The sequence below is a fragment of the uncultured Tenacibaculum sp. genome (assembly GCF_947494125.1).
In the GTDB taxonomy this organism is placed as follows: domain Bacteria; phylum Bacteroidota; class Bacteroidia; order Flavobacteriales; family Flavobacteriaceae; genus Polaribacter.
Genome location: NZ_CANLTU010000007.1, coordinates 115093 through 172763 on the forward strand (window position 1 = coordinate 115093; position 57671 = coordinate 172763).

Consider the following 57671-nt stretch of genomic DNA (forward strand, 5'->3'; position numbering starts at 1 on the left):
GGTTTAGTGTGGGAAGGTTTATATAACAGAGGTGTTGTAACTGGTCAAGCTGATCCGGTTGCTTTTGCTAACGGTAGATTATTAACTGACAATGGTATTGGTGCAGGTTATAACATGTGGAATGCTGCAACTGCTGCCGATTTAATTGACCCTGCTACAAGAACTGTAAGAAGTGGTGTTAGTAGATTATTTAATCCTGAAAAATATAGTGATTTAGCTTTTGGAGATGGTATAAGAACTGAAGCTAACTTAAGAATGGGTGGTGGTTCTGAAAAATCTAAATATTATGTTTCTATGGGATATTTAGATGATAAAGGATATTCTATTAATTCTGATTATAAAAGATATTCTACAAGATTAAACTTAACTTCTGATCTTAAAGATTGGTTAAAAGTTGGAGCTAATTTAGGTTACTCTTATTCTGAAAGTACTAATAATGGACAAATTGCTGGTTCTGAAAATGTTTTCGAATTTGCAGATAAAATGGCTCCTATATATCCAGTTTTTGCTAGATATCCTAATACTGGAGATTTAATTCCTGATCCAATTTATGGTGGATACCAATATGATTATGGTTCTCCAACAGGAACTACAGCTCCAAATCCATTTACAAGAAACCGTCCAAATGCAAACTTATTAAATCCAATTGGTTCTGCTTTATTAGATTTTGATGGGAGAAACACTCATGCAATAAATGGTAATTTCTCAATGGATTTCAAATTAACAGATGAATTATCTTTTGAAACTAGATTTGGAGGACAGTATTCATTTGAAAAGAGAAACAATACATCTAACCATGTTTATGGTACAGGTGCAAACCCTCATGGAACTATTACTGTTAGAGATAGAACAAGATGGACTATGAATTTCTTACAATTATTACGTTATAAGAAATCATTTGGAGATCATAATTTAGAAGTTTTAGCTGCACATGAAACATTTGAAAGAAGTTTTGGGCAATCTAGACAATTCAAAGAAAATGTTATTGTTCCAGGTTTATATAACTTAAGTAATTACTCTTTAAGTTCTGGACCAGCTGATGGTTATTTCAACAACTCAGGTTTAGAATCATATTTTGGACAGGCTAACTATAACTTTAAGAACAAATATTACTTTACAGCTTCTTTAAGAACAGATGGTTCTTCTCGTTTTATTAAAGAGAAATGGGGAACATTTGGTTCTGTAGGTGCTTCTTGGATTGTTTCTGAAGAAGATTTTATGGCTGATAGCTTTATCTCATTCTTAAAAGCTAAAGTATCTTGGGGTGTTACTGGTGATCAAACTGGTGCTGCAACTAGTTCTGGTTTAACTACATTCAATAATGGTTTTGTTGGAGGTTTAGCTCTTGATGAAAGATTAGTTGGAGATTCTAACTTAACTTGGGAAACGTCAAAAATGTTACAAGGAGGTTTAGAAATGTCTTTTGGTAACTATTTAGATGCTAATTTTGATTACTATAGAAAAAATACAGATGGTTTATTCTTTAACCAAAGAGTAGGTCCTTCTGCTGGTTTCTCTTCAGTATTAGTGAATACTGCAGAAGTATTAAATGCAGGTCTTGAATTTGATTTAACTGGTCACCTTATTAATACAGAAGACTTTAAATTAGATTTATCATTAAACGGTGAATTATTAGAAAACGAAATGGTAACTATGCCATTTGACAGTACTACTGGATTACCAAAAGTAATTGACGAAAATTCAAGTGCTGATGGTGCTTATGCATATTCTGTTGGACGTTCAATTTTTGATTTTTATATGAGAGAATGGGCTGGTGTAGATCCTGCTGATGGAGCTCCAATGTGGTACCAATATTATGATGATAAAAACAACAATGATGTTTTAGATGCTGGTGAAGGGGATTTCTCTACATTAGAAAATGGAGATGCTAGTTCAACAAGTTCTTTATATGAATACGAACAAAGTGCTACTGGTGCTAATATAAAAAGACAGACTACTAAAACGTATGCAAATGGTACGCAAAAATATCTTGATAAATCATTTATTCCTGATGTAAGAGGTGCTTTTAGATTATCAGGTAAAATCAAGAACTTTGATTTTTCTACACAATTTACTTATAGTTTAGGTGGTTATGCTTATGATAATCAGTATGCTGAATTAATGAGTGACCGTTTTGGAGCTGCTGGAAACAATTTCCATTCAGATATTACTAATAGATGGCAAAAAGCTGGTGACATTACAGATGTACCTGCTTTAACCGATAATGCTGTGACTAACTCAACTTCACAATCTTCTCGTTTTATTACGAGTACAGATTTTATTGCCCTTAACAATGCAAGAATAGGTTATACTGTACCTAGTACATTTATGGCTAACTCTGGTGTTGATGCGATTAACCTATGGATTTCAGGAGATAACCTTTTCACTAAAACTGCTAGAGCTGGTTTTAATCCTGCAGTTACAGAAATAGGAAGTTCGGCACGTAGAATTTATGCGCCTGCTACAACAATAACAATGGGTGTTAGAGTTAAATTTTAATCACAAAATATTATTATTATGAAACAAATTTTTAAATTAATTCTTGCCACTGCCGTGTTCAGTTTGAGCTATGGTTGTGCTGATGAATTATTAAACAATAGTGGGACATCTGGTACTAGCCAGCCTACACAATTTCTTACTTCAGATCAATTAAGCTTTGGGGGAGAAACAAATTTAGATATCCCTGCTGCTTTTGTAAATGGTATGTACTCTCAAATGGTACAAACAGGTACAGGTGGTACAAACTTAAGCCATGATGATTTTGGTCATAAAGGTTATGATATCTATGGAGATATGCTTTCAGGAGATATGTCTTTAAGCGTTAGTACTTATGGATGGTATCGTTCTGAAATCTCTGAATTTCAAGCTCCTTTAGATTTTACTAGAGGTAGAAACAGAATGGTATGGAGATATTATTACAGACTTATTAGATCTGCTAATAATATAATTCAAAATTTAGGTGGTAACGATGCTGTACCAACTGTACAAGAAAATAAATTTAATATGGGTCAGGCGAAAGCTATGCGTGCTCATTCATACTTTTATTTAACTCAATATTACCAAAAAGAGTACAATGCTAGTGAAGCTATTTTACCAATGCCTTTAGCGCCAATTGGAAGTAACTTAGCTAAATCTACGGCAGGTGATATATACACTCAAATGGAGAAAGATTTAACTGAAGCTATTAGTTTATTAAACGGTTTCACTAGAACTGCTAAAAGTGCTGTTAATCAAGATGTAGCAAAAGGAATCTTAGCTTATGTTTTAGGTGCTAAAGGAGGTAGAGATGCTGAAGTAGCAACTCTTACTCAAGAAGTTATTAATGCTGGTGGTTATACTATGTTAGCACCTAGCCAATTAGTTGCTGCTTCTGGTGGTGTTAATGGTTTTGATGATGTAAATTCTGCTAGTTGGATGTGGGGTGTTGATCTTACAGAAACTATCGGTCTTGGATTAGTATCTTGGTGGGGACAAGTTGATGCTTGGTCTTATAGTTATGCTTGGGCTGGAGATTATAAAGCTATAGATAAGTCTTTATATGACGCTATTCCTGCAAATGACTTCAGAAAAGGTCAGTTCTTTGGAAATTCTGCAAGTGGAAGGTATTTACAACCTTTATACAAATTTAAAGCTTCTGATAACATTGGTGGAGCATCTCAAACTGTTACTGCAGATTACGTATATATGCGTATAGAAGAGATGTATTTAATGAATGCTGAAGCTAATGCTCGTGCTGGTGCTGAAGGTGCTGCTAGAATAAGCTTAAAAGCTTTAATGGCTAACAGAGTTCCAGATAACTCTTACATTGATGCATTATCAGGTCAAGCTTTATTAGATGAAATTTATTTACAAACTCGTATCGAAATGTGGGGTGAAGGAAAAAGTTTCTTAGCAATGAAGCGTAATAAAGCAACTACTTCAAGAGGTACAAATCATTTATCTTTTGTTGGTACTGCTATACCTTATAATGATGAAAGAATGCAATTTGAAATTCCTTTAGATGAAATTCAAAATAATCCTTTCATTAGCGATCAAAATCAATAGTATTTATTGCATATCATACCACTACCTATATAGGTAGTGGTATTTTTATTTAATTATTCCCCAATAATCTAATAATAATATTAATATTAAACTCAACTATATGAAGAATGTACTTTTCTTTATTAATGGAACTATCTTATTTGAATTTCTTTTAACAGAAATTGTAAATACAGGTTACATTAGTAATAAAAAATAATATTCTTTGTATCAAAATGCTACAACCTTAAAAAGGTTGTAGCATTTTTTATTATTTATTTTCCCCAACAAATTAATAATAACATTAAAACTCAACAATATGAAGAATTTAAAATTACTTTTTTTAGCTACAATTACATTATTAACATTAAACAGCTGTACAGATGAAGTTGAACCTATGGGAACAAACTATGTTACATTCAGTGAATCAACTTATTCAACTGCTGTAGATGTAGGTGCTACAAAAACATTAGATGTAGCAATATACACAGCTAATATTTCAAACGCAGATAGATCTTTTGATGTCTCTGTTGACCAAGCTAATTCTACTGCTGCTGCTGGTTCATATACTGTACCAACTTCTGTTACAATTCCAGCAGGTAAAAATGAAGGTATTTTAGCTATTGAATTATCTGATGTTAATTTAGGGATAGGAGTTAACACAATAACACTAAATTTTGCTGCTAAAGCAGGTCTTTCAAATGGTGGAAGTACTACAGTTAGCTTTATTCAAAACTGTACTGAAATCTCTGGTACTTTAGACATTGTTTTTGATGGATATGGTAGTGAAACTAGTTGGGAGATTTTAGATTCTTTAGGAGGTGTTGTAATGTCTGCTGCTGAAAAAGATTATACAGACGGACAAGTTTCAGCATCAATTCCTGTAACATTATGTAGTGGTAGAGATTTTACTTTTACAATCAAAGATGCATATGGTGACGGATTAAGCTTTCCTAATAATGGTACCTATACATTAACTGTTAATGGAACTGTTAAAGCTCAAGGTGGTGGTGATTTTGGTTCTTCAGAATCTACTGCATTTGACACTAAATAATTTTATATTTAATTAATATAATTTCTAGACCACCTCTTTCGAGGTGGTTTTTTTATACAAGAAATTCAACTACATTTGCAGCATGGAAGAAAACACTACTATTTTTGGTATTAGAGCTATAATTGAAGCTATTGAAAGTGATGCGTCACTTAACAAGGTATATTTACAAAAAGGATTAAGAGGAGATTTATTTTTTCAGTTAGATAAATTATTAAAGAAAAACAAAATATCAACAAGTGTTGTTCCTACGGAGAAACTAGACCGATTATCTAAACACAATAATCATCAAGGTGCAGTTGCAAAGATTTCTCCTATAGATTTCCATAATTTAGAAACATTAATTGAAACTACATTAGAATCAGATAAAACTCCATTGTTTTTATTATTAGATCAAGTTTCTGATGTTCGAAATTTCGGAGCCATTATTAGAACTGCCGAATGTACTGGGGTAAATGGAATTATTATTCAAAAAAGTGGTAGTGCTCCTGTAAATGCCGAAACCATTAAAACTTCAGCTGGAGCAGCATTTAAAATGCCGATTTGTAAAGTAGATCATATTAAAGATGCTATGTTTCAATTACAAGCTGCAGACATTAAATTAGTAGCTGCAACTGAAAAAACAGAAGATTCAGTTTTTGACATTAATTTTAATCAACCTATAGCAATTGTTATGGGATCTGAACACAAAGGTGTTAGTAATTCAGTATTAAAAATGGTTGATTACAAAGCTAAACTACCTTTATTAGGGGAAATAGAATCTTTAAACGTTTCTGTGGCCTGTGGTGCTTTTCTTTATGAAACTGTGAGACAGCGTCAATAAATATAAAATTTTAAAATCCTGCTTTTTGCAGGATTTTTTATTCATTTTCTTTGTAAAAATATTTATAATTTAACTCTTCTATTTCAGAATTATCTTCTAATATTGGTGGAATATAATTTCCATTTTCATCAAACATTTCGTCAAAATCTGTTTTTGAAAACTCAAACTTATTTTTTACAATTCCTTTCTTTCTATAAAATACAGAAAAAATAAATCCAAATATCAATCCAGACAAATGTCCTTCCCAAGACATACCTTCTTTAATCGGGAACACATACCATACCATACTTCCATATAAAAAAATTGTTATTAAAGAAACTGCAACTAAACGATAATGCTTTTTTATAATCCCACTAAAAAAAATAAAACTAAAAAGCAAGTAAACAATACCACTTGCACCTATGTGATATGATTCTCTTGCTATAGCCCAAGTAAAAATTCCTGCTAGTACTCCTCCATAAACTAAAACTTTTAGCGCAACTTCTTTATAAAAGTAAAAAAGACATGCAGAGAGCACAAATAAAGGCACTGAATTATTAAATAGATGACTTGTGTCACTATGTATGAAAGGCGAGCTTAAAACACCTCTTAAACCTATTATTTTTCTTGGAAGAATACCAAATTTATTAAAATTGAATCCAAAATTAATTTCAATCCAATAAATAAACCATATAAAGAACACAAAAAGAAAAGGAATAAAAAAAACCTTATTTGAATATTTTAATTGACTATCTGTTTTCATTGTGTTTAAAATAACAAAAATAAATCCAAATGAAAATATCGGAACATCTGTCATAAAACTTTTCTATTTTTACAAAATGAATCAACCTTTGGCAGAAAGAATACGTCCACAAAATTTATCAGACTATATTAGTCAGCAACATTTAGTTGGTGAAAATGGAATTTTAACTAATCATATAAAGCAAGGTATTATTCCTTCATTAATTCTTTGGGGACCTCCTGGCATTGGAAAAACAACACTTGCCAATATCATTGCTAATGAATCTGGTCGTCCATTTTATACCTTAAGCGCTATTAGTTCCGGGGTAAAAGATGTTCGTGAAGTTATAGAAAAAGCAAAAAAAAGTGGGGGTTTGTTTACTCAAAAGAACCCTATTTTATTTATTGATGAAATTCACCGTTTTAGTAAATCTCAACAAGATTCATTATTAGGAGCTGTAGAAAAAGGTTGGGTAACATTGGTTGGTGCAACGACAGAGAACCCAAGCTTTGAAGTTATACCCGCACTACTCTCTCGCTGCCAAGTATATATCCTAAATTCTTTTGATAAGGATGATTTAATTGCGTTAATTCATAGAGCTATAGAAAAAGATGATTTCATATCTCAAAAGAAAATAATATTAAAAGAAACTGATGCTTTATTACAAGTATCTGGTGGCGATGCTCGTAAATTGTTAAATATTTTCGAATTGTTAGTTGCTGCTGACAATGAAGTAGAAATAACTAATGAATTAGTATTATCTAAAATTCAAAAAAACACAGTCCGTTACGATAAAACAGGTGAACAACATTATGACATAGTTTCTGCTTTTATAAAATCAATTAGAGGTAGTGACCCTAATGCCGCTGTATATTGGTTAGCTAGAATGATTGAAGGTGGAGAAGATGTTAAGTTTATAGCTAGAAGATTGTTAATTCTAGCTTCAGAAGATATTGGAAATGCAAATCCAACAGCTTTTATTATGGCTAATAATACTTTTCAAGCTGTTTCAACTATAGGCTATCCTGAATCTAGAATTATATTGAGTCAATGTGCAATTTATTTAGCAAATTCTGCTAAAAGTAATGCCTCTTATATGGCTATTGGTGAAGCTCAAAATTTAGTAAGGACCACTGGTGACTTATCTGTTCCTTTACATTTAAGAAATGCTCCTACTAAATTAATGAAAGACTTGGATTATGGTAAAGATTATCAATACTCTCATAACTATCAGAATAATTTCATTAATCAAGAATTCTTACCTGATGAAATAAAAAACACGAAGCTTTACGAACCTGGTAATAATCCTCGTGAAAATCAGTTTAGAGAATTATTAAAACAACGTTGGAGTGACAAATATAATTATTAAGTTAATTAAAATTTGACCTGATATCTTTCAATAACTCTTTCTTTATTTTTATAGTACTCGGCTATCCAAATATTATCTTTTTTATATAATAATCCATTTTTATCTTTGATAATGAAAACATCCTTAACATTTGTTTTCATTATTCGAAATACTACTTGAGGCTTAGAATCTATTATTTGAAAACCGTTTAATATAGGTTGGGCAAATAGCACTTTATCTGCTATTTTGGTTTCTTTTATTTCTTCTACTTTAGGTACTTCAACTATTTCTGGAGGAGAAACATTTTTCTCTTTCTTTATAATTTCTTTCGATGAATTATATCTATATTTTAAACTCTGAATAGATTTAAATGCATTTCTTATTGCTTCTTGATACCCTTTTTTATAATCTTTACTTTTTGTTTTTCCTTCTTTTGATAAAAAAACAACTTTATTATAACAATCTGTAAGTTCTATCGCAACCTTAGTCTTAAAAACACCAGATAAATCTTTTACTCTACCTGTTAATGCTTTACATCTATTTTTGGCTAAATCATCAGGCAATTTTTCATTACTAAGAAAAGTAGTAAATCCATATTTATTAAATAAAAACTTAGTTAAAGAACTTGTTTGATATTGATCAGCTTTCTTAGCAAAATCAAATCTAACAGGAACTATAACATATTTATAATCATTCACATTTTGTTGAGCAAAAGTTGATGCTGCAATCATTAAAAAAAGAAAAAATATTTTTTTCATATCTATTTAAAAATTAAATTCATTCCAAATTGAAATGAAGCTGTATTCACATCAGCTATATCAGTCATTCCAAAAATATTATCTACTAAACCGTAAACTTGAAATTTACCTATTTTAGTTGACAAACCAAAACCAACATTAGTATATGAGAAATCGTCTATTGTATACGTAAATTTTGTATTGATCTTTTGCGATAATTTTCGTTCATAAAACCCTGTTAAAGCAAATTTAGGACCAGTTGGTCTAAAAACAGAAAATAATTGTGCTCCTACCGAATTATTATAAAAGTCTTTATAAGTAATATCACTACAATTCTCTTCATTTCTACTTCTCCCCCACCCATACTTATATGAAGCATTAAACTTTATTGGTCTCATTACCGAATATGCTTTTTTATTTTCTTCTGAAGGAACTTGTTGCTTAAAATCGTTATTTAAATTTTCCCAATAATCAGTATTAGCACTATCATATAAAAACTCTATACCTGAAAAGGTATAATCTCCATTTGCTGTTACATTTCTTATATCTTCTGAATAATTGATAAAACCAATATCTAATAAACTTGCTGTTATTTTTGTTTGATTGTCTATTTGATAACTCAACCCTACATCAAAACCTATACCTAGATTTGAGAAAAAACCTTTACTAATTACATCTCCCGGAGTAATATCTTCTTCAGAATATAACCCTGAACTATATCCATTAAAATTTAAATTATTTAAGCTATGAGTATAAATATTATTTTGACCTAAACGTGTTGTAAAACTTCCTGTATTATTTGTTGATGTTACATTTGCTATTCCAGAATAAATTTTAAACCTACCTCCTAAAGTAAACTTAGAATTAATTTTTCTAGAAATTCCTACATGTAAAACACTTAAAACATCTGCTTTAATATTAATTTGTGATACTAAAAATGTTCTATTTAGGTTGGTTGCGTTTCCATCATTTACCAATTCAATAATATCTTTAGGGTAATTTGCAAAAAAATCGACTTCAGTATAAAAACCTACACTTAAAAAATCTCTATTGTTTAGTTTATAACTTCCACTTAAAACTTCAATTTGATTATTAAAGCTTACGTAGTCATCTACAGATATTCTGTTTATTGCATTTCTAACTTTAACATTAAAATTAATATTATCATTTCTAAATAAATCTGCTACTGTTACTTCTGATGCTCCCGCATTTAAATGAATTCCTGATAATAATGGTATTCCTATATGACTCTTATAGCTTGGTCGAATACTAGGGTTTAATAACATTGATTGTGGAATCTCATCAAAATCATAAAGCAATGGTTTATTTTGTCCATTTAACGACAAAACACTACATACTAATAGTACAATTAGTTTTAAAAAATTTTGCATTAATAATTAAATTTTAAAAGTAAATGTTCCAGCCGACTTTAAAACAAACTCATTTAAATCGTTAGGATCTATTGGCGTTCCGGTTACTGTTGATAATTCTAATGACACTCTAATCTTTTTTGTACTTAAAAACAAAGGTGAGCTATTAATAGTAATTACCTCTTTATGTTCAAATTTAGGTGTATTAGCCTGAATTAATAGTGGGGGAATTATATAGGTAGTGATATTTAAATCATCTAAAAATTGAATATTTAAATGTATATTTCTATTAAAAGGATTTGTTATTTCAAATTCAAAAACAATTTCTTCTAAATTCTCTTGAATTATTTCCTCTTCAATTATTGTTAATTCTGATTCATCAATTATAGGTCCAGTAATTTCATTATTCGTATTATCTAAAAAACTCAATGCAGGCATTTTAAAAAACACTAATGATGCTATATATTTAGGTTTTGAATCAAAATCATCAATTTGATTAAAATCAACATCTTTCACACATGAAAAGAACAATGATCCAAGTATTAGAAAAAAACAATATTTTTTTAGTATCATAGTTTAGTTTTCTTAAAACGCAACAAACCTATAAATATTGCTTTATTTCAACAAGAGATTTAACACTAGAAACTTTTGAACTTGTTTTATTAGTATTCGTAAAATAAATAGCTTCCATTCCTACATTTATTGCTCCTTCTACATCTGCTTCATAACTATCTCCAATCATAATTGAATTATGAGGCGCTGCTTTAGCCTTTTCTAAAGCAAATTTAAAAATTTTAGGGTTCGGTTTTTTTACACCTATACTCTCAGAAGTTATTACTTCCTTAAAATATTTATTAATACCTGATTTTTTTAGCTTGATATTTTGAACTTCTTCAAAACCATTGGTAATAATATGAAGCTCGTATTTTTTTATCAAATATTCTAAAAGTTCAAAAGTTCCTTCAAACAAATAATTATGATTAGGCAAATACGAAATATAATCTTCCGATATTATGTTTATCTGCTCATCAGATATTTTAAAATTTAAAGCATCAAAAGCTTCTTTTAACCTCTTATGTCTTAAATCTTCTTTTAAAATTTTATTCTCCCTAAACAACCGCCAATACTTTAAATTGATTGGCATATAAATTGCTAAAAACGTATCAATATTAATATTTAAATTTTGCTCTTCAAATATTTGTTCAAATGTAAGTTTAGAGTTTTTATCAAAATCCCATAAAGTGTGATCTAAATCAAAAAAAACGTGCTTAATGTTCATCTATATATAATAATTATATTATTCTTTAACTTCTAACTATTTTTAACATAGAGCTATATACTCTTGTCCATCCTTTCCATCTCTGATAATTACTCAAGCTTTCATTATGAAAAACAGTAATAAAAGTACCATTAACAGCTTTAACTTCATTTTTTAAATCTCTAATTTTCCCTAAAGATTGTTTTGCAGTTAATTTCATATAGTCATTTAGTGTAGAATCTATCAATGCAAAAGGAAAAACTTTTAAAGGAGTTTGAATTTCAAATTCCAAATCATAGAAATAAAAAGGGGTACATGTACTTGCCCTAAAACCAGTGTAATTTGGATATCCCATTGAATAATCTTCTTCAATCTCTAAATCAATTAATTTTTGGTAGGTCTCTGGTAAAGACATTCGTAAATAATGTTGGCGAGATCGCTTAATAGGCATATTAGTAATATTCTCTAACCTCTCCTTTTCTTTTTTTAATAAGACTCCATTGTTCATTGTATAATAAGACGGGTGCAAACCAACGCGGGCATAGTCAACCATGTCTTTTATTAACAATTTAAACTTACTTTTTGATGTAGAAACATTGGTGTCAAAAGTTGTGTAATCTCCTATTAAAAAGAAAAAAATTGTTCTTACTTGATATATTTTCTTTAGCTCTAAAATCGTTTTAAAAGTATTAAAAGGATCTCTTTTAATACTAAACAGCACAGCGAATCTATCCCATATCGTAAAAATTTTAAACTGAGAAATATCTTTAAGAAAACCTCCTATCGTTCTTATAAAACTTTTATACTTATAAGCAAAAGCATTGTCAACATCAATTGTAGAAATATATTTGTACTTTCTTGTTGAATGCTCATAATCAGGGAACTTAACTTTTAGTTTTTCTAAAAATTTATATGCCCAAATATCTATTAATGGTTGCTCCAAAAAATTATTCTTAAAAGCAATACTTTCTTCAGCTGAAAACCTTCCATATTCATCTTTTATATGAGGCAAATACTCTTCATATCTTGATATTAAATAAAAGCTTGCCGCAAAAATATCAAATGGTATTTCTGATTGCTCTCCAGTTAAAAAAAAACAAGAAGCATCATCCCATTTTTGAACATTTATATCAAAATTTTTAACCCCTTGTTGAAATAGTAACTCATTACTTTTTACAAAAAACTCTTTTCCCAAAGCAACATTTGTGTATGAAAACTTTGCTCCATTATAAGCTACAAAATCTTCAACCTTTCCTGTAAAATCTATTGGAATTTGTAAAATACGGGTAAAAATGTGTTTAAAAATATAACGCACTCTAGGAGTAACCTTATGAGTATAAATTAGTATCATAATCAATAAATAGTATCCGTAAAGCCAATAATTATAAAATTATTTCATCGGCAAAGCTAAAATAAGCTTTTTCGGTAACTATTAAATGATCTAACAATTTTATGTTAAGTGTAACTCCTGCCTTTTTAATTTTTTCTGTAAGCTCAATATCTGAGCTGCTTGGCTTTAATTTTCCTGATGGATGATTATGACAAACAATAACTCCTACTGCAGATAACTCTAAAGCTCTCTTGTACAATAATCTTATATCAACTAATGTTGCAGTAAATCCACCTTTACTCAATTGAAATTTTTCTAATACTTTGTTTGAATTATTTAAATATAACGCCCAAAATTCTTCATGTTGAATATCACCTATTAAAGGCTGAACAATATTAAAAACATCTTTAGAACTATGAATTTTTAAAATTTCTTTCTTTTCTGTAAACTGTTTTCTTTTTCCAAACTCAAGAGCCGAGACTATTGAAATTGCCTTGGCCTCCCCTATTCCTTTAAATTTCATTAAAGCTTCTATTGATAATTTTGACAAACTATTCAAATCATTATCAACTGATAATAAAATTCTTTTAGACAATTCAACAGCAGTTTCTTGCCGGTTACCTGCTCCAATTAAAATCGCAATTAATTCTGCATTTGAAAGTGTACTTTTCCCGTTCAACATAAGTTTTTTACGCGGCCTGTCATCTAAAGCCCAAGATTTAATAGATATGTTTTTCATAATAATTTATTTGTATAGCATTTATAAATATAATTCATTTTTTGCACAACCCAAAGAAGCACAGTATCTTTGCGTTCTATCTTTTTTAATAAAAAATATGAAGATTATCATAGCCGGGGCTGGAGACGTAGGTTTTCATTTGGCTAAACTCCTTTCTTACGAATCACAAGATACCTATGTAATAGATTTTGATGGTGAAAAACTAAATTACATCAATAATCATTTAGATGTAATCACTAAAAAAGGAGATGCTACCTCAATCAAACTCTTAAAAGAAATTGGTATAGACTCTGCTGATTTATTATTAGCTGTTACAGAAAGTCAGAATACAAATTTTACTATATCTGTAGTTGGTAAAGCACTAGGCGTAAAAAAAACAATTGCTAGAATTAATAATCCAGAATTTTTAAAAAACGATTGCATCAATTTTAAAGATTATGGTGTTGATTTTATGATTTCTCCTGAAGAGTTAGCTGCTGAAGAAATAAAATTTCTTTTAAATCAGTCTTCTTTTAACGATACTGTAGCTTTTGAAAATGGTGTTTTTAACATCATGGGAACTACGCTAGGTTATAAATCTCCCATTTTAGATTTAACTGTAAAAGAAGCTAAAGATAAATTTAGTTTAGTCGATTTTATTACAATCGCGATTAAACGAGAAGGAATAGCCCAAACTATTATTCCTCGAGGTGACACACCTTACAAAATGAACGATCAAGTTTATTTTTCAGTACCAAGTTATAGTATAAATAAATTGCATCCTATTATTGGTAAAGAACAAATAGACATTAAAAATGTAATGATACTTGGTGGAAGTAGTATTGGCCGAAAAACCTCTAGAAATCTTTGCAAAGACAATTTTAAAGTAAAATTAATTGAGCGTAAAAAAGAAAAAGCACTAAATATTGCTGAAGACTTAAGAGATACTTTAGTTATTCATGGAGATGGTAGAGATCTAGGACTTTTGGAAGAGGAAAATATTAGAGAGATGGATGCTTTTATTGCCGTTACAGGAGATTCTGAAACTAATATTATGTCTTGCTTAGTAGCTAAATCTAAAGGTGTTAAAAAAACAATAGCCTTAGTTGAGAATATGGATTATATAAACATCTCTCAAACTATTGGAATTGATACGCTTATTAATAAAAAACTAATTGCTGCTAGTAATATTTTCCGTCATATACGTAAAGGAGAAATATTAGCTTTAGCAAACTTACATAATATAGATGCTGAAGTTTTTGAATTTGAAGTTCAAGAAAATGCCAAAGTAACTAAAAAACCAATTAAAGAGCTTCGATTTCCTAGAGAAGCTGTTTTTGGTGGCGTAATAAGAGATGGAAAAGCTCACATGTCTTTTGGTGATTTCCAGTTGCAAAGTGGTGATAAAGCAATTGTTTTTTGTTTACCAGAAGCTATATCAACAGTAGAAGATTTATTCAACTAATGGAAAGTCTTAATTTTAAACTAATTTATCGATTTTTAGGAATAACTGCAATTCTTAATGGATTGTTCATGTGGCTTTCTTTACCTTTTAGCTTTTATTATGATGAACCATCTAAATGGGGAATTTTAAATGCAGGTATTATTACAATTGCTTTAGGATTAGTTTTTTATTTTTTCAACAAACCTGATAACAAAAAAATTCATAAAAAAGAAGGGTACCTCATCGTTACTTTAGGTTGGCTTACCTTATCATTTACTGGGATGCTTCCTTATTTATTATCAGGTAGTATCCCAAGTATCACCAACGCTTTTTTTGAAACTATTTCTGGATATTCCACTACTGGGTCTTCTATTTTAACAGATATAGAGTCTATGCCTAAAGGAATACTTTTTTGGCGTAGTGCTACGCATTGGATTGGTGGTATGGGAATAATTGTATTAACCATTGCCATTTTACCTTTATTAGGTATTGGAGGAATGCAATTATTTATGGCTGAAGCTCCAGGCCCTTCAACAGATAAATTACATCCGAGGATTACTGATACCGCTAAACGTTTATGGTTAATATATGTATTATTAACTGCTGTAGAATTCTTACTCTTAAAAGTAGCAGGAATGAATTGGTTTGATGCCTTAAATCATGCTATGGCAACTGTTAGTACTGGTGGATTTTCAACAAAAAATGCAAGTGTAGCTCATTGGAACGGAACTCCAATGATACAGTATATTATTATCTTTTTTATGTTTATAGCAGGTACTAATTTTGTACTTACCTATTTTGCTTTAAAAGGAAAAGTTAGAAAAGTTATACAGAGTGAAGAATTTAAATATTACTTATTCGGAACATTAATTATCTCGGCTATTGTGGCTGTAATGATTCTTTTTTATCAAGACCCTGCATTACAAACTACAATTAACCACCCTATGGTTTGGGGAAAAGCAGAAAGCGCTATTAGACACTCCTTATTTTCAGTAATATCAGTAGTGACTACTACAGGATTTGTTACTGCAGATTTTACGATGTGGAGCTTTTTTGTAACTGCTGTTTTCTTCTCTTTATTTTTCCTAGGAGGTTCAGCAGGATCTACTTCTGGTGGTGTAAAAGTTGTTCGTCATATAATAATGCTAAAAAACAGTTTTTTAGAATTTAAAAAATCAATACATCCAAATGCTATTATACCAGTTCGCTACGATGGTAAAGCAGTAAATCAAACTATTGTATTTAACATACTTTCTTTTTTCGTTTTATATATGCTTATTTTTATCATAGGTACTGTAATATTAGCTTTCTTTGGCTTAGATTTATACTCTGCATTAGGGGCTTGTGCTTCTTCTTTAGGGAATATAGGACCGGCAATTGGAAGCGTTAGTCCCGTAGATAACTTCAATCATTTATCAGCAGGAGCCAAATGGTTTTGTTCTTTTTTAATGCTTATTGGACGTTTAGAATTATTTACTGTTTTAATTCTACTTACACCTTTCTTTTGGCGTAAAAACTAAATCCTAAAATATTTTTCACTTTAAATAAAGGTTGTTTTCATTCTTACTTTTAGGGGAAAAACACCCCTATAAATAAATCTCATGATCTTAAATTTGGTATCATCAAACCAAACTTATTTAATATGAGGTTAAAAAATAAATTTATTGGATCATCAACTGTAATAAAAAATAATCCGATGAACGTTCCCCAAACATCAAAAAACATTCTTTCTCTTACTGGTTTCACTGATAAATTAACCGTCAACTCAAAACCTAAAATTAATTTATTTCTTACAGATATAGTTCCGTTTTCAACAACAGAAAACCTAATCTATTTGTAAGTTATAATATCTCTAAACTGTTTTTTCTTTTTAAAAAGGAGAAAAACGCTTGTTACAAAAAAACACACACTCATTCCTAAAAAAAGCTCTCTTAGTACTTTTAAAAAAAATCTATGATTGTCACTAGTAACTTTGTTTTAGGAATTATATAAAATCAAAAAAAACATTAACCAAAACCAAACTATTTATTATGAAATTAAAAATTAAATTTATCGGATTATTGTTTATCTGTTTATTATCTGCCACAGAAAGCAACGCTCAAGAACCTATGTTAGGAGAAGTTAGGATATTTGCAGGGAATTTTGCTCCAAGAGGATGGGCTTTTTGCGACGGACAATTATTAGCTATTTCTCAAAATTCTGCTTTATTTTCCTTATTAGGAACAATGTACGGAGGTGACGGAAGAACTACTTTCGGTTTACCAGACTTACGTGGTAGAGTAGCGATGAGTGCTGGTCGTCATCCTGGCTCAGGTTTTGACTATAGAGTAGGACAAAAAGGAGGGCAAGAATATCACACTTTAACTATTCCTGAAATGCCTTCTCATAATCATTTAACTACTAATAATACCAGTACAGACCAACATGTTTTACTAAGTACAGCTACAGCTGTAAATGAAACTCCTGCAGCTGGAGATGTTCCAGCAGTAGCTAATATCCCTGCTAGTTTAGGTGTTACAAACGTTAAATCTTTTGGTCCTCCAACCGCAGGCAATGTTGTAAATGGGCAAACTTTAAGCGGAAATGCTGGCTTACAAATTTTAAATAATGGAGGTAGTCAAGCTCATAATGTTAGACAACCATATGTAGTAGTTAGATACATAATTGCTTTACAAGGCTATTTCCCTTCTAGAAGCTAAACTTCTATTTTTCAAATTTATCATGATAGGCTAAAAACATATGTTTTTAGCCTATCATGATAAATTTATTTATAACCAAATACTTTAACCAAAATAATCTTTTCATGAAAAAAATTACTTATTTATTAATTTTATGTTGCCTCATTAGCAATATCTCATATTCCCAAACATTTGATCTTACTGTCGCATCAACAACAGATGACACACCTACTTCAGTAAGTGAGACACTTTCGGGAATAAAGATGACAGTAGAAGCTAAAAATAGTGGTGCAAATAATACAGCTATAGCAACTGTTGGAGCATTTGGAACTAATCAAGTAGCTTTTCATTCTAGTGCCTCAACAAATACTGAGGAAATGATTATCTCTTTTGATACACCTGTGAATGTAAATACCATTAGAGTTATTAGTACTCAAACACATTCAAGAACATGGACATTTACACCAGCAGGAGGAACTAATACTGCTGTTGATAAGACTGGAACTTTTGCTACTTCAACAGATGTTACTCTTGGTTTTATTGGAGTAAATTCAATTACAATTACTTCTAATTTTACAGGAGGACTCCAAGAACAAATAGTTTTTGATCAATTAACTTTAGCAGTTGCCAATACTGATCCTACAATTTCAATAGACAGCTCAACCCTAAGCTATACAGAAGGAGAAACTGCAAAACAAGTAGATGCTAGTGCAACTGTTAGTGATGCTGATGGAGATGCCGATTGGAATGGAGGAACATTAGTAGCTCAAATAACAGCTAATAATGAAGCAGCAGATGAATTAAGTATTTCTGATACCGATGGAGATGGTACTGCCATTACCATAAGTGGAACAAACATCCTTGCTAATGGAACAGACGTAGGTGATTTAAGTACTAGTGGAGGAACTGTAACCAATGGAACTGCACTAACCATTACTTTTGATAGTGATGCAACCAATGCTATTGTACAAGAAGTTTTACAATCATTACGATATAGAAATACTTCAAATAGCCCAGGAACTGCAAATAGAACTATAACAGTTACAGCTACTGATACTAACTCAGGTACAGCTAATGATACAAGAACTGTTGCTGTTTTAGCTAAGTCGGACATAACGAGTGTTACAGTACCTGCTAACGCAACATATAATACTGGACAAAATTTAGATTTCACTGTTAATTTTAATGAAAACATTACTGTGAATACTACAGGAGGGACTCCTCAGTTAGCTATCACTGTAGGAAGTACTGTACGTCAAGCTACCTATCAGAGTGGTACAACAACCAGTGCATTATTATTTAGATATACGATTCAAACTGGAGATTTAGACACTAATGGTATTACCGTAGGTACTTTAGATGATAATAACGGTACTTTGCGAAATTCAAGCGGTACAGATGCAGACTTAACTTTAAATAGCGTAGGTTCTACTACCAATGTTTTAGTAGATGCAGTAGCTCCAATATTAAACTCTTCAAATCCTGCAGATGATGATACTGATGTTGCCATTTCTCAAAATATAGTATTAACATTTAATGAGAATATTAGTAAAGGAACAGGAAATATACTTATAAAAAAGACTACTGATAATAGTACCGTTGAAACTATAGATGTTACTACAGCTTCTGTTACTATAAGTACTAATACAGCTACTATAAATCCTACTTCAGATTTAGATTTAAATACAGGATACTATGTTCAAATAGATAATACTGCTTTTAAAGATGCTGCTAATAATAATTATGCGGGTATTTCTAATTCTGATACAACTTCTTTAAATTTCACAACGGAAACTAACCAAACAAATTCATATATTCCTGCAAGTGGAAACTGGTCTGTTACAAGCAACTGGTCATTAGGAAGACTACCTATTAGTACAGATAATGTTGATGTTAATACTAGAACTGTTAACTTAGATATAAGCAATGTTACAGTTAACGATTTAAGTATTAGTATAGGTGGGGCTTTTAATATATTAAGTGGTCAATCTATCACAATCAATGGTAACCTTAATCAAAATGGTACTCTAAATATGTTATCCAATGCCTCAAACAATGGTTCTTTAATTGTTAAAGGAAATCATACAGGAATTAGTAATGTAGATTATCACAGATATTTATCTACTAACTGGCATTTAATAGCTGCTCCAATTGCAGGTAAAAGCATTAGTGATTTTACTGGAAATGTTAATACTAGTGGAGTTAAATACGCTATTGCTCCTTATGTAAATAATGTTGTAAGTGCTTCGCGATGGAATTACTATACTACTGGAGCTGGAGCAAATAATATTGCCACTGCTGGAACATTTACAGCTGGTAAAGGGTATTCAATACAAAAAAGTACAGGTGGTACTTTAAATTTCTCAGGAACATTAAATACAACCGACAAAACTTTCCCAATTACAGATGGAGGAGATAATCCTGCAGGAAATAGATGGAACTTAGTAGGTAACCCATTTACAGCATCTTTAAATGCTAGTAATGCTGCAAATGCAACTAATAACTTTTTGAAAGTAAATATTGATGCTGGTAATCTTGATCCTTCTAGAGCCGGTTTATATTTATGGAATGGTACAGCTTATGTAGAAAAATCAGTTGATGATGCAGCTTTCTATATTGCACCAGGACAAGGGTTCTTTGTTCACGCACCAGATGCAGGAGGTACTTCAGTTATTTTTACAGAAGATATGCAAACACATCAAACGGGAGATATCTTTTTAAAAAGTAACACAAATTACCCAGAAATTATTTTAAACATAGCAGAAGGTAAGAATACGGCATTTACAAAAATTAGATACATCGAAAACAAAACTTCTAAACTAGATCCAGGATCAGATATTGGTACGTTTTCAGGTGCTAGTTCTAACTTTAAAATATTCACACATTTAATAAACAATAGTGAAGGAATTGATTTTGCTATACAAGCATTGCCAAACAAAAATTATGAAAGTATGGTAATCCCTGTTGGAATAAAAGCAATCGCAGGAAAAACTATAAAGTTATCGGCTAAAGGAAGTAATTTACCAGAAGGTATTGAAATGTTTTTAGAAGATAGAAATAATAATACCTATACTAACTTATCAAAAGAAGATTATACTATTAATTTAAAAAATGATACAAGTGGTATTGGGCGATTCTATATACATACTAAGTCTCAAAAAACGGGTATAGAAAATAATTCAATAGAAAACGTTAGTATTTACAAATCGAGTTCAAACAAAATAACAATTGCTGGTTTACAAACTAATAATGCTACTTTAAACGTCTATTCAATTTTAGGAAATAAAATTATTCAAAAGAAATTTTCATCAAGTGGGCTTTCTTCGATCACAATTCCATCATTAGCAACTGGAGTTTACATTTTCGAAATCGACTCTGAAAAAGGTAAAACAAACAAGAAAATCATTTTAGAATAATCCCTTTACAATTTTTGAATTATGAAAGAACAAAATAAGAATACAGATAATATATCAAGAAAAGAAGCATTAAAAAAAATAGGTAAGTATGGAAAATATACTGCTTTAACAGCTTTAGGAACCTATATGATATTAAATCCACAAAAAGCACAAGCACAAAGCCCGGAAGATCCTGGTGATAATTTTTAATCATTTTTTATAAATTACTTAAAAAGGCTTCAAAATATTTTGAGGCCTTTTTCTTTAACAAATTGTTAACATTTCAATCCACCCTATCATTTAAGACTTATTTTTTATAACTTTCTAATTCAGAAAACTATAAAAACTATATAATGAAAAAAAAATACTTTTTCTCCTTCTTTTTACTAATCTTATTAGTATTCACAACACAAACTAACGCACAGTTAGCTGTCTGGGACTTTACAGGAGATGTTTTAACCTCTTCGTCATCTGATGCGAACGTTACCCCCTCAAATGCAACTCATACAGGATTAACATCAACAGGAAGTTTCTTTACTTGTAATGGTGATGCATGGTCCCCTAGCTCATGGAGCACAGCAGCAAGTATTAATATTTCAGATGATTATGCTGAATATACAATAACAGCCAATACAGGTTTTAATTTATCTGTTACTGGATTTACGTTTTCTGCAAGAAGATCTTCTAGTGGTCCAGCTAATTTTAGCATTAGATCTTCTAATGATTCTTATGCCGCAGATCTATTAACAGGTACCATAAGTACTTCTTGTAATTCAAAAGGAGGGAATTTTGCTGCTCCAATTACTGTTACAGCAAGTAATGCTCTAACTATTCGAATTTACGGTTATAATGCCACAAGTACAGGGAATATGAGAATGGACGATGTTACCATTACTGGAACATCTAGTTCTGCTTCAAGCAATCCTATTGTTACTTTTGACAGTGGAACAAGTACTGAAACCGAAACAGATTCAAATTTTAATACATTAATTCCTGTTACTTTTAGTAATTATGCGGCAGATGTTACTTTAAGTGTAACTATAGATGGTAGTAGTACTGCTGAAGTAGGCGATTATACATTAAATACAAATTCATTAACTTTTACAGGTAATGGAACCCAAAACATTTCTTTAGATATTAATGATGATGCAGATTACATAGGAGAAACTGTGATTCTTAATATTGCAGTTACTTCAGGAACATCAGATATATCAATATCGCAACATACTGTTACTATTAACGATGACGATACCCCTATTGTTATTAATGAAATTCATGCCGATCCAGATTCTACAAATGGTGATGCTAACGGAGATGGATCAGTTAGCGCATCTCAAGATGAATTCATTGAAATATACAATATAAGTGGAGCAAACTTGGATATTTCTGGATGGACTCTAGCAGATGGGGCTAGTGACAGACATGTTTTCCCTAATGGAACTATTATTCCTGCAAATGAAGCTATTGTAGTTTTTAGTGGGGGTACACCTATTACCGTCCCTGGTTTGGTTCAAGTGGCAAGCTCAAATGCTTTAGGGTTGAATAATAGTGGCGATACAATTACAATCAAAAATGAAACAAGCATCACTATTTTAACTGAAGCATATGGTGCAGCAGGAAGTAATCAATCGATAGCTAGAGATATTGACCTCACTGGTTCTTTTGTAAATCATTCAACCATTGTAGGTAACCCTGTTTTATTTTCTCCAGGTAGAGACAATACAGATAACACTTCTTTTGCTTCTACTATTAAATGGACTGGCGCTACCGACAATAACTGGAACACAACAACAAACTGGTTAGATGGAGCCGTTCCTTCAAGTAGTGCTGATGTAATTATTCCTGCTGGATTGACTAACTTCCCTACTATTTCTTCAGCTACAACAGTAAATTCTGCTTTAATAGAATCTGGTGCCTCATTAATAGCTAATGCTGCTTTAACAGGTAGTGCAACATATAAAAGAAATTTACCAACAACAAACTGGTACTTAGTATCGTCTCCTGTTTCTGGAGAAACTATACAAGATTTAAGAACCAATCATACTTTTGCTACTGGTTCTGGTGGTGGAAGAATAGGTATTGCATCCTATAAAAATGACGGTACTGCTTGGAATTACTATACCAATAGTTCTACTGGTACTATTACTTCAGGTGAAGGTTTATCTACTAAACTGGCAGCAGTAGGTGATATCAGTTTTACAGGAACAGTTAATACAGGACCTGTTAGTTATGGTATTACACAAGCTACTAATAATTTAAATTTAGTTGGAAATCCGTATACCTCTTATGTAAACCTAGGAACTTTTTTTACTGATAATGTTGCTGCTTTATCTGAACAAACAATTTGGATGTGGAACCAAGCAACTAGTAGTTATGACTTAAAAATGTCAGGGACACACGCCTCTTTTCAAATAGCACCTGGACAAGCTTTCTTTGTTAGTGCTGATTCAAATACCAATGTAACTTTTAGTACCGCTAATCAAAGTCATCAGACAACAGACACATTTCAAAGAAATTCAAGAACTGAAATATCAGTATATGTAAGTGAAGGAAAAACATCTAAATCAACAAACATCTACTATATTGATGGAACATCAAAAGGATTTGACAATGGTTATGATGGTACTGTATTTGGTGGTATTTCTCCAAAATTCATATTGTATTCTCAACTAGTTAATAACAACGATGGAAGAAACTTGGCAATACAATCTTTACCATTAAATGCTATAGAAAATACAGTTGTTCCATTAGGTTTAAAAGCTGATTCAGATAAAGAAATAGAATTTTCTGCTTCTGCTAAAAACTTACCAAATACTGTAAAAATATTCTTAGAAGATAGAAGTAACGGAGAGTTTATTAATTTATCAGAAAACAACTATAAGACTACTTTAGATAAAGATCAAAATGGTATAGGTAGATTCTATATTCACACTACTTCTTTAAAAACAGATATTGGAATCAATTCTATTGAAAATGTTAGTATTTATAAATCAAATACGAATACAATAACAATTGCTGGTTTACAAGCCAACAATGCTTCTTTAAGTGTTTATTCTATCTTAGGAAAAAAAGTTGTTCAAAAGACATTTTCATCTAACGGAATTTCTTCAATCTCAACTCCCTCTCTAGCTTCTGGTGTTTACATTTTTGAAATTAAAACAGAAATAGGTACAGTAAACAAGAAAATCATTTTAGAATAAACCCCATCTAATCTTTTGAGATCATGAAAGAACAAAATAAAAATACAGATAATATATCTAGAAAAGAAGCATTAAAAAAAATAGGGAAATATGGAAAGTATACTGCCTTAACTGCTTTAGGAACTTATATGATATTAAATCCTCAAAAAGCACAAGCTCAAAGTCCAGAAGACCCTGGTGATGGATTTTAAATATTAAATATTTTTCATTTATAAAACCCTGATATAATCAGGGTTTTATTATTTTTACCACGTATGATTATAAATAAAAAAATAGACGATAAATCAATTGTTTGGTTTCAAGATAATAACGAATATATTATTGTTGAACCTTTAGTTGCAGAAATTCTTACTTTACTAAAAAATAAGGTTGATAAAACACAAATCATTACCAATCTATTTAACTCAATAAACATACCTCTAAAGCAAGCAGATAATTTAGTTTTAGACATTGAAACTTTATTAAAAACAACCACTAAAGAACTTTCTGAAATAGAACCATTAAAGCCACCTACTTCTTTTAAGTATCAAAAAAAATATCAAATTAATGATGTAATTATTGAAGTAGATTATCAATCTGATTTTGAAGTTTCTTTAGTACATCCAAAATTTGCACATTTAGAAATTAACTCTGAACAAGAAGCAAAATATTATTATAAAGTATACAGTAACAAAGACTTTATTAGTTTTTCTGTAAATGATGAAATTATTAATACTTGGAATATAAATGAAGTTCATTATTTTCAAGGAAAGTTTTCTATGAAAATAGTAGAACACATCCATCAAAAAAATGAAAGTAAATGGCTTGGTGTATTCCATGCTTCTGCAATTAGTAACAACAAAGAGTCTATGCTTTTTTTAGGGGATTCTGGAAACGGGAAAAGTACTTCCTTAGCTTTATTACAAGCTAATGACTTTACCTGTTTAGCTGACGATTTTGTTCCTATCGACGCCGAAAAACAGGAAGTATATAGTTTTCCTTCTGCTATTTCGATAAAAAAGAACAGTTTAGAAACGTTATTTCCCATATATCCTGAATTAAAAACTTCTGCTGAATACCATTTCAAAAGATTAAATAAAATTGTTCGTTATTTACCTCCAAATAATTCAAATTACACAGCTCATTTACCTTGTAAAGCCTTAGTCTTTATAAAGTATGAAAAGGATAGTGATTTAAAACTAAAAGAAATATCAACAATTACTGCTTTTGAACAACTAGTTCCTGATTCTTGGTTATCTCCTATTTCGGAAAATGCTGAGGCTTTCTTAAATTGGTTTTCTAAATTACCCTGCTATCAATTAACTTATTCTAATAATGATAAAATGGTAAAAACTGTTTCAAAAATTTTTAATAATGACTTATAAGGAAACATTATTTTTTGTCGGAAAATGCTTAACGATTACCCACGAAAAACATAATAAAGAAATTATTGAAAGTGAATTAAAATCAGGCAATATTGATTGGGATAACGTTGTTAAACTAAGCACTTCTCACTATGTGTTCCCTGCCTTATATTGTAATTTAAAACGTGCTAGTTTCTTACATTATTTACCAAATGATTTGGTTGAATACATGAAACATATTACAGATTTAAATCGTGAGCGAAATCAGCAAATAATAGAGCAAGCTAAAGAAATAAATGATTTATTATTAGCAAATAACATTACTCCTATTTTCCTAAAAGGTACAGGAAACCTACTAGAAGGACTGTATGAAGATATAGCTGAAAGAATGGTTGGTGATATTGATTTTTTGATAAAAAAAGAACATTGTGAACCCGCCTTTAAATTACTAGAAAAGAATGGATATAATCACAAAATTTCTGAACTCTTTGAAGATCACAGACATCTACCTAGGATTACTAATTCAAATAAAATTGCTGCTATTGAAATACATAAAGAAATTTTGAAAAAAGAGAAATCTCATTTCTTTAATTATCCAAAATTAAATAAATCTTTTCTTAATATAGACAATTATACTCTCCTCTCATCTATAGATCAAATTAAACTCTCTGTTTTTTCTAAATTGATTAATGATAATGGTTACATTTTAAAAAATATAAGTCTTAAGAATGCTTATGATGTTTTTTTACTTGGAAACACCCTACAATCAAAAACAAACATAGAAGATATAAATTTATCAAAAGAGTTAAGTGCAGGTTTAAAATTATACACAACCCTATTATCCCTTCCAATAAACATAGTATTTTCGTCGACCCCTAAAAGCCAGATCTATCTAGATAAATGCTTACTACAACTAGAACCTAACCTGAAGAACAAGATAAAAAAAAGCTTTCTTAAATTTTATCTCAAGTTTAGATTTAGAATCTCAATTTTATATAAATCTTTTTTTAATAAATCTTTTTTTCTATTCACTCTTTCTAAGGTAACAGATACTAATTGGTGGAAAGAAAAAATCTCTTCTAAACCAACCCTTTAACCTCTTCAAAATCCAATCCTCCATAATTACCAGAACTCATTAATAGTACAGCAGTGTTTTCTATATTTTGCTTAAATAAAAATTCTTTAAATTCTTGTGGATTTGTGTAAATAATTAAATCATCACGTTCAAAAGCTTTAGCAATTTGTTCTTGTGTAACTTCTTCTAATTGTTTTATTTTCACTGCATGTGGAGAGTAAAAAACGACTGCTTTATCAGCTTTATCTAATGCTCCTTTATATTCTGCTAAAAACTCTGCATTTAAACTACTATAAGTATGTAATTCTAAACAAGCTAATAAAGTTCTATTTTTATATTGATTTTTAACCGCTGTAGTAGTAGCTTCCACTTTACTTGGACTATGTGCAAAGTCTTTAAAAATCACAGTAGTATCATTCTCCGCAATCTTTTCTAAACGCTTACTAGCCCCTTTAAAACTTTCAATAGCCTCATAGAATTCATCTTCTTCAATTCCCATATGCTGGCAAATCCATTTAGCTCCAGCTAAATTTTGTAAATTGTGCTCTCCGAAAATTTCAAGAGGTAAATTACCTACTTCAGTTTCTATAAAAGTAATACCGTTTTCAATAAAATAAGATGGCGTAGTATATGAATATTTTTTTATAGGATGTTCACTCTCCTCCACTACTCTCTTTACATTTTCATCCTCTTGATTATAAACCATAATCCCTCCATTTGTAAGGGAATCAGTAAAAACTGAAAACTGTTCAACATAATTTTCAAAAGTTGGAAAAACATTTATATGATCCCAAGCTATCCCACTTAACAATGCTATGTTTGGTTTGTATAAGTGAAATTTAGGTCGCATATCAATTGGAGAACTTAAATATTCATCTCCTTCTAAAACAATAAACTCATTTTCTTCAGTAAGTTTTACCATCGTTTCAAAACCATATAATTGTGCTCCTACCATATAATCAACTTCTTTATCATGATAATTTAACACATGCAAAATCATTGAGGTTATAGTCGTTTTTCCATGAGAACCACCTATTACAACTCTAGTTTTATTTTTAGATTGTTCGTATAAAAACTCAGGATATGAATATATTTTCATTCCTAATTCTTGAGCTCTTAATAATTCTGGATTATCTTTCTTAGCATGCATTCCTAAAATTACAGCATCTAAATCTGTAGATATTTTTTCTGGAAACCATCCAAATTCTTCTGGTAACAATCCTTTATTTGCTAACCGAGACTTTGATGGATTGTGAATAGTGTCATCACTTCCTGTTATTTGGTATCCTTTTTGTTGTAGAGCTATTGCTAGGTTGTGCATAGCACTACCTCCGATGGCTATAAAATGAATTTTCATGTTTTAGTTATCTCTAATATAAAAACCAAAAATACAAAACCAAGCTATAATTTATAGTATCTTTAAATCGAAACTCTTTGAAAAGTTATGTTCACTCACTTAAAACCTAATTTTAAACATTGCTAATTGCATTGTATCTAATTATTTAAGTGATTTGAATTACAAAATAAATATAGTTATGAAAAAAATAACCTCTATTTTATTAATGATTTTATTTTCAACCATTTTAAATGCCCAGGAAAACTATAAAAGTTTATGGGAGAAAGTAGAAAAATTTGAAGTTGACAATTTACCGAAATCAGCTTTAAAAGTGGTAAATGATATATACGTAAAAGCAGAAAAAGAACAGAACTCTCCACAAACTATAAAGTGTCTTTTTTATAAAAGTAAATTTACATTAACCCTAGAAGAAGATGCGCAATTAAAAATTATTAATGAGTTTAAAAAACAAATTTCTAAAAGTAAATTTCCAACAAAAAATGTGTTAGAAAATATTTTAGCTAATTTATATTGGCAGTATTTTCAACAACATCGTTGGCAATTTTATAATAGAACTAAAACTCAAAATAAAGTTAATTCAGACGATTTCAGAACATGGGATTTAAATACCCTTTTTACTGAAATTCATATATATTATCAAAAATCATTAGAAAACGGATTATTATTACAACAAACTAATATTTCAACTTTTAATGATATTCTATCTTCACAAAAAAATGCAGAAGTATATCGTCCAACCTTATATGACTTTTTAGCGCACAACGCACTACAGTTTTATAAAACATCAGAAAATAACATTACCAAACCTGCATACCAGTTTAAATTAGATAATCCTCATTTATTAAATGATGCTAAAATATTTTCTAAACTTAACCTTACAACAAAAGACACTTTATCACTTCAATACAATGCTATAAAAATTTATCAAGATTTAATTGCTTTTCATTTAAAAGACAAGGATAAAAATGCTTTAGTAGATGTTGATTTACAGCGATTAACTTTTATAAAACAACATGCAACGTTTTCTAATAAAGAAAACTTGTTTTTACAAACTTTAAAAGCATCTGAAGAAGCTTATAAAAACAATGATGTTTCTGGTTTATATGCTTATGAAATTGCAAAAACCTATAATCAGCAAGGTAATTTATTTCAACCTAATAGAGATAAAACAAATCAGTTTAAAAGAAAAGAAGCTGTTGCTATTTGTGATGCAGTAATTAAACAATTTCCAAATAGTAACGGGGCTAAAAAATGTCTTTCTCTAAAGCAACAAATACTTTCTGAGTCTATACAAATTGTAGCAGAAGAATACATTCCCATAAATAAATATTCTAAAGTACTCGTTACATACAAAAATGTAAAAGAAGTCTACTTATCAATCTACAAAATAAGTTTTGATGAATCAGAAAAGCTTCGTAAAACATATGGAAAAGAGCAAAAAAACAACTTAATAAATAAATTAACGAAGGTTGGAAATTGGTGTTATAATTTAAAAAATGAAGGAGATTATCAACTACATTCTACCGAAATAATTGTTCCAGAAATTTCACAAGGAAATTACTTATTAGTTGCTTCACCTAAAGAAAAAGTATATCCTACATCAGCAATTGGAACTACCAATATTCAAGTAACCGATTTAGCGTTTATAAACAAAAATGAAATAGGTAAAAACGTATATCAAGTTCTTAATAGAAATACAGGAAAACCAATTATCGGAGCAAAAGTGTTGTTTTCAAATAAAGAAAAATCGCGTTACGGAAATAAAATTGACAAAACTTTTACTACCGATAAGTATGGAGAATTTAATGTTTTAACAGCTAAAAAATATTACAATAATGTTAATGCTATTGTAAGCTATAAAGATGATAAATCAAAATTTGGTCAGTTTTATATAAACCAACAATACCAACCTAAGGAAGAAGCTTCAAAAGTTCAAACACAATCGTTTATTTTTACAGATAGAAGTATTTACCGACCGGGTCAAACTTTATATTTTAAAGGAATTTCAATGGAAACCTTTAAAAAGAAATCAACAGTAAAAACAAACAAATCTGTTTTAATTGAACTTAAAGATTTCAATGGACAAATAATTAATGAACTTCAATTAAAAACCAATGAATTTGGTTCTTTTTCAGGAGAATTCATCATACCAAACTCAGGTTTAACTGGTAATTTTAGTATAGAAGCAGAAATTGATGGCCATAAAAATTATCAATCAATAGCAGTTGAAGAATACAAACGTCCAAAGTTTGAAACAGAATTCAAACCAATAACTAAAAGTTATAAAATTAACGATGAAGTTATTGTAAATGGATTTGCAAAAGCTTTTTCTGGAGCAAATATTACGGATGCTAATGTAGTATATCGTGTACATAGAAAAGTGCAATATCCACGTTGGTGGTATTGGTATCGACCACAATTTGTAAGCGAACCACAGGAAATAATCCACGGAGATACAATTACCAACGAAAAAGGAAGTTTTGAAATTAAATTTAAAGCCATTCCAGATGAAAGTGTTTCAAAAGAAAATAGTCCAATTTTCACTTATGAAGTTACAGCAGATGTTACCGACCTTAATGGAGAAACACGAAGTGCTACTACAAATATAAAAGTAGGATACCATGCTTTATTGGCTACAGTAGAAATAGATGATTTTTTAGATAAAAGTAAAAAAGATTACGCTATAAATGTTTCAACCAAAAACCTGAATAATGAATTGATTCCTGCGGAAGGAACTATAAAAATTCACAAGTTATTAGCTCCTAAAAAACCTTTAAGAAAGCGCCCTTGGAATGCACCAGACTATCAAGTGATTCCTAAAGCAGATTTCGAAAATAAATTTCCTCATGACACCTATACCAATGAAGATAAATTTATGAATTGGGAAAAAGGAAAATTAGTTTTTAAAACAAAATTTAATACAGCTAAAGAAAAAGAAGTTCAGCTAAAAAATATTAAAAAATGGGCTTCAGGAAAATATGTTATAGAACTTAATAGTGAAGATAAATTTGGTCAAAAAGTAGACGACAAACAGTTTTTCTCTGTTTTTTCTAAAAGCGATAAGTTACCTACGGATAATCAGTTGTTTTCTATTACTACAAATAAAACAGCATATAATATTGGTGATAAAGCAGAAATTACGGTGAGTACAAACTCTAGCAATGCTACAGTTATGCTTACAGTAGAAAAGCAGCATAAAATTATTAGCAAGCATTATGTACACCTAAATAAAAACAGTGAAACAATAAAAGTTCCTGTAACCAAAGAAGATCAAGGCGGGTTTGCTATTAAATACTTTTTAGTAAACTATAACTCGTTTATTAGTGGTACAAAATTAATTAACGTCCCATATCCAAAAACAGATTTAGAAATTAGTACTAAAACATTTAGGGATAAGCTACAACCAGGAGAAAACCAAACTTGGAGTTTTACTATAAAAGGAACTAAAAAAGACAAAATTTTAGCTGAAGTATTAGCGGGAATGTATGATGCCTCTTTAGATGAGTTTAAAGCACATAGCTGGGATTTTCAACCAATACACCATCCAACATACAGTGTTTATACCAATGCAAATGCTTTTCAAAGTTTTAAAAATTCGTATTTAAATATAAGAGACTTAAGTAAGCCTTATACAAATCCATATCAACCAACAAGGTATGATCAATTTAATTGGTTTGGGTTTAGTTTTGGACACAATAGAAACCTTCGATTTAGAGGAAGGGTTGCTAAAATGAGTGCTCCTGTTACAGAAAAAGCTTTGATTTTTAATGATGCGAAAGAAGTAGCAGAAACCATAATAGAATCAACAGAATCTGATGAAGCTGAATATGATGCAATTGGTTTTACAGGTTCAATTGAAATGAATAAAAAACAGGAAAGAGAAGATCTTTCTAAAGGAATACAAATCCGTAAAAACCTACAAGAAACAGCTTTTTTCTACCCACATTTAACAACTGATGCAAAAGGAAATGTTTCTTTTAATTTTACAGTTCCTGAAGCTTTAACTAAATGGAAATTGCAGTTATTGGCACATACCAAAAACTTACACTCAGCTACAAAAACCTTAACAACGGTTACACAAAAAGAGTTGATGGTAGTTCCAAATGCACCACGTTTTTTAAGAGAAGGAGATAAAATTATCTTAAGTGCAAAAATTTCAAACTTATCAGATAAAAACCTACAAGGTTTAGCACAACTTATACTAAGCGATGCCATTACAGGTAAAGAAATTAACTTGTTGGATAATTCTACAAAAAATCAATCATTTGTTGTTGATAAAGATGGGAATACAAATGTATCTTGGAATTTATCAATTCCTGAAACCATACAAGCTGTTCAATACAAAGTAATAGCAAAAGCAGGTGATTTTTCTGACGGTGAGCAAAATGCTTTGCCAGTATTATCTAATAGAATGTTAGTTACAGAAACTTTACCAATGTGGGTACGTTCAAACCAAACAAAAACATTCACCTTAAACAAACTTAAAAACAATACGTCAACATCATTAAAAAATCATAAGTTAACGTTAGAAATTACTTCAAACCCAGCTTGGTATGCTGTGCAATCTCTACCCTATTTAATGGAATACCCTTATGAATGCTCTGAACAAACTTTTGCACGTTACTATGCAAATACCTTAGCGAGTCATATTGCTAATTCAAACCCGAGAATTCAAGAAGTGTTTAAACAATGGAAATCGAGTGAAGCACTACTTTCTAACCTCGAAAAAAACCAAGAGTTAAAGTCGTTAATTATACAAGAAACACCTTGGTTACGAGACGCACAATCTGAAACTGAACAAAAGAAAAGAATTGCATTGTTATTTGATTTCAATAAAATGAAAAACGAACAACAAGGAGCTATCAATAAACTTCTAAATATGCAAATGAATAATGGAGGTTTCCCTTGGTTTAAAGGCGGACGCCATCCAAATCGTTTTATTACCAATTATGTTGCTAGTAGTTTTGGTCATTTAAAACAACTTGGAGTTTCAGAGTTTGACAACAATACTAATAAAGTAATAAATAAGGCAATTCAATTTTTAGATCTTGAAATCACTGATCAATATCACGAATTATTAGAAAAAGCTAAACGTATTAGAGAAAAAGACGGCGAGAAAAAGTATAACGATTATTTAGCAAAAAATCATGTAAACTATTTTGCGTTACAATATTTATACATGCGTAGTTTTTACAATGATATTTCAATAGAGAATAAAACAAAAAAGGCTGTTGAATACTATACGAATCAAACTGCTAAATATTGGACCAAACAAAACTTATACGGACAAGGTTTAACCGCATTAATTCAACATAGAACAGGAACCAAAACAACTGCTAACAAAATTCTAAAATCATTAAAAGAAAATAGTATTACTTCTAATGAGCTAGGTATGTATTGGAAAGCAAACAAACCAAGTTGGTATTGGTATCAAGCTCCTATTGAAACTCAAGCCTTATTAATAGAAGCCTTTTCAGAAATTGAAAACGACACTAAAACTATTGATAATTTAAAAATCTGGTTATTAAAAAACAAACAAGTAAGCCAATGGAAAACTACCAAAGCAACTACAGAAGCTGTATATGCCTTACTATTACAAGGTAGCGATTGGATTTCAATAACCGATGCTGTAGATGTAAACTTAGGAGATATAAAAATTGACCCAAGTAAAATGCCAGCAGTAAAAGTTGAAGCCGGTACAGGTTATTTTAAAACTTCTTGGAATACTTCTGAAATTACTAAAAAAATGAGTGAAGTAACCATTTCTAAAAAAGGAAAAGGCATTGCTTGGGGTGGATTATACTGGCAATATTTTGAAGATTTAGATAAAATTACTTCAGCAAAAACGCCATTAAAATTAGAAAAGAAACTATTTAAAAAAGTAAATTCTGATACTGGCAAAAAACTTATTGAAATTACAAATGAGACTTCTTTAAAAGTTGGCGATTTAATCACTGTAAGAATCGAATTACGATCTGATAGAGACATGGAGTTTATACATATGAAAGATATGCGTGCTAGTGGCGTTGAACCTATTGATGTATTATCGCAATATAAATGGCAGGATGGTCTAGGGTATTATCAAAGCACAAAAGATGCAGCAACAAATTTCTTCTTCGATCGTTTATCTAAAGGAGTATATGTTTTTGAATATGACGTAAGAGTCAACAATGCTGGAGATTTTAGCAACGGAATTACTACCATACAAAGTATGTATGCTCCAGAATTCAGTAGTCATTCAAAAGGAATTAGGCTACTAATTAAATAAAATTATATATTTGAAGAGTTAAAATAGAAAAACATGAAAAAAATACTTTTATTTATTGCAATTATTGGTTTTGGATTTATTTCAAGTATTAATGCCCAAGAAATATCTGAAAATGCTATTGGAATCCGTTTTGGAGACAACAATGGTTTTGGTGGGGAAATATCTTATCAAAGAAAATTAAGTGATAACAACAGATTAGAAATCGATTTAGGGATTAGAAAAGGTGATGCTTTTAAAGCTACTGGATTATACCAATGGGTATGGGCTTTAGAAAATAATTTCCAATGGTTTGCTGGTGCTGGAGGTGGAATTGCTTCTGCGAATAGTAGTACTGCTATTTTTGGAGCTGGTGTAGTTGGTATTGAATATAACTTTGATATTCCTTTAGCTATCTCTTTAGATTATAGACCAGAGATTGGTTTTAGTGGTTTTTACGACGGCTTTCAATCTGATTTTGGTTTAGGTATTCGTTACCAATTCTAAAAAACAATTATTATTATAAAAATATAAACCTCCATTATTTGGAGGTTTTCTTTTTACTAGCTTTTGCTAATGGATTATAATCTAAGGCTAATTGCAACCAATAATGTAAGTCTTCATCTAAATCAAAAGCTTTTTCTGTTAATATTACATAACCTTTTACAGGTTTTCTTTTTCCACTAAAGCTCATATCTTCACAACCATCTTTTGTCAATGCTTCCTCATAAATATCAGGATGTATTCGAGCCATTAATTCGTTTTTGTTTACAATAACACACATTTTATCATTAACCATAAAACAAAGCGATCCAAACATTTTTTTCTCATAAAAGAATACGTGTTTCTCATTAAAAAACTGTGATATTCTATCTATTAAAAACTCGTTATATGCCATAGTAAATGTTTTTAAAAAGTAATTTTTACGTAATTTAAAATTAAACTAAACATTAGAAAATATTCAACAAATTAACAATCTATTAATCTTTTCATTAAAACCTCATAATAGTTTACTAACAATTTCAAAATCCAATTGCTCTTTTCGATAAATAGTTTTGCATAAACTAATTCATCATCAATTATATACAAAATGAAAAAACTACTACTAGTTAGTATTTGTCTTTTGAGTTTATGGGGGTACGCGCAAGACAAATCTAATTTAAAAGGAAGAATTTTAGACGAGAGCAACCTTCCTTTGCCAGGTGCTACTATTGTAATACCATCATTAAAAATTGGTATTTCAAGTAACTTTAATGGATATTATGAACTTTTAAACATTCCTGAAGGAAATCATATAATATCCATTTCATTTATAGGATACCAAACAATAGAAGAAACTGTTTCTATACTAAATGGGGGCTTAATTAAAAACTTTTCACTAGTTCCAAAAATTAACGAACTAGAAGAAGTAATTATTAAAGGAAGTATTGGAAAAGGCCAGGCAAAAGCCTTAAATCAACAAAAAAACAAAGCGAATATTACCAATATTATTTCTGCAGATCAGGTAGGTAAATTTCCTGATACTAATATTGGAGACGCTTTAAAACGTGTACCTGGAATATCTATGCAAAATGATCAAGGAGAAGCTAGAGATATTATTATTCGTGGTTTAGCACCTCAATTAAACTCAGTGACTTTAAATGGAGATAGAATTCCTTCAGCAGAGGGAGATAACCGAAGAGTTCAAATGGATTTAATTCCATCAGATATGATTCAAACTATTGAGGTTAACAAAGCAGTAACTCCAGATATGGAAGGAGATGCAATTGGAGGTTCTGTAAATTTAATAACACGCTCTGCTCCTAGTACTTTTAGAGCTTTCCTTACAGGGTCATATGGTCGTAATCCTGTAAGAAACTCACCTAATTATAATTTCTCAGCTTTAGTTGCCAACAGAACTTTTAGTAAAAAATTAGGCTATGTAATTAATGCCTCATACAATTCTAACGATTATGGATCAGACAACGTAGAGTTTGAATGGGAACAAGAAAATAATAAAACTTACATTGGTGAACACGATATTAGACGATACGATGTAAAAAGAAATAGGATGAGTGTTGCTGTAAATTTAGATTGGAATGCTAGTAGCAATAATACATTTTTCTTTAAATCTATGTACAACCAAAGAAACGACTTTGAAAATCGTTACCGAGTACGTTTTAGAAAAATTGAAGAACCTAACGTTGCTGGAATTTCAAAAGCAGAAGTACGTAGACAAACTAAAGGAGGAATTAATAACAGTACCAACGATAATACACGTTTAGAAAAACAAAGTGTATATAAATTGTCTTTTGGAGGTGAACATCTAATCTTTAGTAACATCAAATTAGATTGGAAAACGGGAATTTCAAAAGCGAAAGAAGAACGTCCAAACGAACGTTATATTCGTTTTGAAAACGATGATATTGAAGTTACGCAAAACTTTTCAAGAGCTAAGTTTCCTAGTTTAATTCCAACAAATAACGACTTTAACGATCCATCTAAATTTGTGTATGATGAAGTAACACAAGAAAAACGTTTTACGCAAGAACGTAAAATCAGTTCTAACTTCAACATCCTAATACCTATTAACGCTACAGGAGTTTATAAAAACTCTTTAAAATTTGGATTCAAGCACAAATACAAGGAAAAATTAAGAGACAATAATTTCTTTGAATATGATTTAGAAAGTCAAATTCCTACTATGAATGCTACAATTACTACCGATTATACTTTAAATGGTTTCTTAGCAGGGAATAATTATCAATCAGGATTATTTACTTCAAAAGAATTTTTAGGAAGTCTTATTTTGGCAAATGGTGAAGCTGTATTGGATGAATTTGTTCCTGAAAATTACGATGCTAACGAAAATATATATGCTTTTTATGGAATGTTACAACAAAAATTGGGTCAAAAATTTTCGATTATTGCTGGACTTAGAGCTGAAAAAACAACGATTGATTATAATGGTTTTGCTATTGATGTTGAAACTGCTCAAACAATAAATGATGCAACTAGAACATCGGGAAGTAAAAACTACACCAATTGGTTACCAAATTTTCATGCTAAGTACAAAGTAAATAGAAATACAATACTAAGAGCTGCTTGGACCAATACAATTGCTAGACCTAATTATTTCGATTTAGTTCCTTATAGAAATATCAATAGTGACGATATAGAAGCCGAATATGGTAATCCGGATTTAAATCCAACCGAATCTACGAACCTAGATTTAATGTTTGAACATTATTTTAGTAACGTAGGAATTATATCAGCAGGAGCCTTTTACAAAGACATTGATAAATTTATTTACAATTCAATTTCAAAAGAATCGATAACCATAAATGGAACTACAGATGTTTATGATGTAACAAGACCTTTTAACGGGGGTACAGCTGAAATCTATGGTTTTGAAATAGCTTTACAAAGAAAATTAAACTTCTTACCTAGCTTTTTAAGAAACCTAACTGTTTATGGAAACTATACTTTTACAGATTCGAAAACAAATGGAATTGCTGACAGAAACGATGGTTTACCATTAGCAGGTGCAGTAAAAAATATGTTCAATGCTTCACTAGCTTATGAAACTTCAAAACTATCGGTAAGAACATCGTTAAACTTTGCTGATGATTATATTTCTGAATATGGAAAAGACACCTTTACTGATCTATTTTATGATCAGCAATTATTTTTAGATGTAAACGCTGCCTATAACATTACCAAAAAGCTTCGTGTTTTTGCTGAAGCTAAAAACTTAACCAACCAAGAATTACGTTTCTACCAAGGAACTAAAAACCAAACTAGACAAGCCGAATTCTATAACTACAACTGGAATATTGGGTTAAAATATAACTTCTAATAATGAGAATCATTTTAAAAATAATTATTACAGCTACTTTATTTATAGCTTGTAAAACAGAAAAAAAAGCAACAATCCAGACAAGCAATAGCAATCCTATAATTGCTTTAACTGCCGATGCTGAAACAACTCCTGTTACTTCTTACGACGATGCTGCCGATGACCCTTGTATTTGGATTAATCCAAAAGATGTTTCTAAATCAACAATCATAGGAACGAATAAAAAAGAAGGTTTAGAAGTATATAATTTAGATGGAGAACGCTTATACTCATACAAAATAGGACGTGTAAATAATGTAGATATTCGAAATGGATTTGTACTAAACAACGAAACTGTTTCTGTAGTTACAGCAAGTAACAGAACTCATAATACGATTTCTATTTTAATAGTAAAACCTACTGGAGAATTAGAAGAAGTTTCAGCAAGACCTATAGCATCTAATTTAAACGAAGTTTATGGATTAGGAATGTATAAAAGCAAAGAAACTTCTAAAATATATGTTTTCTTAGTAGGAAAAGAAGGAGGTATTGAACAATGGGAATTATTTGAAAACAATACTAAGATTGACGCTAAACTAGTCAGAAGTTTTGCTTTAAAAAGTCAAGGAGAAGGAATTGTTGCCGATGATTTTTATGCAAAAGTTTATATAGGAGAAGAAGAAACTGCTCTATGGAAGTTTAATGCAGAACCTAATACTTCTATAGATGCTACTGAAGTAATTAGTACTAAAGATAAAAACATGTATCCAGATTTTGAAGGAGTTACTTTATACGATTCTGGAAACGGTAAAGGCTATATTATTCTTTCTTCACAAGGAAACAATAGTTATGCTGTAATAGATAGGGTTAGTAATAAATATCTACATAGTTTTTCGTTAAAAGACAGCATTATTGACGGTACTTACGATACAGATGGAATTGATGTTACCTCAGTTAACTTAGGTACTAAATATCCAAAAGGTATTTTCATAGCTCAAGACGGAGCGAATACTCAAAATAAAGACAGTTTACATCAGAATTTTAAAATAGTAGATTGGAGAAAAATTTCTAAAAACCTAACTTTAGATTAGTATTTTAGTAGTGTTTGTAATGGAAGCCTCTATCTTATTTAGAGGCTTTTTTTGGTGGATATCCTTTTAATATTTCTGTAATTACTTTACTATAATGCATTACACGTTCTTCTGGTGTACTACGTTGTTTCAACTCACTATTCGCTATTCCTTGCCAAATAAGCTCATCCTTTTTACTTTCAACAAAATCAATAATCAATTCTTGATTTACTTTCCTACTCCCTATAGGAATTCCTCCAGAAATACCAAAACCAACATTTCCACCACCACCGATACCAACACCAATGCTATTTCTTCTTTCAGATTTACTTTGCTTAGATAAAACATTTATATAAATATCTGGTGTTTCAGACAAACGCATACCTTTTTGTTGAAGTTTATTCGCTAACTCATTCGTAACCCTTTTTACATCTAACTCATTCAAACCTTTACCAGCATCTTCAAAAAAATTGAATGTCTTATAAGCTGTAAAGTTTGTTTGACTATCATAGTCATATACCACTTTTGTAGAAGAACAACTTATTAAAACGAATAAGAAAAGGTATTTAAAGTATCTCATAATTTTTAAATTTATTGATTAGCTATCAAAAAACGTGCCTGATAAAAATACAAAAAGCCTCGAATTAACGAGACTTTTTTGAAGATTAGTTAGTTGATTAAATTATTGAACTGCTTTTAAAGCATCGATATTTCCATATCCGTAATCTGAATGTTTATTTGGGTAAAAATCTGCTGATTCTTTCATTTTTTGTAACACTTGAGCACGAGTCCAAGTTGGGTGTTTAGACCATACTAAAGCTGCAATACCAGCAGTTGTTGCAGTTGCAACCGATGATCCACCTACATAATTAGCTTGTCCGTTATAATAACTTAGTACAGGAACTTTATTATCTGTTCCATTAGTACGTTGCATTTGAACTGTAAAATCAATCTTAGAACCTGAGTGACAAACATCACATTCATCATATTGTCCTTCTTTTACTCCAGTAACAGCCACAGTTTCTGACATACTTGCTGGAAAAATAACTCCATACCATGTGGTAAATGAAGTTGAAGTACCACCTGCTGCTAATACCATTTTTCCTTTACTGTGTGCATACTTAATCGCATCAGAAACATTTCCTATACTAAACGGAAAACCTAACGACATTGAAATTACTTTTACATCGCTTCTATTAGCCAACGCAGTTAAAGCTTCAACAATACCTCTTTTTTCGTGATAATCATCAATCACTACATTTTCAACAGCTCTATACGAAACTAAGTTTGCATTATAAGCAACTCCAACTGGTAAGTTATCATTATTTCTCGGTGCTGTAGCAACGGCAGCCATCTTTGTACCATGCCCACATTTATCATTTACTCCGTCATAATTATTAGACCAAGCCCACCAAGAATCTACGAAGGTTCCATATTTTTGAACTGATCTTCCAGAAGAAGCTCCATCGTTAAAATATTGATTCATCCATTTTTGTTCTGGAGATAATCCAGAATCTACAATGGCAACTGTTACACCTGCTCCTGTACTATAATTCCATGCTTGTGGAATATTGTGCGCATCAAAAGACCAAGGTACTCTTGCCCCTGGTGATACGGTACGATAATCATTCGTACTTAAAGTAGCAGTTCCATATCCACATCCAGATCCTCCAGAAGAAGAAGAACGTGCTTGGTTATTTTTTTCTAAGAAGTTATATCCACTAGGTTCTATATAGCGTACTCTACTGTCTTTCAACAATGTTTTTATTGTTTCTTTATTGGTAACCTTAATGTCTATAACATTAATATTTTCATCAACATATAATTCAGTAGCTCCTTTAGCTGAGTTTTTTTCTAAACTACGAACAAGTTGAATTAAATCTTCTTTAATAGTATTAGCTTCTGCACTTCTTGAAAAATTATTTTTTGAAGTACCATAACCAATGGTTAAAATATTTTCTCCATGGTTTACTGCACTCCAAATTGTATTTACTTCTTGTGAAGTCCAATTAAAATCTCCTGTTGATTGTAATGACTTATTAATTATTGAGTTAATTTCTTTTTTAGAGAGCAGTCCATTCTGAGGTACAGCAGTTTCTAAATTGTCATTTTGGGAACATGAAAACATAGCTAATACAATAGCTAAGCTTAGTATTTGTTTTTTCATAATATTGAAGGGATTAAATTAAAACGTTGCGAATATAGTAAAATTTTAATATAATTTTAACATCATCATTAATTTTAAACGACTCAAATTAACAAAACAACAACAAAAACCTATTTAAATTATTAAAAAAGCATAAAAAAAGAGCCCTAAGAAAGGCTCTTTTAAAAAATATTTTTTGAACTATTATTCTTCAATAACAACTCTAGTAGGCGTGTCTTTTCCGTTAATAATACTTTCAGTTCCTTTTGCTACAGCTTTTACTGTTTCAGTAAGAATACCTACATCTAAAGTCTCTGCTTCATCAGATACTTGATGATAATCGGTATCAATATCTATAGGCGTTGTAGAAAATGTATGAGAAGGTACACCTAAACGAGCTAAAGAGGCATTGTCTGATCTAAAAAATAAATTAAATTTCGGATATGGATCTGGAAATAATCTGTAGCCAGTACCTTCTAAGTTTTTTTGAATAATTTTTCCAAAATCAGAACGTTCAAAACCACTTAACCAAGCTGTTTTAGGCCCAGTTTTTGGCTCTTTACCAATCAATTCTAAATTTATTCCTGCAACAAATTTTGACGGATCTATGTCTTTTCCAAAATATTTAGAACCAATTAAACCCTTTTCTTCTGCTGTAAAACATACAAACAAAATACTACGCTCATTATTTCCTTTTTTAGCAAAATATTCTGCCAATGCTAGTACACCTACAACTCCAGAAGCATCATCATTTGCACCATTAAAAATACGATCACCTTCACCACTTTCTTTAACTCCTAAATGATCGTGATGTGCAGATACAATTACAAATTCGTTTTTTTTTGATTTCCCTTCTAAAACTCCTAAAATATTACTCATTTCAATACCCTCATGCGTAAAATTTTGACGGTATGTTTTTAAGTTTTCAAATTTCTTTAAACCAATTCGTTTGTATTCATTCTCTATATATTTAGTAGCCTTTTCCATCCCAGGGGTTCCTGGCTTACGTCCTTCCATATCATCAGCAGCCAACGTATATAAATGCTTTCTAACCAAAGAAGAATCAATATTTATAGGGTTATGAGCTGTTTTTTTTGAAGTTTGAGTAACAGCATCTGTTATTGCCACACTCTTGTTTTCTGTTCCTTTTTTTGTTGTTTTACAAGCTACTGTTAAGAGCATTACTGCAATTACAGTGTATATTGTTCTTTTCATCTTATTTAGTTTAAAAGGCTAAATATAGCCAATTTAATTTCTTAATTTTGTTCAAAATTTTTAATCATGGATTTAAATCTTATTCCCAATATAAAACATACCAATTCTAACAACTTTTTCCTTTTGGCTGGTCCTTGTGCTATTGAAAGCGAAGAAATGGCTTTAAGAATTGCAGAAAAAGTAGTTTCTATTACCGATAAATTAGAAATTCCTTACATTTTTAAAGGAAGTTTTAAAAAAGCGAATCGTAGTAGAATTGATAGTTTCACAGGAATTGGTGATGAAAAAGCTTTAAAAATTTTAAGAAAAGTTTCCGAAACTTTTAATGTTCCAACTGTAACTGATATTCATGAAGTTTCTGACGCTTATAAAGCCGCAGAATATGTAGATATTTTACAAATTCCTGCTTTTTTAGTTCGTCAAACCGATTTAGTAGTTGCTGCTGCAAAAACCAATAAAGTTGTCAATTTAAAAAAAGGACAATTTATGAGTCCGGAAGCAATGCAACATGCTGTTAAAAAAGTACACGATGCAGGTAACCAACAAGCTTGGATAACTGATCGTGGAACTATGTTTGGATACCAAGATATGATTGTTGATTTTAGAGGTATTCCTACCATGCGCGAATATGCACCTACAGTTTTAGATGTTACACACTCATTACAACAACCAAATCAATCTAGTGGCGTTACAGGTGGTAGACCTGATATGATTGAAACTATTGCACGAGCTGGTGTTGTAAATAATGTTGATGGTTTATTTATTGAAACTCATTTCGATCCTTCTAATGCTAAAAGTGATGGTGCTAACATGTTACATCTTGACTACTTAGAAAAACTACTTAGCAACTTAGTTACCATAAGAAAAACTATAAATAATTTATAGGCACAATTTTTGATAAATAAAGTTGTTTTAAACTTTTATATGAGACAACTTTATTTTTTCCTTTTACTTACAGTTTCTTCGTTATCTGCTCAAGATTTTTCTTCAGTAGACAATACTGTACACTCCTACCCTAAATTAATTACTGCTGAAAAACTTGCAACAAAAATTGCTTCTGATTTTACTACTGATGAAAATAAAATTAGAGCTGTTTTTATTTGGTTGGCTAAAAACGTTACATACAATTTAGAAGAATTATACAATCCTAAACAAAAAAGAATAGCTTTTCGATATAGAAACGAAGCTGAAAAACAAGCTAAAATAAAAGCTATAAAAGATAATATTGTTAGAAGTACACTAGCAACTAGAAAAGCTGTTTGCGAAGGGTATGCTCAAACATTTAGTAAAGTTTGTACGTTGTTAAATATTGAAAATGAAGTTATAAAAGGATACGTCCGTAATTCTTCTTACGACATTGGTAAAATAATGAATAATACTAACCATGCTTGGAATGCTGTAAAAATAAATAATAAGTGGCAGTATATTGATGCTACTTGGGCAGCTGGTGCTGTAATGAACGGAAAATGGCAACGTAACTTTAATAATTATTACTTTAATATACCTAAAGAAAAATATTTTTTTACTCATTATCCTGAAGACAGCCTATGGCAGCTTAGAATAAAAAGAATGGGAATAGATGAGTATTTTAATCAACCTATTTACACTTCTTCTTTTCTTAAAAAAGATTATATTCTTAGTAAACCTACATCGGGAATCTTAAAAAAAGATGCAAATTCTGCTATTAAAATTACCCTTAAAAATATTAAATCAAATCAGGAAATTCATTTTGGATTTAGAGGGCATCAATACATGAAACAACCTACTGTTTCTTTTAAAAATAATGCCGCCGAGATTACTATTGTTCCTCCATCAAATAGTAAAGAAGCCTTTTTAATTATTGATGGACAAGTTGTTTTAGAGTTTTTAATTATTTAATTTAGTTAAATGAAAAGGATTTTATTCATTTTAATTTTATTAAACTTCAAAGTTTTTAGTCAGGGTTTTAATAAAGTTGACAATCAAGTACAGAATTATAAGTTTATTCGATCTGCAGAACAATTAGCACAAAAAATAGATTTAGATTTTAATTCTGATATAGAGAAAATAAGAGCTATATATACTTGGATTACCTTAAATATTAAATATTACAATCCAAAAACAAATGCTTTTTTACTAAAAGAACCACAAACCATCGTGTATTTTGATGAAGATGATTTAAAAAGAAGATTAAAATTAATTGATGATAAAATAGTCCGAGAAACATTTCTTTCTAAAAAAGGGGTTTGTAATAATATAGCCTTAGTATTTAATAAAGTTTGTAATTTACTTGATATAGAAAATGAATTAATTAAAGGGTTTGTAAAAAGTTCTGCTGAGGAAATAAATATTGTCCCTAAGTTAAAAAACCACATATGGAATAGTGTAAAAATTAACAATCACTGGATATATATTGATGCAACTTATGGAATAAGTTATGATAGTAATTTATTAAAATCGAAATCTAATTATACTTATTTTAATATTTCAAAAGACAAATTAAGGTTAACACATTATCCAAGTAAAAGTAAATGGGTTAAACTAATGGGACAAGCTCCTTTGAATTTTTTTAGTAAACTACCTGTATTCTCTGATAATTTTTTTAATTATAATTCTGTACTCATTTCACCTAAGAACGGAATAATAAACAGTGCCAATAAAAAAGTTACTATTATCCTTAAAAATCTAAACCCAGATACGCTAATAACTTATAAATATGAAGGGAGTTTTACTTCAAAAAAACCAGTAGTGATATATAAAAATCTAAACACGTCTATTATAATTAACAAACCGAAAAAAGGTAAATTTTTAACTTTATATTTTAATAATACTTCAGTTCTTACCTACAATGTTATTTAAACATATTATAATCTGACTTTATAAGCTTCAGACAAAACTGAAATTAAAACTTCTTTATTAATTTCTTCCAATTTGTAGTAACGAATTGATTTTACTGCTTTTCTTTTTTCTAATACTAAAAACTCATTATATGCTTTGAGACTTGTTTTAGAATAAAAACCTACATCTACATATCCCTTTTTAGTAGCATTAAAATAACATAGAGGCTTATTGTTTACGTAATAAAATGGAATTTTCCACTTATACAACAGCGTTACTTCTTTAAAGTTTGTTTCAATTAGAATTTGTAAGTGTAACAAAATAGACTTTAAAGGTTCTTCTTGTTTTAATATGTATTCTTCTGCTGGTTTCATGCTTTAAAAATACATTAAAATTTTACTTGCCAAATTAAAATAAAACAACTTACTTTGCACTTCAAAGTTCTTTAATAATGAGTACACAAGACTATTTAAAAGATATTTCAGAAATTAAAAACCTAATGAATAAATCCTCAAGATTTATTTCTTTAAGCGGTTTATCAGGTATTATTGCAGGGATCTATGCATTAATAGGAGCCTCTTTTGCTTATTGGTTAGTTACTTATAGTGAAAAAGGCTATTTAATTTTAGATGGAAGAATTTTTCGCTTAGTTATAACAGATTTAATTTTAGTAGGTTTTTTAAGTATTGGTACTGCTATATATTTAACTACCAGAAAAGCTAAAAAAAATGATGAAAAAATATGGGATGCTACTACTAAGAGATTACTTCTTAACTTCTTAATTCCTTTGACTGCTGGAACCATTTATATTATTGTTATCTTAAATCAACAACGATATGGGCAAACTGCTGCTTTAATGCTTTTATTTTATGGACTATCTTTAATAAATGCTTCTAAATACACTATTGGCGATATAAAATATTTAGGGTACACAGAAGTTGTTTTGGGATTAATTTGCGCTATATATCCAGGATATGGCTTTTGGTTTTGGGTAATTGGATTTGGTATTATGCATATAGTATATGGTATGGTGATGCATTTTAAATACGATAAGAAATAGTTACTTATTTTCGTAAAAAATATATTTTTTGAAAAACATTATTCTAAATATAAATAAAGCTTTTGATCATAGAATACGACTAGGAATTATGTCGGTTCTTATGGTTAATGAATATGCTGAATTTACCACCTTAAAAGAACTTTTAGGGGCTACAGATGGAAATTTAGCAAGTCATACCAAAGCTTTAGAAAAAGTAGCATTTATTAGAGTTGAAAAACAATTTATTGGACGAAAACCCAATACCAGATACTATGCTACAGCAACAGGAAAACTCGAATTTAAAAAACATATAGAAGCTTTAGAAAAACTAATTAAGAATAAATAATTTTTTTACACATTAACTTTGAATTTCAAAGTTCTTTAACAATACAAACTATGGAAACAATAAACAGTAAAAACGGAAAATTTGGTAAATGGATTAAAACATCAATAACAGCGAGAATGCTTATGGTTGGTTTTTTAATTTTAATTTTATTAATCCCTTTATCATTTATTAAAAGTTTAATTAACGAACGAATGCACAGGCAAAAAGAAGTAGTGCAAGAAATAAATCAGAAATGGGGAAAAGAAGTTTTGTTATACGGTCCAATTTTAAAAGTTCCTTATAAAACCTATCATAAAAAATCAATTCTAAATCAAAAAACAAACGCAGTACAAACCGAAATGATTGAAGAAATTAACTATGGTTATTTCTTTCCTAAATCTTTAAATATAAACTCAACTATAAATCCTGAGGAGAAAAAAAGAGGAATTTATAAAACTGCTGTATATAAGAGTCAGATAAAAATTACAGGTAATTTTTCTAAACCAGATTTTAGCGAACTTGATATTAAAGAAGAAGATATTATATGGGACAAGGCTCGATTAATTATTGAAACTTCAAACTTAAAAGGAGTCAATAGTTTGGTTGAAATGAAGTTACATAAAAACCTATACTCTTTTACTTCTAAATATGAAGATAGAAGAAAAAATACAATGTATTTAGATTTGCATAAACTAGAAAGTAAGTTTATAAACATTGAAGATTTACCATCTAAAACCGATGTAGATTTCAACTTAGAGATTAATATAAACGGTAGTAAACAAATTCGGTTTATTCCTGTTGGAAAAGAAACCAACGTGAACATAAAATCCGATTGGAAAACTGCCAATTTTTTGGGAGAATACCTTCCTCACAATTCTAATAAGATAAGTGCTGCTGGTTTTGATGCTAAATGGAAAGTACTGGACATTAATAGACCCTTTTCTCAACAATCTTTTAATGGAATTCCAAATTTAAAAGAATATGCTTTTGGCGTAAACTTTATGATTCCTGTAGATGAATATCAAAAAAGTGAACGTTCAACAAAATATGGTTTCTTAGTTATTGTTTTAACCTTTTTAGTATTCTTTCTAATACAAACCATGAGTAAAATTTCAATACATCCATTTCAATATTTAATGATTGGTATTGCTTTAACCATGTTTTACACCCTATTAATTTCTATCTCAGAACACAGTAGCTTTTTAAAGGCCTATATTATTGCAGGAATTAGTGTTATTACGTTAATCTCTTTGTATTCAAAATCTATCTTAAAAGGAATAAAATTCCCATTCTTTATCGCTATTGCTTTATTAGCATTGTACTCATTTATATTCATTATAATTCAATTAGAAAACTATGCTTTATTAGTTGGTAGTACAGGATTGTTTGTAATATTAGCTTCTGTAATGTATGCTTCTAGAAAAATTGATTGGCAAAACGATTAATTATAGATTTTAAAAACAAGAGACAAATCTTTTAAAAAGGGTTTGTCTCTTTAAAACTTCCACTATGAAAATTCATTCAAAAAATTTAAAAATATTCTTTGCCATATTTCTAATAGAAATATTAATAACACAAACTTCAGGATTTGCAAGACACACATTCGGAGATTTCTTAGTTGTTATCATGTTATACTATTTAGTTAAATCCTTTTTTAACTTCTCGGTAAAAAGTACAGCTATTTCAATATTACTATTCTCATATACTGTTGAATTCTTGCAATATGTAAACCTTGTTAACCATCTTGGTTTAAGCAATTTTAAACTTGCAAATATCATTATAAGCAACACATTTAGTATAGGTGATCTTATTGCTTATACAATGGGAATTATTACAGTTTTAATACTAGAAAATAGAAGATATAAGTATGAAGCATCTAAATAAAACACAAAAATCAATTTTATTAATAGTACTATTTTGCGCAATATTACAATTAATTAGAGTTCAATACACCCAGTCGTTATTTTTCAGTTTCCTACTATGGAACTTGTTTTTAGCTTGTATTCCATATATAGTATCAGAAGTAATGAAAAAAAGACCTCTTACAAAAACAAAAATTATTATAGGAACAAGCTTCTGGCTATTATTTTTACCAAATGCTCCCTATATGATTACGGATTTTATCCATTTACATCACTCAAAATCAACTATGATTTGGTATGATTTGTTTATGATATTTTGTTATGCAAATACTGGCTTACTTTTATCAATTGTTTCTATGCATACAATTTATAAAATCATACAAAAAAATTGGACATTAACTATTGCTAACTATTTTATAATAGGAGTTGTTTTTCTTTGTGGCTTTGGAATATACTTAGGTCGTTTTTTACGCTTTAACTCTTGGGACATTTTCACAACGCCGTTGCAAACATTAAAACAAAGTTTAACATCTTTTACAAATCAAAACGCTTGGTTTGTTTCTATTGGTTTTGGAAGTTTATTATGGATAATGTTTTCATTATATAAAACACTTCTAATAGTAAATAAAGAAAAATAAAAAGTTCTTTTGTTTTTTTGTAATCGTTAAAAAAAAGCTCGACTGAATGGGGAATTAATTCAAGTTTACAATGAAAAAAATAAATTTATTTTTATTATCTATTACGATAATAGCAATTACCAACACAGTTAATGCACAAGGAATACTAGATGGATTTACACCTAAAAAAGGTGATTTATCCGTAACCGCTTCTTATTCAAAAAGTAAATATGATAAATTCTATTTAGGAGCTGTAAAAGCTGATGCTGTTCCAATTCATGAGGAAATAAATCAAAACATATTTTCTCTTTACGCTAAATATGGTATTACTGAACGTTTATCTGCTGTTGTTAACCTTCCTTTTATTTCAGCACAAAACACAAGTGGAGCTGGAGATCCTGTAAATGGACAGAATTCAATATCTGATTTACAAGATATTTCAATAGCCTTAAAATTAAATGCTCATAAATTTAATTTTAAAAAAGCTGATTTAAATATTATAACTGGAGTAACAGCTGTTATTCCTACTGGATATGAACCAAACGGAATTTTATCTATTGGTAGTGGTGCCTTTGGTATTGATGTAACTGCAGGATTGCATTTAAACACAAAAAGTGGTTTCTTTTCAACACTTTTAGCGGCCTATAACCTTAGAGGCGATGCTGATAATAATTTAACTCCTGGTGGTGAATTTGGAGTGCCAAATGCTTTTGTTACTACTGGTAAAATTGGATACGCAAGTGACTTTATTTATATTGAAGCTTGGGCAGATATTTTAAACTCTGAAGAAGGAGTAGATATTGGAGGCTCTGGCTTTAACGGTAATTTTCCAGAAACAGATGTAGATTATAGTAGAGTTGGACTTACAGTATATAAAAACATCCTTCCTAAATTAGGAGTAAGTTTAGGATTTGGTAAAGTAATCGATGGAAGAAACTTAGGTGATTCTACTACTTTTTCTGCTGGATTAACTTATAATGTATCTTTAAAATAAAGAAGAATTTAAAATTTTAACAAAATGTAAAAAAGAGCGTTTTTAAAAGCGCTCTTTTTTACATATATTCTTTGATAAAATGTCTTAAATAAAAAATTAAAATTGTGCTTTAATTTTTTTTAAAATATCATCTAACCCATTTAACTGCATTTCGTATACTAAGCCCATCATTTTACCCAACTTACCGGCAGGAAAACCTTTGTTCTTATACCATACCAAATAGTATTCAGGAATATCTACAAGATAGGTTCCTTTGTATTTGCCAAAAGGCATTCTCATTTTAGCAGTATCAATTAAAAATTGTTTGTCTGGCAGCATACATTTTAAACTATAAAAAAACCCGCTAGTTGCAGGTTTTTATTATTATTCTTTTCCGTCTACGTAATCCTGTAAATATAAATAACGTTCGGTTAGTTTTCCGTTATTAGTTGTCATTTTTGCTCTTTCTAAGATACCGTCTTTATCGTTGTTATAAAACGCTGGTATTACATGCTCTAAAAACATCTCTCCAAAACCTTCACTGGCATCTTTTGGTAATTCACATGGTAAATTATCTACCGCCATTACTGTAATTGCTTTCTCATCTCTAAAATCAATTTCCGATTCTGTTGCTGGATCATATCCATAAATAGGATCTGCTATAGTTGAAGGTCTAATAGTTGAAGCTACAGGACCGTCTATATCACAAGAAACATCCGCTACATACTTTATTCTAAAAGCTGCTTGTTTAGCATCTTCTCTTGTAAAGAAATAAGGAGCTCCGTCTCCATAAAAATGTCCTGCGATAAAGAAATCTGTTACATTCGCATACGGCATAAAATTACTTTCGTATCCAGTTGCATCCTTATAAAACGCGTACTTATCTCCTACTTTACCATCTTTTCTTTTGCTATACTCCATAACATCAGCCATACAATATACTGGTTCTGTAAAATCGGCTGTTAAATACAAAGCATCACTAACCTGCTTTATGTTTAAGTGATCTAATATTTCTTTAGCACCCTTTGCTACTTTCCCAGTTCCTGTAAGTAGTATTTTAATATTTGGTAAGGTAATTTTATCCAATTCTGCCTTTACTTCTTCTAAGTCTGCTAAGGTTTCAACCTTTGGTAAACTAAATAAGTTCTCGCGCATTCCTAAAGCTCTAAAACCATTGTAAGCGCCTACTAAACCAGCATAACGACCAAAACCAATAAGTCTTGCTCCATTTTCCTTTATAATGGTTTCATGATCAAACAGCTCTATATTCTTTTCTAACAATCCTTTTAATAATTTACGATTATAAGGCTGCTTTTTTATAGTATGCGAAAAGAAAAAATACTTTTTATTTGGTATTAATGCCTCTAATGGAACTTCTTTTACACCTAATAATATATCACAATCAGAAATATCTTCTGCTACTTCTATACCTAAATCACGATAGGCTTCGTCATTAAAAACTCGAATATCAGAACTTTCTACTTTAATCTCAGCTGATGGAAATTTTTCTTTTAGTTCTTTTAATTTTTCTGGTGAAAATACTACTCTTCTATCTGGTGGATTTTTACGTTCTTTAATGATTCCGAATTTCATTGTCTTTTTTTGTATAGAATTAAACAAATTAGTTGTTATTGTTTTAAATTATTACAATTTAGGCGAAAATACTTGTTTTAAAATTATTGGACAAATAGTATTTTCATATATTTGTTGCCCGCTAAATTTTGCGGTAAAAAGAATACTTAACTGTTTCTTTTTAAAATATAGATAGAGGCATATTTTTTGCTAATACTTATTTATATTCTTTGACATATTGGGGACGACTGGTTTTGACAGCAAGGTCAGTGATAATGTAAGCATACCGAGGAGTGAAATGAATACTCGTAAAACTTATTTCAACTTTTTAAACGGCGAAAATAACTACGCTTTAGCTGCTTAATCCGAATCATAGTAGGATTAGCCTAGGCGCACAAGGTGCGCAAGCTTTATGTCCACGAAAAGCCTTGGTTTACGGCGTTTCACTTTCGGGCATCGTAAAAGTAAACATAGAAAATTTAGTACTTCGATAAATTTTTGAAACTAAAGAAGATAAGCTAAAAACAGATTGTTCTTAATCAGCTTTTAGTCGAAAATTAAGAAAGAACTAAGTATGTAGAAAGCTTTTGAGCTGCTTGTTTGGACCCGAGTTCGATTCTCGGCGTCTCCACTATTAAACCCTGTAAATACTACATTTACAGGGTTTTTTATTTTAAGGTGTCAATTTAGGTGACAAATTTTTTTTAATAATTATTCTTCAAAATAATCTAAATCTATCTTTTTAATTTGAATTGTTTCTGAAATTTGTACCTCTAAATTATACTCTATTGCTAATTCTGTAAGCTCTTTACCATCTATTAATACAATTTTTTGTTGCTTACTATCTTGTGCTGTTTGTACTGCGCTTGAAGAGAATCTACTTGTAGTTAAAAAAACTCCTTTATTTACTCCTTGTAATGCTAAAGAACCTATGAAATTTCTTATTTCGGGTGAACCAACAGAATTGTTTGTAAATCGTTTTGCTTGTATATAGACATTTTCTAAACCTAAACGGTCTTGAGATATAATTCCATCTATACCATTATCTCCTACTTTACCTGTATGTTCTGAAGCATCTTCACGGAACTCTCCGTACCCCATTTTTTGTAATAATTGTATTACAAAGTTTTCGAAGTATTGAAACGAATTTTCTTTTAATTTGTCTAACAATTCTGTTGCTAACTCATTTTTTAATTCTGATACTGTTGTTGCTAATACTTCCTCAGGTGTTTGTTCTTGTATATTCGTTATTTCCTTTTGTTTAGTATTAGTATCATTAAATGTAGTACGCCATTCTTGATATTGAGGAAACTGCTCTAGCTGTTTCATTCTTAACTTGATTGGATTCGTTGCTAAAAAACTTTTCCCTTCTTCTGTTATTTGATAAACACCACGTTCGGGATATTTTATTAGTCCTGCTTTTTTTAAATAACTACGTGTCCAACCTACTCTATTTCTAAATAAGCCCATTTGCCCACTAGGTACTTTTATTTTTAAATGTTCTTGGCTTAATTTATAATGCCCACTTAAAATTTGCATTACTTCATTTAACGTTTTAGAATTACCATCTGCTAATAATTGTAACATTGGTAGCATTATGGTTTGAAAATCTGGTATTTTATCTTTTAACATTTGCATTTTATTTTTAATAACTTTAAATAATTTATTCTTATTCTATTTTTTTTCAAACAATTTCATCCTTGTTTTTAATATAAACACCTTCTCCAATAGCTACTTGCTCAGAAATTTCTTTTTCTTTTAAATTTATTTCTGCTATTAAACTTCTTTCTTCTTTCCTATAAACAGGTAATTTTTCTTCAATAGAAATACATTTAGAACGTATAGAGGATTCTAACTTTAATTTAATCTTATTATTAAAATCTGTAATTCCGTTTAAAGTTCCAAAAGATAAAAAAGATAATAACACCATAAATAATGCAGATGCACCAATCAAAGTAAGAATTTGACTAAGACTCGTTATTCCAAAAACAAAATATAGGATTAACACAAATCCTAAAAACAATAAAACCAATATTACTTTAACACTATTATATATAAGTTTAAATCTTCTATTTAGCTTATTATTAATCTCTTCGTTTTTTGAAATAATTTCTTTTAATCTTCCGTGTCTATATTTTAATTTAGATAAAGTAATTTTCTCTTCTTTCTTACCTATCTTATTTTCGTTATCTATTTCTAACTTTTTATCCTTTTCTTCTAATTTATCTAAAAGATTCACATAACCTACTGTCATAATATAAACAAGGATAATCAATACAATAATTAAAATTATCTCTAAAGTTGTTATTCCTTTTCTTCTACTCATTTTTCTGTTTTGGGGGTTAAATTTTAATTTCTACTTAGTTAATTTTCTTCCATCATCATTTTATAATGTTCTTTATGATGTGATTTTTCAAAAATGGACTTGAATACTTTTTTATAACTAGCAATTGTTTCATCTTGGTATTCTATGTATAAATCATCATTAATACTATGAGAACCATCGTTAATCCAACTTATTAAAGCCCTACAAATATCCTGTTCTTCTGGTGTTTCAAATTTATTAACTAATGTATCGTCTCTATACTTTCCTAAAATCCTAAAATAATTCTCTATTATTCTTCTCATAGTATTCTGAATAGATACTAAAGAATCTCCCTCTTTTAACTCTTTCCATAATAATTCATAAGAAGAATGTATTGGATTCTCTTGCTCAAACATTTGAATAGAAGTTACTCTATTCTTCTTTCTTAATATCCAATAATTTGTATTATTTAATTTACTAGTTCTTCCATCAATAAAAGAAACTTCTTTATGAAAAAACACATTATGAGTTAACAAAATAACTTGAAGAATATCACCTTCGCCACTCCTAACCTCTTTTAAAATTCTTTTTATTAGTGTACTTACTACATATAAAATATTGCTATCTAAACTAGAAATAGGGTCATCAATAACAAGTATTTTATCTACGGATGTTTTTCCTTTTTCTAAGGAGCCTTTGGCTATCTGCAAAAAATATAAAAAAGTAATAAATGTTTTTTCTCCCTCACTTAATGTTGATTCAGCAGGCGAACCATCTTCTCTTTGTATTTCATAATGATTCTCTTCTTTTGAAGAAGGAACAATAGTAAAGCTTTGAAAACCGTAAGTTTTTAACGTATTATTGATTTGAATTACTGTTGGCTCAGAACTAGTAACATTTATACTTAATTGATCTATATCAATTTTAAGTAACCTATGCTTTTCATTGAAATCATCATATTGTTTTTTAATACCTTCTACTGCCTTGGTTAAACCATCATTTTCTTTTACGTAATTGTCTAATTCTACTTTATTATCCTCTACAAGATGTTTCCAAATTGAATTAATCAGATTATCTCTTTGACTTCTATAGTCTAAAACAATTTTATTGTGTTTTTCAATTGATTTATTAGCTTCTATTAATAATAAATTTAAACTACTTAATTGTTGTTTAATTGATTGCAAACTTATTACTCTACTAGGCTCTGATAATTTGTTTTGAAGAAACTCTCTATTAGCAGTGAGTTCGCTTATTAGTGTTTTTAAATTTGCAGAAAACAAGCTAATATTCAGCTTTGTTTTTTTATTCTCTTTTTCTTTTTTTTCTATTTCATTTAATTGATTAACAATTGTTGCTGCTTCTCTCAGGTATTCATCATTAAAACCCTTTATTTGTTTGAGGTCATTGGTGAAGTTCTCATCAAAAAACTTATCTAATTGTTTTTTAAAGTTTACTGTAATAGTTTCTTCTTGACAAAAAGGACAAGTTCTATCAGTTTCTTTCAACAAGTTTTTACCTTTTATAACCCAATCATTTATATTTAATTTCTGTATAAGTTTTGCTATTTCAACATCTGCTTTACCAATAACTTTTTTCTCCCAGATTTTATCTTCTTCTATTTCTAAAAGCTTTTCAAACTCAATAACTGTGAAAGATTCTATATGTTTGGGAGCTTCTCCAAAAATAGTTTGTGATTTCGTTTTTAAAACATCTAAAACTAAAAATTCTTCTTCATTACTATTAAATTCTTTAATAATTCTGTTGTAAAAAGCATCTTTACTTTTCATTGAACCAACAAACGCTTCTTTAAAATAAGTTTTATGCTTTTGATAAATACCTTTCCAAACTTTCTCTTTAAACTTTAAGCTTTTTTCGCTCTTTTCTTCAATTAATTTATCCAATGAAGATTTGCGCTTTACATATTGTTCTTTTAAATTTTTGAGTTCATCTTTTTTAGTGTTGATTGTATCAATCTCTTCTTTTGAAGCTTTACCTAAAGTAAAAACACCTTTTAATTTACTTTCTCCAAAGTAATCTTCTCTAAATTTTTTATTGTAAACAAGCACATTTAATTCAGTATCATCTTTCCATTTTTTATTACAATCAGAATATTTTAAATTAGTAGAATCATAAAGAAAGTTAGAAAAGGTTGTCTTTCCAGTACCATTTGACCCATATATAAAATTGATCCTCTTTAAATCGTTAATCTCAACTGGATTAACATAACTAGCAACATTATGGAGTTTAATATTTGTTATCATAAGATTTAAATTAAGAATTTTCTACAATTTTTATTTCATCTTCTGTTAAACCATATAACTCATACACCATAGCATCTATTTCTTTATCTGTTTGGTTGATTTGGGTTTGTAAGACTTGTGCTTTTTGTTTGTTTTCTTCAAAGAGGTCTAACCACTCAAACCCATCTTTTTTGGTTAAAGTAGGTACTTCGGTTGTACTTTCTAAAATACCTTCTACAACTTGTTTGACTCTTAGTTTGTTATTTGTTTTTATGGCTTTGTTAAGCTCTTTGATAAAATCTCCAAACTCTAACTCATGCCAGTTTTGTAGTTTTTTGGATAGTTTTTCTAGCTGAAAGGTTTGGTGAAGATATTTTTGGAATTTTATTAATAAACTATCTAATTCTGGCTGAATAACTAGCATCCTTAAACCTAATGATTCTAAAGATTTCTTTTGCAAGTCATTTGATTTTGGTAAAGGAAAAGCACCCAACTTATCTAAACTAATTTTCGCAAAAACTTTACCTTTTATATCGTGAAGTAATCTATAAAGAAATGTTGCTGAATTTGAATTTAAAATTGTTAGCAGGTAATCTAAACTATAATCATCATCCATTTGATAGATACCATGAACTAAGGTATCAAAATAATAATTATTTGAATCTTTGGTTGCAATAAATCTATCACCAGTTTTACGAACCATGATTTTTTCATTCTCAAATAAATCTGATGTTCTCAAAGCAAAATCAATTCTATTCTGCTTCTTCATACCTTCTTTACTTTGTATATCTTCTAAAGTTAAACTCTCTGCTATATTTGAATCGTAATTTATATATTGACCTCCCCAATTAATTGTATACCTATTAAATTCTTTACCCCATACTATAGGTTTATGATTCTCTGTTAAACAATTGTCAGAAATCAAAATATTCTTAATATTACCAGGGTTTAAACCGTTTTTAAGTTTGTAAAAATCCTTAATTGTTTTTAACTTATTCAACCTTTTATGTAAGTTATCAGTTCCTTCTGCTACAGGTGAAATTTCGTAGTGAGGTATCTCTAAAAAAAACTTTTGGGATATATTGTTGTAAATACATTTTTGGTTTTCATAATCAAAATAAGAATTAGCTGAAATTAGCTTGAAAGGTTCTTTAACGTTTACCTCTTTCATTATCTCATATTTCAAGATTAAACTACCACCAACTTCTGCATCTGGAAAAATTTTATCAGAAATCATAAAAATTTCGTGAATCTTCGTATTAGATAATAAATAACCTCTTACGTCTTTATAATAAGTGTTAAACAGTAATGATTTTGGAATAATAAAATGTATTATTCCTTTATCGAAGATTTGAGACATTCTCTCTATAAATAGAACATATAGATTAATTTTATAATTTGTTAATGGAAAATATTTTTTATAATAATTTTCCTCTTCTTTAGATAGAAAAATACCATAAGGCGGATTCCCAATAATCACATCAAAACCACCTTTTTTAAATACTTTAGGAAATTGTGTTTCCCAATTAAAAGCTTTATCTCCTGCAACTGCTTTACTATC

At 29.7% G+C, this 57671-nt stretch carries 47 protein-coding genes and 1 other RNA gene (2 of these 48 only partly in view); 29 read left to right on the forward strand and 19 right to left on the reverse strand.

Going from position 1 to position 57671, the window contains the following annotated elements; all coding sequences use genetic code 11:
• The 4 genes from Q0881_RS12490 to rlmB form a co-directional block, all read left to right on the forward strand.
• Window positions 1-2499: the 3' portion of a SusC/RagA family TonB-linked outer membrane protein gene (locus Q0881_RS12490; RefSeq protein WP_299160750.1), read on the forward strand. It extends 792 nt beyond the left edge of the window; the window shows 2499 of its 3291 coding nt (coding positions 793-3291); the start codon falls outside the window, past its left edge; it ends in the stop codon at window positions 2497-2499.
• Window positions 2500-2517: 18 nt separating this feature from the next.
• Window positions 2518-4044 carry a RagB/SusD family nutrient uptake outer membrane protein gene (locus Q0881_RS12495; protein WP_299160753.1) on the forward strand — a complete coding sequence of 509 codons (1527 nt, stop codon included), beginning with the start codon at window positions 2518-2520 and terminating at the stop codon, window positions 4042-4044.
• A gap of 295 nt (window positions 4045-4339) precedes the next feature.
• Window positions 4340-5074: a hypothetical protein gene (locus Q0881_RS12500; RefSeq protein WP_299160755.1), complete on the forward strand. Its 735-nt coding sequence runs from the start codon at window positions 4340-4342 to the stop codon at window positions 5072-5074.
• Window positions 5075-5156: 82 nt separating this feature from the next.
• Window positions 5157-5894, forward strand: a complete 738-nt coding sequence (gene rlmB / locus Q0881_RS12505) for a 23S rRNA (guanosine(2251)-2'-O)-methyltransferase RlmB (protein WP_299160758.1) — start codon at window positions 5157-5159, stop codon at window positions 5892-5894.
• Window positions 5895-5931: 37 nt separating this feature from the next.
• Here rlmB and Q0881_RS12510 read toward each other — a convergent pair whose 3' ends face one another.
• On the reverse strand, window positions 5932-6636 hold the full coding sequence (locus Q0881_RS12510; RefSeq protein WP_299160760.1) for a rhomboid family intramembrane serine protease: 705 nt from the start codon (window positions 6634-6636) through the stop codon (window positions 5932-5934).
• A gap of 76 nt (window positions 6637-6712) precedes the next feature.
• Here Q0881_RS12510 and Q0881_RS12515 point away from each other — a divergent pair, with 76 nt between their 5' ends.
• Window positions 6713-7984 carry a replication-associated recombination protein A gene (locus tag Q0881_RS12515; protein WP_299160762.1) on the forward strand — a complete coding sequence of 424 codons (1272 nt, stop codon included), beginning with the start codon at window positions 6713-6715 and terminating at the stop codon, window positions 7982-7984.
• A 5-nt stretch (window positions 7985-7989) separates the two neighbouring features.
• Here the strand turns inward: Q0881_RS12515 and Q0881_RS12520 are convergent, their stop codons facing one another.
• From Q0881_RS12520 to radC, 6 genes are read right to left on the reverse strand one after another with little or no spacing between them, the layout of a single operon-like run.
• On the reverse strand, window positions 7990-8721 hold the full coding sequence (locus tag Q0881_RS12520) for a hypothetical protein (protein ID WP_299160766.1): 732 nt from the start codon (window positions 8719-8721) through the stop codon (window positions 7990-7992).
• A 2-nt stretch (window positions 8722-8723) separates the two neighbouring features.
• Window positions 8724-10091, reverse strand: a complete 1368-nt coding sequence (locus Q0881_RS12525; RefSeq protein ID WP_299160768.1) for a DUF5723 family protein — start codon at window positions 10089-10091, stop codon at window positions 8724-8726.
• A gap of 6 nt (window positions 10092-10097) precedes the next feature.
• Window positions 10098-10643 carry a hypothetical protein gene (locus Q0881_RS12530; protein WP_299160771.1) on the reverse strand — a complete coding sequence of 182 codons (546 nt, stop codon included), beginning with the start codon at window positions 10641-10643 and terminating at the stop codon, window positions 10098-10100.
• 28 nt (window positions 10644-10671) lie between these two features.
• Window positions 10672-11349 (reverse strand): YjjG family noncanonical pyrimidine nucleotidase, encoded by a 678-nt coding sequence (locus Q0881_RS12535; RefSeq protein WP_299160774.1) that lies wholly within the window; start codon window positions 11347-11349, stop codon window positions 10672-10674.
• A 25-nt stretch (window positions 11350-11374) separates the two neighbouring features.
• Window positions 11375-12679, reverse strand: a complete 1305-nt coding sequence (locus Q0881_RS12540; protein ID WP_299160777.1) for a polysaccharide deacetylase family protein — start codon at window positions 12677-12679, stop codon at window positions 11375-11377.
• A gap of 31 nt (window positions 12680-12710) precedes the next feature.
• Complete coding sequence (radC, locus tag Q0881_RS12545; protein WP_299160782.1) at window positions 12711-13397, reverse strand: DNA repair protein RadC; 687 nt, start codon at window positions 13395-13397, stop codon at window positions 12711-12713.
• 97 nt (window positions 13398-13494) lie between these two features.
• On the opposite strand from radC, the gene trkA reads away from it, so the two are divergent.
• The 10 genes from trkA to Q0881_RS12595 all read left to right on the forward strand — a co-directional run bounded on the left by trkA (window position 13495) and on the right by Q0881_RS12595 (window position 26532).
• Window positions 13495-14841 (forward strand): Trk system potassium transporter TrkA, encoded by a 1347-nt coding sequence (gene trkA / locus Q0881_RS12550; protein ID WP_299160783.1) that lies wholly within the window; start codon window positions 13495-13497, stop codon window positions 14839-14841.
• On the forward strand, window positions 14841-16340 hold the full coding sequence (locus tag Q0881_RS12555; protein WP_299160785.1) for a potassium transporter TrkG: 1500 nt from the start codon (window positions 14841-14843) through the stop codon (window positions 16338-16340). Before trkA ends, Q0881_RS12555 begins: the two co-directional genes overlap by 1 nt.
• A gap of 122 nt (window positions 16341-16462) precedes the next feature.
• Complete coding sequence (locus tag Q0881_RS12560) at window positions 16463-16660, forward strand: hypothetical protein (protein ID WP_299160788.1); 198 nt, start codon at window positions 16463-16465, stop codon at window positions 16658-16660.
• Window positions 16661-16850: 190 nt separating this feature from the next.
• Window positions 16851-17519, forward strand: a complete 669-nt coding sequence (locus Q0881_RS12565) for a tail fiber protein (protein WP_299160789.1) — start codon at window positions 16851-16853, stop codon at window positions 17517-17519.
• Window positions 17520-17623: 104 nt separating this feature from the next.
• On the forward strand, window positions 17624-20914 hold the full coding sequence (locus tag Q0881_RS12570) for an Ig-like domain-containing protein (protein WP_299160791.1): 3291 nt from the start codon (window positions 17624-17626) through the stop codon (window positions 20912-20914).
• A 21-nt stretch (window positions 20915-20935) separates the two neighbouring features.
• Window positions 20936-21103, forward strand: coding sequence for a hypothetical protein (locus Q0881_RS12575; protein ID WP_299160794.1), 168 nt, complete (start codon window positions 20936-20938; stop codon window positions 21101-21103).
• 143 nt (window positions 21104-21246) lie between these two features.
• Window positions 21247-24093 (forward strand): lamin tail domain-containing protein, encoded by a 2847-nt coding sequence (locus tag Q0881_RS12580; RefSeq protein WP_299160796.1) that lies wholly within the window; start codon window positions 21247-21249, stop codon window positions 24091-24093.
• Window positions 24094-24116: 23 nt separating this feature from the next.
• Complete coding sequence (locus tag Q0881_RS12585) at window positions 24117-24284, forward strand: hypothetical protein (protein ID WP_175578724.1); 168 nt, start codon at window positions 24117-24119, stop codon at window positions 24282-24284.
• A 63-nt stretch (window positions 24285-24347) separates the two neighbouring features.
• A complete protein-coding gene (locus Q0881_RS12590) occupies window positions 24348-25457 on the forward strand; it encodes a hypothetical protein (RefSeq protein ID WP_299160798.1) in 1110 nt (369 codons plus the stop codon).
• Window positions 25447-26532 carry a nucleotidyltransferase family protein gene (locus tag Q0881_RS12595; protein WP_299160800.1) on the forward strand — a complete coding sequence of 362 codons (1086 nt, stop codon included), beginning with the start codon at window positions 25447-25449 and terminating at the stop codon, window positions 26530-26532. Before Q0881_RS12590 ends, Q0881_RS12595 begins: the two co-directional genes overlap by 11 nt.
• Here the strand turns inward: Q0881_RS12595 and Q0881_RS12600 are convergent.
• Window positions 26516-27868 carry a Mur ligase family protein gene (locus Q0881_RS12600; RefSeq protein WP_299160802.1) on the reverse strand — a complete coding sequence of 451 codons (1353 nt, stop codon included), beginning with the start codon at window positions 27866-27868 and terminating at the stop codon, window positions 26516-26518. The genes Q0881_RS12595 and Q0881_RS12600 overlap by 17 nt on opposite strands.
• A gap of 178 nt (window positions 27869-28046) precedes the next feature.
• On the opposite strand from Q0881_RS12600, the gene Q0881_RS12605 reads away from it, so the two are divergent.
• Complete coding sequence (locus tag Q0881_RS12605) at window positions 28047-34136, forward strand: alpha-2-macroglobulin family protein (protein ID WP_299160804.1); 6090 nt, start codon at window positions 28047-28049, stop codon at window positions 34134-34136.
• A gap of 33 nt (window positions 34137-34169) precedes the next feature.
• On the forward strand, window positions 34170-34619 hold the full coding sequence (locus Q0881_RS12610) for a hypothetical protein (protein WP_299160807.1): 450 nt from the start codon (window positions 34170-34172) through the stop codon (window positions 34617-34619).
• 34 nt (window positions 34620-34653) lie between these two features.
• Here the strand turns inward: Q0881_RS12610 and Q0881_RS12615 are convergent, their stop codons facing one another.
• Window positions 34654-35010 (reverse strand): TfoX/Sxy family protein, encoded by a 357-nt coding sequence (locus Q0881_RS12615; protein ID WP_299160809.1) that lies wholly within the window; start codon window positions 35008-35010, stop codon window positions 34654-34656.
• Window positions 35011-35202: 192 nt separating this feature from the next.
• On the opposite strand from Q0881_RS12615, the gene Q0881_RS12620 reads away from it, so the two are divergent.
• Window positions 35203-37950 carry a TonB-dependent receptor gene (locus Q0881_RS12620; protein ID WP_299160811.1) on the forward strand — a complete coding sequence of 916 codons (2748 nt, stop codon included), beginning with the start codon at window positions 35203-35205 and terminating at the stop codon, window positions 37948-37950.
• Between the two features lie 2 nt (window positions 37951-37952).
• A complete protein-coding gene (locus Q0881_RS12625; protein ID WP_299160814.1) occupies window positions 37953-39020 on the forward strand; it encodes a phytase in 1068 nt (355 codons plus the stop codon).
• Window positions 39021-39054: 34 nt separating this feature from the next.
• Here Q0881_RS12625 and Q0881_RS12630 read toward each other — a convergent pair whose 3' ends face one another.
• The 3 genes from Q0881_RS12630 to Q0881_RS12640 form a co-directional block, all read right to left on the reverse strand.
• Window positions 39055-39579 carry a DUF4136 domain-containing protein gene (locus tag Q0881_RS12630; RefSeq protein ID WP_299160816.1) on the reverse strand — a complete coding sequence of 175 codons (525 nt, stop codon included), beginning with the start codon at window positions 39577-39579 and terminating at the stop codon, window positions 39055-39057.
• Between the two features lie 102 nt (window positions 39580-39681).
• A complete protein-coding gene (locus Q0881_RS12635; protein ID WP_299160819.1) occupies window positions 39682-41166 on the reverse strand; it encodes a S8 family serine peptidase in 1485 nt (494 codons plus the stop codon).
• Between the two features lie 183 nt (window positions 41167-41349).
• Window positions 41350-42360 (reverse strand): M28 family peptidase, encoded by a 1011-nt coding sequence (locus Q0881_RS12640; protein WP_299160821.1) that lies wholly within the window; start codon window positions 42358-42360, stop codon window positions 41350-41352.
• 66 nt (window positions 42361-42426) lie between these two features.
• Here Q0881_RS12640 and kdsA point away from each other — a divergent pair, with 66 nt between their 5' ends.
• Genes kdsA through Q0881_RS12655 form a run of 3 tightly spaced genes read left to right on the forward strand, consistent with a single transcriptional unit; the run spans window position 42427 to window position 45198 of the window.
• A complete protein-coding gene (gene kdsA / locus Q0881_RS12645) occupies window positions 42427-43245 on the forward strand; it encodes a 3-deoxy-8-phosphooctulonate synthase (protein ID WP_299160823.1) in 819 nt (272 codons plus the stop codon).
• Between the two features lie 39 nt (window positions 43246-43284).
• Window positions 43285-44238: a transglutaminase domain-containing protein gene (locus tag Q0881_RS12650; protein WP_299160825.1), complete on the forward strand. Its 954-nt coding sequence runs from the start codon at window positions 43285-43287 to the stop codon at window positions 44236-44238.
• 9 nt (window positions 44239-44247) lie between these two features.
• Window positions 44248-45198 (forward strand): transglutaminase domain-containing protein, encoded by a 951-nt coding sequence (locus tag Q0881_RS12655; protein ID WP_299160828.1) that lies wholly within the window; start codon window positions 44248-44250, stop codon window positions 45196-45198.
• Between the two features lie 5 nt (window positions 45199-45203).
• On the opposite strand, the gene Q0881_RS12660 is transcribed toward Q0881_RS12655, so the two are convergent.
• Window positions 45204-45551: a DUF1801 domain-containing protein gene (locus Q0881_RS12660; RefSeq protein WP_299160831.1), complete on the reverse strand. Its 348-nt coding sequence runs from the start codon at window positions 45549-45551 to the stop codon at window positions 45204-45206.
• Window positions 45552-45628: 77 nt separating this feature from the next.
• Between Q0881_RS12660 and Q0881_RS12665 the strand changes: the two genes are divergently transcribed.
• The 6 genes from Q0881_RS12665 to Q0881_RS12690 all read left to right on the forward strand — a co-directional run bounded on the left by Q0881_RS12665 (window position 45629) and on the right by Q0881_RS12690 (window position 50014).
• Entirely contained in the window at window positions 45629-46237 is a 609-nt protein-coding gene (locus Q0881_RS12665) for a hypothetical protein (RefSeq protein ID WP_299160833.1), read from the forward strand.
• 28 nt (window positions 46238-46265) lie between these two features.
• Complete coding sequence (locus tag Q0881_RS12670) at window positions 46266-46562, forward strand: transcriptional regulator (protein WP_299160835.1); 297 nt, start codon at window positions 46266-46268, stop codon at window positions 46560-46562.
• A 50-nt stretch (window positions 46563-46612) separates the two neighbouring features.
• Window positions 46613-47986, forward strand: a complete 1374-nt coding sequence (gene creD, locus Q0881_RS12675; protein WP_299160838.1) for a cell envelope integrity protein CreD — start codon at window positions 46613-46615, stop codon at window positions 47984-47986.
• A 64-nt stretch (window positions 47987-48050) separates the two neighbouring features.
• The gene (locus Q0881_RS12680; RefSeq protein WP_299160841.1) at window positions 48051-48425 is read left to right on the forward strand and encodes a DUF2809 domain-containing protein; all 375 of its coding nucleotides are present in this window, start codon (window positions 48051-48053) and stop codon (window positions 48423-48425) included.
• Complete coding sequence (locus tag Q0881_RS12685; RefSeq protein WP_299160844.1) at window positions 48409-49041, forward strand: DUF1361 domain-containing protein; 633 nt, start codon at window positions 48409-48411, stop codon at window positions 49039-49041. Before Q0881_RS12680 ends, Q0881_RS12685 begins: the two co-directional genes overlap by 17 nt.
• A gap of 70 nt (window positions 49042-49111) precedes the next feature.
• Entirely contained in the window at window positions 49112-50014 is a 903-nt protein-coding gene (locus tag Q0881_RS12690) for a transporter (RefSeq protein WP_299160846.1), read from the forward strand.
• Between the two features lie 96 nt (window positions 50015-50110).
• On the opposite strand, the gene Q0881_RS12695 is transcribed toward Q0881_RS12690, so the two are convergent.
• Together Q0881_RS12695 and Q0881_RS12700 are read right to left on the reverse strand one after the other, a co-directional pair.
• A complete protein-coding gene (locus Q0881_RS12695; RefSeq protein WP_299160849.1) occupies window positions 50111-50332 on the reverse strand; it encodes a DUF3820 family protein in 222 nt (73 codons plus the stop codon).
• Between the two features lie 45 nt (window positions 50333-50377).
• Window positions 50378-51586 (reverse strand): NAD(P)-dependent oxidoreductase, encoded by a 1209-nt coding sequence (locus tag Q0881_RS12700; RefSeq protein WP_299160852.1) that lies wholly within the window; start codon window positions 51584-51586, stop codon window positions 50378-50380.
• Between the two features lie 219 nt (window positions 51587-51805).
• On the opposite strand from Q0881_RS12700, the gene ssrA reads away from it, so the two are divergent.
• Window positions 51806-52199, forward strand: a transfer-messenger RNA (tmRNA) gene (gene ssrA, locus Q0881_RS12705).
• A 77-nt stretch (window positions 52200-52276) separates the two neighbouring features.
• On the opposite strand, the gene Q0881_RS12710 is transcribed toward ssrA, so the two are convergent.
• The 4 genes in view from Q0881_RS12710 to Q0881_RS12725 are tightly spaced (at most 52 nt apart) and all read right to left on the reverse strand, a layout consistent with a single transcriptional unit that may run on beyond the window.
• A complete protein-coding gene (locus Q0881_RS12710) occupies window positions 52277-53197 on the reverse strand; it encodes a restriction endonuclease (protein WP_299160854.1) in 921 nt (306 codons plus the stop codon).
• Window positions 53198-53249: 52 nt separating this feature from the next.
• The gene (locus tag Q0881_RS12715; protein WP_299160856.1) at window positions 53250-53891 is read right to left on the reverse strand and encodes a hypothetical protein; all 642 of its coding nucleotides are present in this window, start codon (window positions 53889-53891) and stop codon (window positions 53250-53252) included.
• Between the two features lie 38 nt (window positions 53892-53929).
• Window positions 53930-56131, reverse strand: coding sequence for an AAA family ATPase (locus Q0881_RS12720; RefSeq protein WP_299160859.1), 2202 nt, complete (start codon window positions 56129-56131; stop codon window positions 53930-53932).
• A gap of 10 nt (window positions 56132-56141) precedes the next feature.
• Window positions 56142-57671: the final stretch of a TaqI-like C-terminal specificity domain-containing protein gene (locus tag Q0881_RS12725; protein WP_299160863.1), read on the reverse strand. Its footprint extends 1692 nt past the window's final position; only the last 1530 of its 3222 coding nucleotides appear in the window; the start codon falls outside the window, past its right edge; it ends in the stop codon at window positions 56142-56144.

Excerpts from the sequence above, each read along its gene's own strand:
- Q0881_RS12630 (WP_299160816.1), bottom strand. The coding sequence starts at position 39,579 with ATGAGATACTTTAAATACCTTTTCTTATTCGTTTTAATAAGTTGTTCT.
- rlmB (WP_299160758.1), top strand. The coding sequence starts at position 5,157 with ATGGAAGAAAACACTACTATTTTTGGTATTAGAGCTATAATTGAAGCT.
- Q0881_RS12680 (WP_299160841.1), top strand. The coding sequence starts at position 48,051 with ATGAAAATTCATTCAAAAAATTTAAAAATATTCTTTGCCATATTTCTA.
- Q0881_RS12575 (WP_299160794.1), top strand. The coding sequence starts at position 20,936 with ATGAAAGAACAAAATAAGAATACAGATAATATATCAAGAAAAGAAGCA.
- Q0881_RS12560 (WP_299160788.1), top strand. The coding sequence starts at position 16,463 with ATGAGGTTAAAAAATAAATTTATTGGATCATCAACTGTAATAAAAAAT.
- Q0881_RS12595 (WP_299160800.1), top strand. The coding sequence starts at position 25,447 with ATGACTTATAAGGAAACATTATTTTTTGTCGGAAAATGCTTAACGATT.
- Q0881_RS12535 (WP_299160774.1), bottom strand. The coding sequence starts at position 11,349 with ATGAACATTAAGCACGTTTTTTTTGATTTAGATCACACTTTATGGGAT.
- Q0881_RS12690 (WP_299160846.1), top strand. The coding sequence starts at position 49,112 with ATGAAAAAAATAAATTTATTTTTATTATCTATTACGATAATAGCAATT.
- creD (WP_299160838.1), top strand. The coding sequence starts at position 46,613 with ATGGAAACAATAAACAGTAAAAACGGAAAATTTGGTAAATGGATTAAA.
- Q0881_RS12615 (WP_299160809.1), bottom strand. The coding sequence starts at position 35,010 with ATGGCATATAACGAGTTTTTAATAGATAGAATATCACAGTTTTTTAAT.
- radC (WP_299160782.1), bottom strand. The coding sequence starts at position 13,397 with ATGAAAAACATATCTATTAAATCTTGGGCTTTAGATGACAGGCCGCGT.
- Q0881_RS12700 (WP_299160852.1), bottom strand. The coding sequence starts at position 51,586 with ATGAAATTCGGAATCATTAAAGAACGTAAAAATCCACCAGATAGAAGA.
- Q0881_RS12555 (WP_299160785.1), top strand. The coding sequence starts at position 14,841 with ATGGAAAGTCTTAATTTTAAACTAATTTATCGATTTTTAGGAATAACT.
- Q0881_RS12620 (WP_299160811.1), top strand. The coding sequence starts at position 35,203 with ATGAAAAAACTACTACTAGTTAGTATTTGTCTTTTGAGTTTATGGGGG.
- Q0881_RS12635 (WP_299160819.1), bottom strand. The coding sequence starts at position 41,166 with ATGAAAAAACAAATACTAAGCTTAGCTATTGTATTAGCTATGTTTTCA.
- Q0881_RS12565 (WP_299160789.1), top strand. The coding sequence starts at position 16,851 with ATGAAATTAAAAATTAAATTTATCGGATTATTGTTTATCTGTTTATTA.
- Q0881_RS12580 (WP_299160796.1), top strand. The coding sequence starts at position 21,247 with ATGAAAAAAAAATACTTTTTCTCCTTCTTTTTACTAATCTTATTAGTA.
- Q0881_RS12660 (WP_299160831.1), bottom strand. The coding sequence starts at position 45,551 with ATGAAACCAGCAGAAGAATACATATTAAAACAAGAAGAACCTTTAAAG.
- Q0881_RS12495 (WP_299160753.1), top strand. The coding sequence starts at position 2,518 with ATGAAACAAATTTTTAAATTAATTCTTGCCACTGCCGTGTTCAGTTTG.
- Q0881_RS12640 (WP_299160821.1), bottom strand. The coding sequence starts at position 42,360 with ATGAAAAGAACAATATACACTGTAATTGCAGTAATGCTCTTAACAGTA.
- Q0881_RS12500 (WP_299160755.1), top strand. The coding sequence starts at position 4,340 with ATGAAGAATTTAAAATTACTTTTTTTAGCTACAATTACATTATTAACA.
- kdsA (WP_299160823.1), top strand. The coding sequence starts at position 42,427 with ATGGATTTAAATCTTATTCCCAATATAAAACATACCAATTCTAACAAC.
- Q0881_RS12655 (WP_299160828.1), top strand. The coding sequence starts at position 44,248 with ATGAAAAGGATTTTATTCATTTTAATTTTATTAAACTTCAAAGTTTTT.
- Q0881_RS12540 (WP_299160777.1), bottom strand. The coding sequence starts at position 12,679 with ATGATACTAATTTATACTCATAAGGTTACTCCTAGAGTGCGTTATATT.
- Q0881_RS12510 (WP_299160760.1), bottom strand. The coding sequence starts at position 6,636 with ATGAAAACAGATAGTCAATTAAAATATTCAAATAAGGTTTTTTTTATT.
- Q0881_RS12520 (WP_299160766.1), bottom strand. The coding sequence starts at position 8,721 with ATGAAAAAAATATTTTTTCTTTTTTTAATGATTGCAGCATCAACTTTT.
- Q0881_RS12605 (WP_299160804.1), top strand. The coding sequence starts at position 28,047 with ATGAAAAAAATAACCTCTATTTTATTAATGATTTTATTTTCAACCATT.
- Q0881_RS12525 (WP_299160768.1), bottom strand. The coding sequence starts at position 10,091 with ATGCAAAATTTTTTAAAACTAATTGTACTATTAGTATGTAGTGTTTTG.
- Q0881_RS12625 (WP_299160814.1), top strand. The coding sequence starts at position 37,953 with ATGAGAATCATTTTAAAAATAATTATTACAGCTACTTTATTTATAGCT.
- trkA (WP_299160783.1), top strand. The coding sequence starts at position 13,495 with ATGAAGATTATCATAGCCGGGGCTGGAGACGTAGGTTTTCATTTGGCT.
- Q0881_RS12600 (WP_299160802.1), bottom strand. The coding sequence starts at position 27,868 with ATGAAAATTCATTTTATAGCCATCGGAGGTAGTGCTATGCACAACCTA.
- Q0881_RS12585 (WP_175578724.1), top strand. The coding sequence starts at position 24,117 with ATGAAAGAACAAAATAAAAATACAGATAATATATCTAGAAAAGAAGCA.
- Q0881_RS12515 (WP_299160762.1), top strand. The coding sequence starts at position 6,713 with ATGAATCAACCTTTGGCAGAAAGAATACGTCCACAAAATTTATCAGAC.
- Q0881_RS12530 (WP_299160771.1), bottom strand. The coding sequence starts at position 10,643 with ATGATACTAAAAAAATATTGTTTTTTTCTAATACTTGGATCATTGTTC.
- Q0881_RS12665 (WP_299160833.1), top strand. The coding sequence starts at position 45,629 with ATGAGTACACAAGACTATTTAAAAGATATTTCAGAAATTAAAAACCTA.
- Q0881_RS12650 (WP_299160825.1), top strand. The coding sequence starts at position 43,285 with ATGAGACAACTTTATTTTTTCCTTTTACTTACAGTTTCTTCGTTATCT.
- Q0881_RS12570 (WP_299160791.1), top strand. The coding sequence starts at position 17,624 with ATGAAAAAAATTACTTATTTATTAATTTTATGTTGCCTCATTAGCAAT.
- Q0881_RS12720 (WP_299160859.1), bottom strand. The coding sequence starts at position 56,131 with ATGATAACAAATATTAAACTCCATAATGTTGCTAGTTATGTTAATCCA.
- Q0881_RS12685 (WP_299160844.1), top strand. The coding sequence starts at position 48,409 with ATGAAGCATCTAAATAAAACACAAAAATCAATTTTATTAATAGTACTA.
- Q0881_RS12695 (WP_299160849.1), bottom strand. The coding sequence starts at position 50,332 with ATGCTGCCAGACAAACAATTTTTAATTGATACTGCTAAAATGAGAATG.
- Q0881_RS12715 (WP_299160856.1), bottom strand. The coding sequence starts at position 53,891 with ATGAGTAGAAGAAAAGGAATAACAACTTTAGAGATAATTTTAATTATT.
- Q0881_RS12610 (WP_299160807.1), top strand. The coding sequence starts at position 34,170 with ATGAAAAAAATACTTTTATTTATTGCAATTATTGGTTTTGGATTTATT.
- Q0881_RS12710 (WP_299160854.1), bottom strand. The coding sequence starts at position 53,197 with ATGTTAAAAGATAAAATACCAGATTTTCAAACCATAATGCTACCAATG.
- Q0881_RS12590 (WP_299160798.1), top strand. The coding sequence starts at position 24,348 with ATGATTATAAATAAAAAAATAGACGATAAATCAATTGTTTGGTTTCAA.